Source organism: Flavobacterium beibuense (genome assembly GCF_004151245.1).
GTDB classification, from domain to species: domain Bacteria; phylum Bacteroidota; class Bacteroidia; order Flavobacteriales; family Flavobacteriaceae; genus Flavobacterium; species Flavobacterium beibuense_A.
Genome location: NZ_JUIW01000007.1, coordinates 57,672 through 115,342, shown reverse-complemented (window position 1 = coordinate 115,342; position 57,671 = coordinate 57,672). Strand labels below are relative to the sequence as shown.

Genomic DNA, 57,671 nt, shown 5'->3' with positions numbered 1-57,671 from the left:
CACCAGATGGTTAGGGAAAGCGTTATCCGTATACAAACCAAACTGTCTGATCTGCTTAAACATAGTGAAGAGGAAGAAGTTCAGCAAAAACTAAGCATTGAGGAAACCAATTTAAGGGAGATATTCGATTCCCTTCTGGAAAGTTTTCAGCTACAGGCAAACAAAAAAAGACAAACCATTTTCCTGCATTACGGCAGTGGCATCCCCCCTGTTTATATCGACAGAAAAAAGATTACCGATGTTTTCCACAATCTGTTAAGTAATGCGTTAAAATATTCTTACTACGACTCAGAAATTAACATCTCGGTAAAACGAGAAAAAGACACGGTTGAAATAGAATTCCGTGATAACGGACAAGGACTTAATGAAGATGATCTAAGCAAACTTTTTACCAAATTTGCAAAGCTCAGCGCAAAACCTACCGGCAAGGAAACCTCAAACGGACTGGGGCTTTCCATATGCAAAACCATGGTGGAAATGCATCATGGAGATATCTATGCTACAAGCCCCGGAAAAGAAATGGGAACCAGCTTTTTTGTATCGCTTCCTCTCATTTATGAGGTAGAAAATGAACCTTTTTTACCATAAGTTTATACTTTACTACGCTATCCGTTATAACATTTCGCTAAAGTTTTATTTGTACGAAATTTAAACTTACCTTCGAAGAAGAAAGAAGTAGAAAAAGGAGTTTATCCCCACACAAAAAACTCTTTTTAGGAGGCAAAATGATTTATACAAGACCAACATCCATAATCCCGTTAAACGACGCACAAAGGTTGGAAAAACTTTATGAGTACAGGATTCTTGATACTCATAGTGAAGAGGCGTTTGACAAGATTGCATTGCTGGCAGCACAAATTTTTAATACGACCAGTGCGTTTATATCGTTTGTGGACGAAGACAGGGTGTTTTTAAAGTCGAACCTGAGCCTTCTTCGTAATAATATTATAGACCGTAGGGACAGCCTATGCTCGCTTGCCATACTTGAGGATAATGTTACGGTATTTAATGACACCCATACATCTCCCGATTTAATGGAAAGCCCATATGTTGCAGGTGAAGACGGAATTCGTTTTTATGCGGGGGCGCCGTTAAAATCTCCTGAGGGTTATACAGTAGGTACCGTTTGTGTTGTAGATACTGTTCCGCGTGAGGTTACCGATTCTCAGCTTGACATGCTTAAAACACTGTCTAAAATAATAGTGAATAAGCTGGAAAGCCGCATGCGCTACCGCAAAAGTATAGAGTCGCAAATAGACCTTATGAATATTGCGCTGCACGAAATTAAAAACCCTCTGGCATCAATTAAGCTTGCCAATGAGATTTTAACCAAAGACACCACAAAGGTGGAAAGGATGAGCGGCATGATAAAAGCATGTGTGCTGCGTATTCAGTCTAAACTTAGTGACCTGCTAAAACAAGCCGAAGAAGACGAACACAGGCTTACATTAAATATTGAAGAAGTAGACTTAAATGAGATTTTCAATAAGCTGCTTATAAGTTTTGAATTACTGGCAAACAGGAAAAACCAGGCCATACAGCTTGAGCACGATCCTAAGCTGCCAAAAATATATGCCGACAAGGTTAAAATTGGAGATATTTTACACAATCTGGTTAGTAATGCACTAAAATATTCTTATGCAGGCACTACCATAAGGATAATTGCAACACTAGAGGATAATTTTATCCGTATAGAAGTTCAGGATGAAGGACAGGGATTAAGCCCTGCAGATATAAGCAAGCTGTACACTAAGTTTGCAAAATTAAGCTCTAAGCCAACAGGCAAAGAAAACTCAAACGGACTGGGATTATCTATCACCAAATCGTTTGTAGAGCTGCACCATGGCACTATTGAGGCAAAAAGTGCCGGAAAGGATAAAGGATCTTCCTTTATTGTTTCACTTCCGCTTAAATATGAAAAAGAAGACCTGCAGGAATATTTTGGATAGGTATCCTGCATTATAATTCAATATCTATATTCTTAAACCGAAAAGCCCGTAGGTTGGTGATTAACTACGGGCTTTTTACTATTTATAAGTTTAAAAATTTACTAATCAGTACTTCTGGAATACATCACTTCACTTATCCTGAAAAGTTCCTATACTATAGACATATTTTGAAAGATCCATGTTTTTCAACTCATGAATATACTCCTTCAGTTCATTAAATTCCTTCTCGTTAAAATCATACCCATTAATGTATTTATCATCTCCCTCTTCCGGATATATTGGATAATCCTTCGCTGTCAAGGGAGGACAAATACTATTAATTTTTTTTAAGTCATATTTTGATATATCTATTTCACCAACAAAAAGTTCAGTTTCTCTGTCAAAATATTCTATCAATAATACTGTTTTCATGTAAGGCATTTAATTTTACTTCAAAAATAAAAAAAAGCATATACCCTTTACAGATATATGCTTTTCAAAAAATATTATAATTATAAAACTATCCTTTAGAAAATACTCACTACATAGTAAATTATAGCAGCAAGTATAGCCGATACCGGTATGGTTAATATCCAAGCCCAAAGAAGGCTAATGGTTACTCCCCATCTTACAGCCGATACCCTTTTTGTTACACCCACACCTATAATAGAACCTGTAATTGTGTGTGTAGTAGAAACCGGAATACCAAAATGCTCGGTAGTATATAGTGTGATAGCACCTGCAGTCTCGGCAGCAACTCCCTCTAATGAGTTTACTTTAGTAATTTTAGATCCCATTGTTTTAACGATTTTCCAACCGCCACTCATGGTACCTAAACCTATCATAATAAAACTCGCAAGCGGCACCCAGCTCCAGTGGTCTACAAAATACGCAAACTTGTTTTCTACAGCCATGTAAGCTGCATCATGCTTTATGTTAACCTGAAAGTAAATTACCGCAGCACCTATAATACCCATAACCTTTTGTGCATCGTTAGCACCATGCCCAAGGCTAAACAATGCTGACGATACCAGCTGTAACCTCCTAAACCATTTATCGGCTTTAGAAGGGTTTGCTTTTCTACATATATTGAGTATGAGTATCGTTAAGAAATAGGCTACCACCATACCTAATAGCGGAGCCATAAAAATAAACAGTATAATAGGTATAACCTTAGCATAGTTAACTACAGTGCTTATATCGGCTCCCGGTATAGTAAAAGCATGTGCCAATGCAGCACCCATAAAACCACCTATTAGCGTGTGTGAAGATGACGATGGTATACCCAGTTTCCAGGTAAGCAGGTTCCATGTTATGGCTGCTATAAGTCCGGCAAGTATAACCTCCAGTGTAATAAAATCTTCGCTAACTGTTTTTGCAATGGTATTACCAATTTTAAACTCCCCTATCCAGTATTTTGAGATAAAGTAAGCCAGGAAGTTAAAGAAGGCTGCCCATAGTACCGCCTGAAAAGGCGTTAATACCTTAGTAGCAACGATAGTGGCAATGGAGTTTGCCGCATCGTGAAAACCGTTAATGTAATCAAATATTAATGCTAAAAATATGATTATAATAAGTAGCGTCATGGTAAATCAGTTAGGGGTTTGCGTTTTATGAATGTTTTACAGCGATAGACTCTAAAACGTTCGCCACACCCTTACATTTATCTGCTGCCGACTCCAGCGCAGCAAGAACCTCTTTGTATTTAATTACATTTATAGCATCTGTTTCGTTTTCAAAAATATCGGCAACTGCCTTATCAAAAACGCTGTCAGATTTATTTTCAAGCTTGTTTATCTTCTTGCAGGCATCAGCAATACCTTTAAGGTTTTTCATGTCCTTCAGGTCGGCAACCGCACCCTGTATAAGCTGGCATGCTTCAAGGTTAATTTCGGTCATCTTTCTTATAGACTTAGTAATCTTCTCTACCTGATACAGTCTCATTCTGCTTGCTGCACCATACATATAGTCGGCCACATCATCAATTGCAGTAATAAGCGAATATATATCTTCCCTGTCAAAAGGTGTGATAAAGTTTTTGCTTAGTTCAAGGTTAGTCCTGTGGGCTATCCCTTCAATTATGCCTTCTAACTCTTCTACTTTAGTAAAGTATTCGTCCCTTTTGTTCTTAGGGGCGTTAACCGCTTCGTGCAGTGTTTCAGCAAGATGCACAAGGTTTTGTGTTGCCTGTTCAAATAGCGGGAAAAATTTCTTATCCTTCGGAACAAGAAACTGGAAGATACTGTTTATTGACATGAATAATATTTTGCGGCAAATGTACCTAACTAATGTTAAGAAATCGTTAAGTTATAATCAACCGAGTGTTATTAAAATATTGAAGAAGCTAGCCTTCCTTTTTGCATTATTTTAAAAATCAGGAAAATAATTTTTGGGAAGATGCAAATAAACTACTGAGAATGAATTAAAAAATAGTTAACTTCAAATTTAATTTTTAATTATTGATTAATTAACAATAACTTAAAACTAGACATCGCAGGCAGCTTTTTTAAGTAAGTACTTTTGCAACGATTTTTAAAACTACCCCTAAGTATGAAAATGAAATACAAAAAAAAGTCGATTCCTCCATTAAGTTTAATTGAGAGATTTTCTAACGAAAAGATTTTCCTAATCATTATCTTCTGCATTTTCATATTTAGTGCGCTGTTTTACAACCAGCCGCAAATTGCCATGTGGATTGGCTTCCTAACAGCTGCCTATGCAACTGTTTCTAACGACAGTATCCAGTCTTTAGGTACTTTTATTGAAAGTAACAAGCACCGCAAATGGTATGTACTGTGGCTTTACATTGGTGCCATATTTTTAGTAACCATTGCAATTAGCTGGTTTACGTTAAACGGAGACGTTACTTACGGAAGGCTTATTGATGCCGAAGATGTAAGTAAGTACCCGCACCCTGAGAACTTCTCGTTCTTTATGCTTATGGCTCCGCTGGTACTGCTAATACTTACAAGGTTAAGAATGCCGGTATCTACCACATTCCTTATGCTAAGCGTATTCAGTTCAAGCTCAAGCGGTATCACTTCTATGATAACAAAGAGTTTATCAGGTTATGTAATTGCTTTTGTACTATCTGTACTTATATGGTTCTTTGGTTACAACTACATACGCAGGAAATTTAAAGGCCGTAAAATTCACCCTTCATGGATGGTAGCGCAATGGATTGTGAGTGGTATCCTTTGGTCGGTATGGGTAATGCAGGATGGTGCAAACGTTGCGGTATTCCTTCCAAGAAGGCTTGACGTTACACAGTTTATTATTTTCTGTGTTGTTATCTTCTTAGGTTTAGGTATATTATTCTACCTGCGTGGTGACAGGATTCAGAAAGTAGTTAGCGAAAAATCACGTGTTAGCGATGTTAGAGCTGCTACCCTTATAGACCTTTCGTATGCACTTATCCTTATCTATAAGTTATTTATAAGTACTGTACCAATGAGTACAACATGGGTTTTCCTTGGTTTAATTGGCGGACGCGAAATAGCCATTAACCTTGCCCGTCTTAAAAAAGGTAAAAAACACAAGAACAAAGCACTTAAGATGATTGGTAAAGACTTCTCTTTTGCTGCTATAGGCCTTATTATTTCGGTTATGCTTGCAGCTACCGTTAATGAAGCCATTAAAACAGACTTACTAAACTTCTTTGGTTTATAAAATATAGTTTAGGTTAATCAATAAAAAAAGGACAGCTTTAAAGGTTGTCCTTTTTTTATTGATTAACTTTTAAAAATTTGTAACACATTAGCTGTTTTCACTGCTAATATCAAACGTTTTCGTATTTTAGCAGCACTTAAATTACAACTATCACAAAAAAAGACATAAGTTCCATGGATATTAACTTCAATAAGAATGAAGACCACAACAAGCTCCTACTTTCCCAACTGAAACAAAAGCTGGCTAAAGTAAAGCTTGGCGGCGGAGAAAAAAGAATTGCCAAACTTCACGGCGAAGGCAAAATGACCGCACGCGAACGTATAGATTACCTTTTAGATAAAAATACCGAGAGCATAGAAATAGGCGCCTTTGCCGGAGACGGGATGTATGCCGTACACGGCGGTTGCCCTTCTGGGGGTGTGGTTGTAAAAATTGGCTATGTTAGCGGAAAACAATGTATAGTGGTTGCTAATGATGCTACCGTAAAAGCCGGAGCGTGGTTCCCTATTACCGGAAAGAAAAACCTGCGTGCCCAGGAAATAGCCATAGAGAACAAACTTCCTATTATTTATCTTGTAGACAGCGCGGGTGTTTACCTGCCAATGCAGGATGAGATTTTCCCTGATAAGGAACACTTTGGGCGCATCTTCCGTAACAATGCGGTTATGAGCAGCATGGGTATTACACAAATTGCTGCCGTTATGGGTAGTTGTGTTGCCGGTGGTGCCTACCTGCCTATTATGAGCGACGAAGCCCTTATTGTAGACAAAACAGGAAGTATTTTCCTTGCGGGAAGCTACCTTGTTAAGGCTGCCATAGGCGAAAACATTGATAACGAAACACTGGGTGGGGCTACTACACACTGCGAAATATCAGGTGTTACCGATTATAAGGCAAAAGACGATAAGGATGCCCTAAACACTATAAGAAACATAGTAGACAAGATAGGCGATTTTGAAAAGGCAGGATACAGCCGTACACAACCTCAAAAGCCTGCTCTTGACCCTAACGAGATATACGGTATACTGCCTAAGCAACGTTCTGAGCAGTATGACATGATGGAAATTATAAAAAGGCTTGTAGACAACAGCGAGTTTGAAGAATACAAAGCCGGCTATGGACAAACCATCATTACAGGCTATGCCCGTATAGATGGCTGGGCTGTAGGTATTGTGGCCAACCAGCGTAAAGTGGTTAAGTCTAAAAAAGGTGAAATGCAGTTTGGTGGTGTTATCTATTCAGACAGTGCCGATAAGGCCACAAGGTTTATTGCCAACTGTAACCAAAAGAAAATACCGCTTGTATTCCTTCAGGATGTTACAGGCTTTATGGTAGGTTCTAAGAGTGAGCATGGCGGTATAATTAAAGACGGGGCTAAAATGGTAAATGCCGTGAGTAACTCGGTTGTGCCTAAGTTTACTGTAGTTGTGGGTAACTCTTATGGTGCCGGTAACTATGCAATGTGCGGTAAGGCATATGACCCTCGTCTTATTTTTGCCTGGCCAAGTGCTGAGCTTGCCGTTATGGGGGGGACTCAGGCAGCTAAGGTATTACTGCAAATTGAGGCTTCTTCGCTAAAAGCAAGAGGAGAAGAAATTACTCCGGAGAAAGAAGAGGAAATGTTTAACAAGATCAAGGCAAAGTATGATGCTCAGGTATCTCCTTACTATGCCGCTTCAAGAATATGGACAGATGCTATTATAGACCCTCTTGAAACCCGTACATGGATATCTATGGGTATAGAAGCTGCTAACCACGCTCCTATAGAAAAACCGTTTAATCTTGGCGTGATACAGGTATAATTTTTATATTTACGTCTCAACCCTAAACAAAAATTATGAAACGATCTCTTATAAAAGCTGCTTTATGCTTTTTAGCACTTACTCCTGTAGCCAATGCTCAGGATGTACGTACGTTAGAACACTTTGAGTCAGAATATGTAGATGCAAGACAGGTAGATGTCTGGCTTCCGCCAAACTATGAAACCGATAAGAACATGAGCTACCCTGTACTATACATGCAGGACGGACAAAATGTACTTAACGACGAGACAGCTACGGATAACACTTCATGGCAGGCCGGGCGTACTGCACTCGATTTGATAAAGCAGGATAAGATAGGTCCGGTTATTATAGTTGCCATATGGAATACTCCCGACAGGTTTTTAGAGTATTTCCCGGAGAATGCAGCTCAGTATCTTACCGATAGTGAGAAAAAACAGGTTATGGAGCTTGCACAAAAAGACGGCTCAAATAAAAAACAATTTTTAGGGGACGAATACCTTAAGTTTATTGTAGCAGAACTAAAACCTTATATAGATTCTCATTTCAGGACTTTAAAGGATGCCAAAAACACTGCTATATGCGGAAGTTCTATGGGCGGACTTATATCTATGTATGCCGCTTTTGAATATCCTGAGGTATTTAGTAAGGCAGCAGGCCTTTCTACACACTGGCCTGTATTTTTTGATAATAACGACACTAACCCTGCCGAAGCTATAAGAAAATATATGGAAATGCATGTGCCCGCTCCTAAATCACACCGATTCTATTTTGACTTGGGTACTGCCTCTTTAGACCAGTATTATGAAGACCATCAGCAGCAGGTTGATGCAATTATGGAAAGAAGTGGTTATGCCCAAAACGACAATTACCTTTCTCAGGTATTTGAAGGAGAAGAGCACAATGAAAAAGCATGGCGCAATCGCTTTGATAAGGCGCTATTGTTTTTATACAAATCAGATCAGTAATTAATCCTGAATATTTATCAAACCGGCTCTTTTAAAGCCGTTTTTTTTTTGCTAAATTTATTGGAAACTAAGCTAAAAAACCCCCATCATGAAACTAACTGAAAATCAGCTACAGGAACTGGCCCGCCAGTTAAGCCATCCTGAAGGAAAAACAGGTTTGGAAGTGGCTGAAATGATGAACTTTACAAACGGTAACCTTATCAATAAGGTTATAGACTCACTTCATATTAAAGAAGGAGACACCGTTTTAGAAATTGGCCCCGGCAACGGAGCTCATGTAAGTTCTGTTACTAAAACTGCCGATACTCTTTATTACGGAGCCGATATTTCGGAAACAATGATTCATCAGGCACAAAAACTTAACGCCAGTCAGGTTAATGCCTCTTTTATACTTACAAATGGCGACACCCTGCCCTTTGAAACAGAATTCTTTAAAAAAGCATTTACAGTTAACACCATTTATTTTTGGAAAGCCCCTCAGGCTTATGCTGCCGAAATAGCCCGAGTTATGCAGCCGGGAGGTACAGTATCTATAGGTTTTATCCCCAAAAGCACTATGATAAAAATTCCGTTTGCTAAGTATGGATTCACCATGTATGAAGCTGCCGATGTAGAAAAATTATTAAAAGATACAGGTTTTAAAATACTCGATACCATAGAGGATACTGAGCAGGTTTTGAGTAATAATGTAGAGTATATAGATCGCGAGATCACTATTGTTACTGCAGTTTTAAAATAATCTGAAAAAAAAATCAGAATTTTTAAAACCAACAGTAAACGTCGTTCGTATATACTGTTATTACCAACCAAACCTTATCTTTATGAAAAAGCTAATTATGAATGTTAGCTGCGACGACGAACTTAAAAACGTTGTAGCGATAGACAAAGTAACAAATTACCTTGAGTACTATTTTGTTGCCGAGCTTTTAACCCGTAAAGGCATTGCCGTTAATGCAAAACTTAACACCATCGTTCAGGTTAGCATTACCGTTATAGAAGACGGCCTTTACATAACCTCCCTCCCTCCTTTTGTTTGTGACAGTGATAACGCAAGAATTTATCCTGTGCTTATATCTATGGGCGAAAGCATTAAAAATTCAGGCGACCTGCACATACAGCTTTCACTGGTGCTTTTTGATGCCATGAAAGAGTTTTTGCTTGAAAACTTCAAGAAAATAAACAAAAAGGAACTGGAAGAAATGAAACTTCGCATAGATCTTGATTATCTTAACAAGGTAGCCTGCGCTGTTAACGGAGATAACATTATACCATTGCCTGTACTGCACCCCGAAGCGGTAAACCAACATATGGCTTAATGGTTTTCCTGTTTTTTTATTGGTAACAATTTCTTACATTTCATGACTAATAGTTTATAAAACTGTTTATCATGAAAAACACCTTAATAATTGCGTTAGCCGTATTGGGTATTAACAGTCTTAATGCACAAAACTATACCCGCAGGGACAGCCTTCAGGGCGGGCTTCGTCATGAGCGTACCAGCTTTGATGTACAACGTTATGACCTTAACATAACCATAGACCCTGACAAAAGGTATATAAACGGCTACAACGACATTACTTTTAAGGTAACCGATGATACCGACAGGATACAGCTTGACCTTTTTGAGAACATGAAGATTGAAAGTATTGTTCTCAATGGGCAAACTTTACAATACAAACGCGATAACGATGCTGTTTTTATCAGCTTCCCTGCCCCGCTTAAAAAAGGCAGTGAGCAAAAACTGCGATTCAATTATTCCGGTAAGCCTAAAGTAGCGGCAAATGCCCCTTGGGATGGCGGTTTTGTTTTCACTAAAGATAAAACAGGTAAACCGTGGATAGGCGTTGCGGTTCAGGGTACGGGTGCCAGCCTTTGGTATCCGGTAAAAGACCACCAAAGTGACGAGCCCGATAATGGCGCAACCATAAAAGTGGCAGTACCTAACGGACTTATGAATGTTTCCAACGGGCGTTTTACAGGCAGCGAGGACCTTAAAAATGGCTACACCCGCTGGGACTGGGAGGTTAAAAATCCTATCAATAACTACGACATCACGGTAAACATTGCCGATTATGCCCATATACACGACAATCTTGACGGACTGGACCTGGATTATTATGTATTGAAGTACAACGAAGAAAAAGCCAAAAAACAGTTTGAACAGGTTAAACCTATGATGGAATGTTTTCAGACAAAGTTTGGCGAATATCCATTTAAGGAAGACGGTTACAAACTTGTTGAAACTCCGTATCTGGGTATGGAACATCAAAGTGCTGTGGCCTATGGTAACGGTTACCGCATGGGCTATCGTGGCGGAGACCTTTCCTTCACAGGTGTGGGATTATTGTTTGATTACATTATAATCCATGAAACAGGACACGAATGGTTTGGTAATAGCATTACCTCTAAGGATATTGCCGATATGTGGATTCATGAAAGCTTTACCACTTATAGCGAAACCGTGTATCTGGAATGCCTTCACGGCTACGACCAGGCGATGAAATATGTATACGGCCAGCGTATGAGCGTTATGAACGATAAACCCGTAATAGGTGTTTTTGGTGTAAATAAGGAAGGATCGGGCGATATGTACTTTAAGGGTGCGCTTATGCTAAACACTATCAGGCATATCGTAAACGACGATGCCAAATGGTGGGCAATGCTGCTTAAATATTCCGAAACCTATAAAAAACAGGTAATAGACGGGCAAACGGTAATTGATTTCTTTAGTAAGGAAAGTGGTATAGACCTTCAGCCTGTATTTAACCAATACCTGCGCTACAGGAACATTCCGGAACTTGAACTGAAGCTTGACGGCAACAAACTGCAATACCGCTGGAAAGTCGATGAACCTTCTTTCGCTATGCCTGTTGCTGTAGATATAAACGATAAGGAAATACGCTTACAGGGTACCGACAAATGGCAGACCCTAAAAGTGGAAACAAAATCTATTAACGATATAAAGCCTAAAGTAACTGAGTTTTATATTAAAGTGGATAAGAAGTAAAAAATCCCCTTAATGGGGATTTTTTTAAATGTATTTATATCTGTTATTAAACCTCCTGTAACGATTTATCGCGTATTACCTTACCACTAACGGTTTCGGCAAACTTAGGTACAAACAGTATCTCTTTTGGTTTTTCGAACTTGCCTAACCTTTTAAACACATCGTCTTCCAGGGCGTAAGGCTCGCCTTCTATAACAAGTACCAGTTTTTCGCCAAGGGTTTCGTCAGGCATCCCTTTTACAAAGTAACGCCTGTTTATATATTCAGATAGTTTTTCTTCAATCTGTTCAGGGTACAGCTTAACACCGCCACTGTTAATCACGTTGTCATAACGCCCTAACCATATAAACTGTGTATCGCTTACAATCTCTACCACATCGTTAGTAACAACGGGCTCGTCGCAAATAATATAAGGATCTATTACAAGACAATGTCTTTCATCCTGACTTATCTCCACATTAGGCAATACGGTAAATGCCTCATCTCCTATCGGTTTGGCTGCAATATGCGTAATGGTTTCGGTCATGCCGTAGGTCTCATAAATTTTGGTTGGCATACCTTTCAGTTGGTTACTAAGTGCCTGGCTTACTTTAGCACCGCCCAGTATGAGTTTTTTAACCTGCTTTAACTGCATAAGGCTGTTTTGAGCCTGCAGCGGTACCATAGCACTAAAATCGTACACGGTGTCCAGCCTCTCTAACGGATGTGACACCGGAGCAATCATATCCATATCCCATCCTAATATAAAGGCACGTACCAGCATCATTTTACCCGCTACAAACTGTGTAGGCAGGCAGTGCAGTACTTTAATACCTTCGTCAAGGTCAAAAAATTCACCAGTTGCCAATGCCGAGTTAACCATGGCCTGTTTCTCTACCCTTATCATTTTAGGCAGTCCCGTAGTACCCGATGTTTGCATTTCTATAAAGTCTCGGTGGTCAAACCAGTCTAATAAAAATTCGCCTACCGCTTTTTCGTGCGGTTCACCTTCTTTAATGTAAATGTAAGCAGTGCGGCAAAGGTCATCTTCATTTAGATGAAAGCCATTAAGTTTAAAGCCGCTGTGTACAAAGTGATAGTCTGGGTTACTCATGTGGGGAGGATATTTGGTTAATACTATCGTTGGCTGGTAGTTCAAGTTTACCGGTCAGTTTTTCTTTCCAGTTGTGCCAGTTATATTTCTTACTAAAGATAAATAAAAGAATCGGGAAAATGATAAAAACAGGTAACACAACGCTCAATCCCATAGCAGGTTCAGATACTTCTTTTAATACAGAATGGGTTTGAAACGCAGTCCAGTCAGAAGTTACCAGTAATGCTGTTATAAGGTTATTGGCAGCATGAAACCCCAATGCCAGTTCCATACCCTCGTCCATTAATGTAATTATTCCTAAAAACAGCCCCGTTCCTATATAATAGATCATGATTATATAGCCCATTTTATCCACTTCAGGATTAGCGATATGCATAAGTCCGAATATTATGGATGTGGTAAGCAATGCCGCCAGCCTGCTTCTTGTTTGTACCCCAATGCCCTGCATAAGGTATCCCCTAAAAAGGTATTCCTCAAAACTGGTTTGCATAGGTATTAGTACTATTGACAAAGCTGCAAGTATGGCAAAAGGAACCGGTTTAAAATTCCATACATAATTTTCGGGATGAGAATAGTAATCAAACAAAGTCACTGCCATTGTAAATGCCGACCATATTCCGAAAGCAAAGAAAATACGTTTCCAGTCAACCTTTTTTCTGGCGGTAGTAAGGCTGCGTATAGTTTGTTTATGAATAAACTTTACATATAGTAACAACAGAATAAGACCAACGGCAAGTGGCGCGATAAGATCAAAAAACACCCTATTGGCTCCTTTTCTTGCTACTTCCTGGCGCAACAGCTCCTCGGTATTTATATTTAAAAACTTTATAGCGGCATAATTAAGCACCATCATCACTAAAAAAACTATTGGTATAGGTAAATACAGTGCAAAATTAAAATCCTTGCGATGAGCCTGTTCTATAAACATGTGGTGAAATTGAGAGTTTAAAATTTGTTTGCCCTAAGTTAATTCAATTTTAAAATTATAATGCCGTTCTTTGCAAAAAAATTCATCAACCATGATTACTATATACCATAACCCCAGATGCAGTAAATCCAGAGAAGGCCTGCAGCTGTTAGAAATGGAAGGAAAACCGTTTACTACCGTAAAATATTTAAACGAACCTCTTACCAAAAACGAACTTACCTCAATTATAAAAAAGCTTAATATAACTCCTCTGGAGCTTGTAAGAACCAAAGAAAAAGTTTGGACAGAAAACTATAAAGGAAAGCAACTTACTGATGATGAGGTGATTGAAGCCATGCTGGAGCACCCTGCCCTTATAGAGCGCCCTATTGTGGTAAACGGAGAAAAGGCTGTAGTGGCACGCCCTGCTGAGAGAATCAAAGAAATCATTTAAAAACTTTAACATTTTTTTATTGCACCTGCCATTAAACCTGGGACGTTTTTTGTAGTCAAACCCGCAATAAAAGTATCATCTTCATGAAAAAAATACAATCCGCATTATTAATTCTATTACTATTAACCTCATTTATTTCATTTTCTCAAGGTAAACCCGGCAATGTTACCATAAGCGGTAAACTTATAGACCAGGAAACCAAGCAGCCTTTAGAATTTGCTACCGTAACAATACAAACTACCGATAACAATACCGTAAACGGTGCCATGACCAACGAAAAGGGATCATACAGCGTTCAGGTTCCGGCAGGTACTTACAATATAAAATTTGACTTTATATCCTTTAAATCTCAGGTTATAAGCAATAAGACAATTACAGCAGATACCGATTTGGGTTCTGTAATTATGGCTCCAGATGCCACACTGCTTAAAACAGTTGAAATTAGGGCCGAACGCTCTACCGTAGACATCAAGCTTGATAAAAAAGTATACAACGTAGGTCAGGACATGATCGTTAAGGGTGGTACAATAAGCGACGTGCTTGACAATGTACCATCGGTAACCGTAGACGTTGAAGGTAACGTAAGCCTGAGAGGTAACGAAAGCGTTACAATTATGATAGACGGTAAGCCATCTAACCTATATGGTGCTAACCTAGCCGATGTACTTAGGGTGCTTCCGGCCGACTCTGTAGATAAGATTGAGGTTATTACTAACCCTTCTGCCCGTTATGATGCCGAAGGTGGTGGTGGTATTATCAACATCATCCTTAAAAAAGGTAAAGCTCAGGGCTTTAACGGTTCGGTAACTGCAAATACCGGTGACCCTGCCAACCACGGTATTATGGGTAACCTTAACTTCAGGACAGAGAAATTCAATTTCTTCACTAACCTTGGCTATAACTACAGGAACAGCCCTGGTAACAGCATGACCGATTCTGAATATTTTGACGGAGACGGAAACACTACCAGCTTTATTAACGAGCGCAGAACAAACGAAAGAAAACGTAAAGGCTATAACGCAACAGTAGGCTTTGAGTGGGATATTGATACTACTTTCAGCTGGACAAACTCGGTTTCTGCAAGAAACAGTAATGGAGACAACCCTACCGATACGTACTATTACAACTATTTTGCCGACGGTACTTTTAACAACACACGTTACCGTTACAACCTTGAAGACGAGGAAGACAGAAACTTTAACTACACCACAAGCTTCCTTAAGAAGTTTAACGGCGACGGACACGAACTTAAAGTAGATGCTACCATTTCCAGAAGTACTGATGATGAGAACTCACAAATTAGTGATATGATTTTAGGCAGTACAAATCCGGATGACAGCTCTACTGAAAGAACCCTGAATCATGAAGAGGAAAAACGCACACTTGTACAGGCCGATTATGTATTGCCTTTAGGCGAAGAAAGCCGTTTTGAAGCAGGTTACCGCGGTAGCTTTACCCAAATGAATACCGATGCCCGTGCCGAAATACTTGATGATGCCGGTGTATGGCAGCCTAACGCTAACTTTAGCAGCATGCTGGAGTATAACGAATATGTAAACGCTTTCTATGCACAATATGGTTCTAAATTCGGAGAGAAATTCTCTTACCTTCTTGGGCTTCGTTGGGAAGACTCTAATATTGATGTAAACCTTTTAAGTGCTGACGATTTCAATAAGAAAAAATACAATAACTTTTTCCCAAGTGCTTTCCTTACTTATGAGTTCTCAGAAGGAACGAGCGCAAACATAAGCTACAGCCGCAGGATTAACAGGCCAAGAGGTCGTTTTATAAACCCTTTCTCAAGCTTACAGAGTAACATTAATATATTTCAGGGTAACCCGGACTTAAATCCGTCTATGACTGATGCATTTGATATAGGCTACCTTAAAAAATGGGATAAGGTTACTTTAAGCTCTTCGGCTTACTTTAATATAACAAACGACTCTTTCCAGTTTGTAAGAAGGACTGAAGATGCTCTACCGGGAGAAACTCCGGTTACTTATGTATCGCCTATTAACCTTGCTAAAGAATACCGATTTGGTTTTGAGCTAACGGCAAACTATAATCCGTTTAGATGGTGGAAACTTAATGCCAACTTTAACTTCTTTAGGGTTGAAACCGATGGCGACTACTCATGGACCTACACTAACACTGACGGAGAGGTTATTACAGACTACCAAAACTTTGACAATACTGCCTACAGCTGGTTTACAAGAGCAAGCAGTAAAATGAACCTGCCATGGAAAATTGACTGGCAGATAAACGGTACTTACAATGCTCCTCAAAACACGGCACAGGGCCGTAACCTTGGCATAATGCATTTCAACACAGCATTAAGTAAAGATGTGCTTAAAGAAAAAGCTACTGTTACACTTAACGTTAGCGATATCTTTAACTCTAACAAGAGAAAAGGCTACACTAACCTGCCAACTGTTTCATCATACAGTGAATGGCAGTGGAGACAAAGACAGGTTACCCTTTCCTTCACTTACCGCTTTAATATGAACAAGCAGCAACGCATGAAGGAAGAAAGACAAAACGGTGGCGGAGACGACGAATATATGGGAGGATAACTCTTAAACACATAAAACAAAAAAGCAGCTTTAGGGCTGCTTTTTTGTTATCTTGAATTGAGATTCCTCCTAAAGTTCGCAATAACAAACAATACTGTCATGTCGACCGCAGGGAGACATCTCCATTATACAAGACTAACTTTTTCATTATCTTGCATTAAGACAAAAGAACATGAATTTTAACCTTACCACAAAAAATATGAAAATCTTAAACTTTAAGTATATACTGTTCATTTTATTAATGGGAATCTGTTCGTGTAGTTCGAGATCAGATTTCGAAAGACTACTTACTGATAAGAAATGGCTTTTTAGAAAGGACAGTATAAAAGAAGGAGAAAAAAATTTATCGTATTATGTGTTTGACAGGAATGGAATATATAGAGTTTTTGATCTTCCCAGCAATTATGAATATTTAAGGATAGAAGAAATGCCGGATTCCAAAAAATGGAGTTATGACAAAGAAATTAATAATTTAATTATAGGAGACACTTTTAAAGTTCTTTCATATAATGAAAACGAGATACAAATGTTGATGAAAAGAGACAGTTTACGTGTGTTTTTATATAGACTTACTGAGGATAATTATGATCCTGAACATGGAATGAAAATTGATTGAGTAATACAATTTGAATATATACCTAATTTTTTAAGATTACTTTGTACCTCGCAATGATAAACACTAATGTCATGTCGACCACAGGGAGACATCTAAAAATTCATATTAAAAAAGACACACCCCTACCCCTCTCAAGAGGGGAACTTACTCAATCCCTGCTTCATGCCTAGCAATGACAATACTGCTTCGTGACAATCGAGTGAAGCTTCGGCATTAGGCTCCGTAGAATTAAAAAAATTACAAGCGAGGCGTTAAGAAGCATCCGCTGTTTGAGAGCAGCGAGTTCGGATGCTTTAGCCAAGTGCAGTAATTTTTAGCTTAAGGAGTCATAGACTTGACTTTTTGGTTCTTTTGTGTCAAGACAAAAGAAGAAGTAAATAATAGATTGCTTCGTGCCTCGCAATGACAAACAGTACTGTCATGTCGACCGCAGAGAGACATCTAAAAATTCATATTAAAAAAGACACACCCCTACCCCTCTCAAGAGGGAAACTTACTCACACCTAATTATCTAAAACTAAACGCTAAACCCTATCTAAAGTCTATCATCTATCATCTAAATAGTCTTATAAAAATAAAAGCAGCCAAAAGGCTGCTTTTTGAGTTTATTTTAGTTATGATAAAAACATTAAGGGAAAATACCTCTTTGTTTATATGCCATTTCTATACGGGTAAGTGCCTGTATGTAAGCAGCCGTTCTCCAGTCGGTTTTATACTGAACTGAAGTATTGATTACTTTATTGAAAGCATCTTCAAGTTTCTTTCTAAGCTTCACGATAACATCGTCCATAGTCCATATCTCACCGTTACGGTTTTGAAGCCACTCAAAGTAACTGCCTATTACACCTCCTGAGTTACAAAGGATATCCGGAATCATTTGTACACCGTTAGCTAAAAGTATAGCTTCACCTTCTGTATCAATTGGCCCGTTAGCACCTTCTGCAACCACTTTAGCTTTAATAGTATTTGCATTCTCTTCGGTAATCTGGTTACCCAGAGCAGCAGGGATAATGATATCACAGTCAATACCGAAGAAATCTTCAGACGGGTAATCCTGTGTACCTTTATAACCTGTAATGGTAGCGTTATCACTTTGGTATCTTAATAAAGCTTCAGGATCTATACCTTCAGGGTTATAAATAGTACCTGTAGCATCCTGAACACCTATTAGTATAGCACCGTTTTTATGCATAAAGTGTGCAGCCCAGTAACCTACGTTACCAAACCCCTGAACGATATATCTCTTACCTTCAAGAGAAGTACCGTTAAGTTTAGCCCACGACTCCAGTGTAACAACCACACCAAAACCTGTTGCACGGTCACGGCCTTCAAGACCTCCTGATCCTACCGGTTTACCGGTAACAACGTGTTGGTTTTTAGAACGCTCACTTGGCGATTTTGTAGACATATAAGTATCTGCAATCCAAGCCATCATTTGTGCGTTAGTATTAACGTCCGGAGCAGGAATATCGTGCTCAGGGCCTATGTTATCACCAAGTGCATAAGTAAAACGTCTTGTAATTCTTTCAAGTTCTCCCTGAGAGTATAGTTTTGGATCTAACTGAATACCACCTTTACCACCTCCGTAAGGAAGTCCGGCAAGAGATGTTTTCCATGTCATCCATGTAGCAAGTGCTCTTGCAGCATCAATATCTACAGTAGGGTGATATCTTAAACCACCTTTGTAAGGGCCTAACGCATTGTTATGCTGTACCCTGTAGCCTGTAAAAACTTCAACCTGACCATTGTCCATTTTTACAGGAAAGTGAACAACGATTTCATTATTTGTAATAGAAAGGATTTTTTTAACGCTTTCATCCAGTCCCATTACGGCCGCAGCTTTTTCAAACTGGTTCTTTACATTTTCATACATGCCCACGCGACGGGGCTCTTGTGTTGTTGCCATAACAAAATTTTTACAACGTGTGTTTTTATAACATATTACCTAAAAAAGGCATACAAATATATATGAATTACCAATACGCAAAACGGTTTGATTAATAATTTTACAAAAAATAAAACCTAAAATTGTGATTGCTTCAATTTGTACCTTTTTTTAAACCTTAAAAATATCTATATCATAAAATATACCAAACTTGAGCTTTTTGTAACTCTTTAATTATCAACATGCTATAATGCCATGATTTTTTAATTAATTAAGTTATAAATAGTTCTCGCTTATTTCATATATATTTACCCCACCTAACTAAAAAAATGGAACTTTTAACAGCTTATGCCGGCGCCTGTGCCATAGGCCTTGTTTTAGGACTTATGGGTGGCGGGGGATCTATACTTACAGTCCCCTTATTAGTATACGTAATGGGCATTAACCCGGTTGCAGCCACAGGCTATTCCCTTTTTATTGTTGGTACCACATCGGCCTTTGGCGGAGTTCAAAACTACCTTAAAGGTAATGTAGCCGTAAAACAGGGGCTTTTTATAGCCGTTCCGTCTTTTATAACAGTATATTGCACCCGCAGGTATATTGTACCTGCAATTCCTCAAAACCTTATTGAAACACAAAGCTTTACACTAAGCAAAGGTACGTTTATTATGGTAGTTTTTGCCATAATAATGCTGTTGGCAGCGCTTTCCATGCTTTTTAAAAAAAATAAGGCCATCGAGACTGCTGCTCAAAATAATAATACAAGCTATATCTACATATTACCCTACATTATACTAACAGGTATTACCATGGGGCTTGTAGGTGCCGGAGGCGGATTTTTAATAATACCCATGCTGGTATTTTTCGGCAATCTAAGCATGAAAAAGGCAGTAGGTACTTCTCTGCTAATCATTGCTATAAACTCAATTACAGGCTTTATGGGCGACCTGCACAATACTGTAATTGACTGGCAGTTTCTTTTATCCTTTACTGCCATTTCCATTTTTGGTATATTTGTGGGCACTTACCTGCACAGGTATGTAAACGAGAAGCAGCTTAAAAAAGGTTTTGGTATATTTATACTGGTTATGGCCTGCTTTATCTTCTCAAAAGAATTTTTCGGATTTTAATCAAACTACTGATATGAAAATAGAACAAATATATACAGGCTGTATTGCACAGGCAGCCTACTATCTTGAAAGCAACGGGGAAGCAGCTATTTTTGATCCGCTAAGGGAAGTGCAGCCCTATATAGACAAGGCGGCAAAAGACAATGCTAAAATCAAATACATTTTTGAAACCCATTTCCATGCCGATTTCGTTTCGGGACACCTGGATCTTGCTAAAAAAACAGGTGCACAAATTGTGTACGGCCCTACTGCCGCACCCGAATTTGATGCCGTTATAGCAACCGACAATCAGGAGTTTAAAGTGGGTAATTATACCATTAGGGCTATCCACACTCCCGGGCATACTTTAGAAAGCACCTGCTATCTGTTAATAGACGAAAACAACAGTATCCACGGTATTATAACCGGAGATACATTGTTTATTGGTGATGTGGGAAGACCCGATCTTGCACAGGCACTAACAAGTGAACTTACTCAAGAGGTTCTTGCCTCTCACCTGTACGATTCTCTTCGCAACAAAATAATGGTCCTTCCGGATGATATTACTGTTTACCCTAGCCACGGTGCGGGAAGCGCATGCGGAAAGAACATGAGCAAAGAAACTACCGATACACTGGGTAACCAAAAGAAAACAAACTATGCCTTAAGGGCAGATATGACTAAGGAGGAATTTACTGCCGAGCTTCTTGACGGACTTGGTGCTCCCCCAGCCTATTTCCCTCAAAATGTATTAATGAACATTAAGGGGTATGAGAGCCTTGATACTGTTCTTGAAAAAGGCGTTAAGCCATTAACGGCTCAGGAACTGGAAGCTACGGCAAACAGTACGGGTGCTATAGTGCTTGACGTAAGACATGAAAACGACTTTGTAAAACAACACATCCCTAATTCTATATTTATAGGCCTTCATGGTGGTTTTGCCCCTTGGGTAGGTGCGCTTATCCGCGATGTAAACCAGCCTATTCTTTTAGTAACTCCCGAAGGTAAAGAGGAAGAAACCGTAACAAGGCTTGCCCGTGTAGGTTTTGATAACACCTTAGGTTATCTTAAAGGAGGTATTGATGCATGGACAGCAGCAGGCTTTGAAACGGAAAGCATCCGTTCTATTTCACCGGAAGAGTTTGCAGAAGGTTTTGCTAAAAACCCTATAACTGTAGTAGACTCAAGAAAGCCGGGTGAGTACAGCGGCGGTCACGTAGCCGATGCGCTTAACATTCCGCTTGATTTTGTAAACGAACAACTAGCCGAAGTTCCTAAAGATGGTGATTATTACCTGCATTGTGCAGGTGGTTACCGCTCGGTAATCATGGCATCAATTTTGAAAGCAAGAGGCTACCATAATATGATTAATGTGGAGAAAGGTTTTGGCGGTATTAAAAACACAAATGTACCGGTAGTTACAGGCCAGACTTCGTGCAGTAATTCATAAAAATAAAATAATTGTTAACACTGCTATATAGTTCTTAATTTTAGATAATTTAGCAGCTTAAATCTAAATCGGAAAACATAATGAAAAAATTCCTTGTATTTGCTCTTACTGCTGCCTTAGCCGTATCGTGCAACAAGCTTAAAGAAAACGAGTACGAAATCTCTGGTACTATAGACCCTGCCTTTAACGGTAAGCAGGTTTTCCTTAAAGAACAGTCTGAAAATCCTATGAGCCCAATGACAGCCCTTGATACAGCTGTGGTTGAAAATGGTAAATTCACATTTAAAGGAATTTCTGAAACACCAAAAGAGCGTCTTATCTTTATTGAAGGTAAAGATCAGGATGGTGCTGTTTTTGTTTATACAGAAGAAGGACACATAGCTGTAGAAGTTAATAAAGATACCCTGTTCAACTCTGTTGTTTCAGGTACGCTTAACAACGACGCTCAGGCAAAATACACTAAACTTGCTATGGAGGCAGGCAGAGGTGACAAAGCTTTCCAGGAAAAAAACATGGAATTATTTAACAAAGCTAAAGCTGAAAACGATACTGTTACTCAAAACAAAATCATTAAGGATTACCAAAACATGAGCAAAGAAAACAACAAGAAATATGTTGCTTTCATAGAAGAAAATCCTAACGCTCTTGTTACCATCAAAGCTTTCCCTCCTCTATTTAATGATCAGGACAAAAAAGCTGCAGATATTCAGGCGTTATACAACAAGCTTTCTCCTGAAGTTAAAGAAACAGAGCTTGGTAAAAAAATTGGTGAGCACCTAACTAAAATGGCTGAAATGGAAGCTGCCCAGGCTAAAGTTGCCGAAGGTACAATGGCTCCTGATTTTTCTGCTGCAACACCAGACGGAAAAACTCTTTCTCTTAAGGAAGCTATGGGTAAAGTTACCATTATCGACTTTTGGGCTTCATGGTGCGGACCATGCCGTCAGGAAAACCCTAACGTAGTGGCTATGTACAACGAACTTCACGGTAAAGGCCTTAATATTATAGGTGTTTCTCTTGATCAGGACGCTGCAAAATGGAAAGATGCTATAGCTGCAGATAAACTTACATGGCAGCACATTTCTCACCTTAAAGGTTGGGAAGATCCTATCGCTAAAGAATATGGTGTAAACGGTATCCCTGCAACTTTCATACTTGATGCTTCAGGTAAAATTGTTGCTAAAAACCTAAGAGGCGAAGAACTTAAAGCTAAAGTAAAAGAGCTTTTAGCTCAATAATTACAGCTTACATTATAATAAAGCACGGATAGCCTCCGTGCTTTTTTGTTTCTATAATCCATGGTTTATTTATTTTTAAATAAATTAGCAGTTCAATAAAAACCAAATCACTATGAAAAAAATACTTGCAGTTACAGCAGTACTTTTAACCCTAATGTCTTTCAAGATGACTGACTATAAAGGAAAAGAGTACAAAATATCAGGAACGATAAGTGCCGACTTTAACGGTAAAAAAATATATCTGGCAGAAACTGTTGATAAATCCATAAAGAAACTGGACTCAGTAGTCGTAAAAAAAGGAGCTTTTACTTTTACCGGAGAGTCCGATAAACCTCAACAGCGCCTGTTATATATTGAAGACAAACTTGAGGATGGGCAAATAGGTCTTTTCATAGAAAAAGGTACTATTACTGTAAAAGTAAATACTCAGGACATACCTAAATCGGTTGTAGGCGGTACACTTAATAATGATGCTTTAAACAAGCTTAACATAATAATTGCCGACTTAGGTAAAAAAGAAGAAGCTTTTAAAGATACTCATTTTGAAAACTTTAATCAGGCTAAAGCTTCGGGAGACATTGAGACCCAAAACAGAATTGCGAAGGAATATGAAGCCCTTACGGCAGAAAAAAACAAATCGTACATCGCTTTTATAGAACAAAACCCTAACAGTATTATATGCCTGGAGTTATTCCCCATAATACTTAACGATCAAAATGCAAAAGCTAAAGAGATCAAGCCGGTATTTGATAAGCTAAGTGCCGATTCAAAGCAAACTGAAATGGGCCAGAAAATAGATAATTACCTTAACCAGATGCTTGTAAAAGAAAAGGCTATGGAAGCTACAGAGGTTGGTAAAAAATGTCCTGACTTTAGTGCTTCAACACCAGATGGCAAAACATTCTCGCTTAAGGAGGCAATGGGTAAAGTAACCGTTATCGACTTTTGGGCTTCATGGTGCGGTCCATGCCGTAAAGAAAACCCTAACGTAGTCGCTATGTACAACGAGCTTCACGGTAAAGGTCTTAATATAATTGGCGTTTCACTGGATAATAATGATGCAAAGTGGCAGGGCGCTATAGAAAAGGATAACCTAACATGGTACCATATCTCTAACCTTAAGGGTTGGGATGAGCCTATCGCGAAGGAGTTTGGCGTAAGTTCTATTCCGGCTACCGTAATTTTAGATAAAAACGGTACTATCGTGGCACGTAACCTTAGGGGCGAAGAACTTAAAGCTAAAGTACTGGAACTTTTAAACCAGTAAATCATTATAATAAGAGACTGTTTCAACGTGTCATTCCGAAGGTAATGCAGTAAAGAGAAGAATCTCAATCATAATTCGAGATTTCTCCTTTGGTCGAAATGACAAACTGCATTTAAAATGACATTTTGAAACGGTTTTTTTATTGCCTTATTTTAGCCTTCATGAAAGCAAACCTTATAAGCATACAGGGAAACAACTTAAACTATCACTATAAAAACAATTATCCGGGCAGGCATACGCTTGTATTCCTGCACGACTCTTTAGGATGTGTTGAGCTTTGGAGGGACTTCCCTGATAAACTTGCCGAACTGACCCAATGTAATGTTTTAGTGTACGACAGGTTGGGTTACGGAAAATCGGATGCAATGCCTGATGTTCCAAGACCAATAACTTATATGGAACCTCAGGCCGATGCCTTACATGATTTGCTTGCAGCACTTAATATAAGCTCCCCTATCCTGTTTGGACACAGCGACGGTGGCACCATAGCCCTTCTTACTGCTGCAAAGTATCCGGAAACTATAACCGCCGTTATAGCTGAAGCCGCCCATATATTTGTAGAAGAAATTACCCTTAACGGAATAAGAGCTGCCGCCCAAGCCTATAAAAATACCAACCTTAAACAACGTCTGGAAAAATACCACGGAGCCAATACAGATATCCTTTTCAGGGCATGGACACAAACCTGGACACGCCACGATTTCAAGGACTGGAACATAACAGGCTTTCTTCCTGCAATTACCTGTCCGCTTCTGGTTATTCAGGGAACGGATGATGAATTCGGCAGTCTGGAACAGGTTAACGGAATAGTAAACAATGTATCCGGAAGAGTAGAAAAACAGTTACTACCCGCCACCGGACATACACCACATAAGGAGACTCCGGAAGAGACATTACGCTTATCCGCAGCTTTTATAGAGAAGCTGTTTTAGAGGTTTCCATTTCGACCTTGTGGAGAAATCTCTGAAACCTATTTATTAGATTTCTCGACTACACTGCGTTTCGCTCGAAATGGAAGAGAAAAAATAACCCCTGCCAAAGCAGGAGGTTCTTTTTATATAATCAGCTGTAATCATCAGGTTCTACGTGTATAAGTATACGCCCCATACCGGGAATATCCCTCCTTAAATAATCTTCAAGGTTGTGCGCCAGCTTATGCCCTTCCTTCACTGTTATATCGGCACTAACAATGGCATGAAGCTCCACATGGTATACCATACCCGTTTTCCTTACAAAGCACTTTTCTGTTCCCAGTATACCGTTTACTTTTAGCGCTGCTTTCCTTATCTCCTCCACTACATCATCATACAGATGCTCATCCATTATCTCGCCCAATGCAGGACGAAAAATAAGATAGCTGTTATAGATAATAAATCCGGAAGCAAAAAGAGCCGCCCAGTCATCGGCCGATTCAAATCCTTTACCGCAAAAAAGCGCTATGGAAATACCTATAAACGCCGCTACAGATGTAATGGCATCACTGCGATGGTGCCAGGCATCAGCTCTAAGGGCAGAACTATTGGTTTCCTTACTCTTTTTAAGCACCAGCCTGAAAGAAACCTCTTTCCATATAATAATGGCACCCAATACAAAAAGCGTCCAGCTTTGCGGCAGGTCGTGTGGCGTTTGTATATTCAGTATACTCTCATAAGCAATTACTGTGGCAGCCGTAATTAAAAAGCCAACCACAATAAAGGTAATAAGCGCCTCTGCCCTTCCATGTCCGTACGGATGATTGTCATCTGCCGGGCGTGTGGAATATTTTATACCAAATAATACCAGTATAGAAGAAAAGATATCGGTAGTCGACTCAATAGCGTCGGCTATAAGCGCATAGGAATTACCGAAAAAACCTGCTGCACCCTTTAGCAATGCCAGCGATGCATTGCCTATTATGCTGAAATAGGTAGCCCTTATGGCTTTCTTTACATTTGTGTTTTCTTCTAACATACAAACTAATCGGGATTGTAGTCAGAACAGTCATCGGCAGGCTTATGCACCCCGGCTCCCTGTTCATAAACAACAGAAGCGCCTAAATGGCCTGCATAGCCTAATGCTATTCCTCCCGCTATCAATAAAATTACGATTAAAACATTAATAATTACTGCATTAAATGCAGCAATATATTTTTTTAGCATCTTTATTATAAGTACCACAGTATACACTATAAGCGATACATAGCTCCAGTACTGATGGTTTTGCAACACCTTGGGGTCGCATATTTTGCGTACCTCCACATTATAGGCAAGCTGGCCGCTGTAAATACCCGCCCAACCCGATATAACACCTATAACCAGCATTACAAAAGTTAGTTTACCTAAAAATTCGTTATTGCCTCTAGCCGAAAGCCTGAGCAGCCCTGCTACTGATGCCAGCAGCAGGGTAACTACAGGCAAATGTACTATAAGCGGATGAAACAGTTCTGTTCTCCACATACCATTTGTATTAAAGGGTTAGTCTAATATACTAACTGATAAAGGCTCCAGCCTGTTCCCTTTTTTCTCCACTTTCACCTCAACGTTTCCACCTTCGTGAAGCGCATCAAACTCAACCGCAGCACCATCTTTTGTAAGTTGGGTGTTATCGGTAAAATAAAGCTCTAAAAGCTTGTCATCGGCAGTTCTTACATAGATCTCTTTTTCATCGGCATCAACCTCTTCGGCTTTACCCTGGTAAGTTCCAGATTCTACGATGTCGGTGTCTTTGTTTTCTCCGCAAGAAGCGAATAACGATAAGCCTGCAATAGCAAGCATAGCAATACTTTTTTTCATGATAAGTAAATTTTTAGGTTAAAAAATAAAAAGATGCCCTGTAGCCCCGTGCTACAGGTTATAAGTTGTGCAGGGCAAAAGCCCTTTCAAATCAAATTAAACAGCAGGTGGTTTTATGAGGGAAGAATAATAAATACAGCTGTACAGGTCTTTTTTATGAGTCTGAGTATTTTTTGCAACAGGCTGCACAAAAACCGTAAGCTCTTCAATATGGTTTTGAGGTAAAAACAGTACAGGGGCAGTATGATTAACAATGTTCTTAAACGGAAGCTGCATGTCGCGGCTGTCGTCGTTATCATTAAGATCGTTCCCCCAGTAATGCATGGCGAGAAAATCGAGCGGGCTTATTTCATTATCGGCTTTTTTATGCTCTATAAAATGCTGGCACAATACGGGTACTTTTAAAAACTCCCGTATGCTTAGGCAATTAAGGCTCATAAGCGAAATTAATATGTAAACAAGTGCTTTTTTCACGATACCAAAAATACTACTTACACGGGGATATATAAAGACATTAACATATTTTAATGATAACTTCATGCACCTGTAAAAAAATATGCAGCTATATTTATTTAGCTTCCAGCTAATTAAAAAATAGTTTTTAAAATAGCCCTAAATATGTTTGTATAGTAAGAAAACAGTACTATATTTGCACCGCATTAAACAACAATGCATGTCTAAAATGGCATGGGGAGATACTCAAGCGGCCAACGAGGACGGACTGTAAATCCGTTGGGAAACCTTCGCAGGTTCGAATCCTGCTCTCCCCACAAAACAAAAAGCTTCGATGAAAATCGGAGCTTTTTTTTATACCTATATTTTACCCGTTACGAACTTTTCTCAAATATATCTGTTAAATCAAAACTTAACTCATTACTCATTTAGTTTTATACTTTTATAATTATGTTATAAAAGCTGTTCTGTCCTGGTTAAAAATCTTTCTGTTGCTTCTTTAATATCAATACCCAATCTTTCAGCCAAAACAATAAGCCACCAGATGTTTTCTCCAAGTTTATGTTCAAGTTCTTCTTTAGAATTAATCTTGGGCCAACGACCTTCCTGCGACATTATATTTCTGCCTACTAATCCGGCATCCGTAAGATATGCCAGAGCATCTTCTTCTATTGTCCATTCACTATTATGATGTTGTATTTCAAGTTCGTGATATTTTTTTCTTAACGCAACAGAACGTTTTACTATGGAGTCAAAATCATTACTCATATCTATATATTTTAATGGATTAAATCAGCTTTTACATAAGCTATTTTATTGTTCTTAAAAAGTAAATCAAAACTCCCTCTAATAACCCTCTCAGGAAAATCGCCTGTAAATTCCACTTCTAAATTAGGCACTATTATCTTTGTTTACTATCAGTTCATTTAAAACTGTTTGCGTATTATAACCTATAAAATAACTCTCAAAATAATATTTAATACCTGAATGGCCTGTAAATTTTTCTCCTACTGAAGGATCGTCCAAAATTGCCTCCGGGAGAAAAAAATCTAAATAGTGTTTTGTATCAATGCTATTTGTTGCTTCCAGCCAACTGTCTATAAATTCCTTTATTTCCATAACCTATTGCCTTGCCCACATTGGATTTTGTTTTAAAGTTTTATGATACACACTACAGGTTTCAGAATGTGCACCCGGCAGGTAGCCAATACTCATTAAAAATTCGTTTACAATTTCTCCTCCTGTAAACTTAAAATTCTTTTTAAAAAGTTTAACCCACTCTTCTTTAGTTTTGGGATGGTGATGTTCTAACCATTTTTCAAAAGAGCCAAATTCCTTTTGTAATAACTGTATGGTTTTAGCATTTTCTATAGCCGCATTAACCTTAAGTTTATTACGAATAATACCGGGATCATTTAAAAGCCTTTCTCTGTCTGTATCAGTATATGCAGCAATTTTATTAATATTAAAGTTATCGTATGCCTTCCTGAATGAAGCCTCTTTTTTTAATATTGTTTCCCAGCTTAAACCTGCCTGGTTAATCTCCATTATAAGCCTCCCTAATAACTCGTTATCATCATGAATAGGAAAGCCATAATGATTATCATGATAATTTTTGTGCAGGCTGCGCCTGGGTTCTTCCATAGTTGGAATATAATTGCAATAAGACATAAATATTATTTTTTTGATTGATGTTAGTTGAATGATTGTCTGTACTCAAGCGGTTTCATACCTGTTTTACGCTTAAATAGTTTATTAAAAGACTGAGGATATTCAAACCCTAAATGATAGGCAATTTGTGAGATACTCAGAGTACTGGTACTTAAAAGTTCTTTTGCCTTATCAAGCATTTTAATCTGAAGATACTGCTGAGTATTCATTCCGGTTAACGACTTTAACATATCACTTAAATAGCGTTGAGATACACCCAGCTTATCGGCTATATCAACCACTGACGGTACACCCTCAAATAATGATTCTTCCCTGTCAAAATAGGTTTTCAGTATTTCGTCAAAGCTTTCAAGCAAGTCGTTATGCACAACTTTTCGGGTTATAAATTGCCTGTTATAAAAACGATTACTATAATTAAGCAACTGTTCTATTTGAGAAATAATAATATCCTGGCTAAAATTATCTATAGAGGATTTTAATTCACGCATGATACTTTCAAAAAGTGCAGTAATTATCTCTTTTTCCTGCTGTGAAAGACATAAGGCCTCATTAACTGAATATGAAAAAAAACCGTAATTCTTTATAGTTGCAGCCAGTTTGTGATTACGCAAAAAATCAGGATGAATAAGTAACGTAAGTCCTGCATAATCGGCATCTCCGCCTGCAACAGAGAGAACCTGCATAGGAGAAGAAAAACTTAATCCCCCTTCTTCAAAGTCATAATATTGCTGACCATATTTTAATTTTCCGCTAAAATTAAATTTAAACGACACTTTGTACATATTTAGTACAAGGGCTTTAGAAAGCTCACTAACATCTGCCGTAATATCAGCATAATTAGCAATACTTATAAGCGGATGTAATGGTGCAGGCAAACCTAATGCTTTATTCAGCTGGGATATGGAGTTAAAAGTATGGGGTAAATTTTCCATTTAACAAAGATATTTAAAAGTTAAGGAAGTTTTTAACCTTATATATTTCATTAATGCGCCTGCTGTTAGCTTCAATTCCTAAATCATCCCTTAAACGGCTAATTTCAACAGCATCAATACCTGCCACATAGCGTATAGTATCTGTCCCGTCTGTAGCTGCCTCATATACCCTTTGGGCTATTTCTTCAGGTTCAGTAAAATGAATTAGCTCACCACTTTCAAAACCTTTTGTCATACGCTCTAAAATAGGGTTATAAGCTTCGTGGTAAGTAAGATCCATAGCAGCTCCTGCAAAACTGGTTTTTATACCACCCGGAGCGATGGTTTTAAATTTAATACCAAAAGCAGCCATATCATAACCCATGCTTTCACTCCATCCTTCTAAAGCAAACTTAGTTGCACAGTATATTGATGACAACGGATTAGCAACAATACCATATATGGATGTAGTTGTAATAAAAATACCCTTAATACCTTTCTCCCTGAAATAAGATACAAACGGATGTGCTACACGTAATACTCCGTTAAGGTTAGTGTCTATCTGCCTTGCAATCTGCTGCTCAGTATATGTTTCAAACGGACCGACAAGCCCATATCCTGCATTGTTAAAAACCACATCAATAGTTGCTATTGAAACTGCTTCTTTAAAAGCCTGCTTTACCTGTACACTATCAGTTATATCCATAGCAAGCAAATGAACATTATTCAATAAATTAAGTTCTTGTTCTTTTTCAGGGTTACGCATAGTAGCAATAACACGCCATCCTTTACGCTGAAATAATTTTGCTGTTTCTTTTCCTAATCCTGAAGAAGCTCCAGTAATAAAAATTGTTTTCATATTGTAGTAATTTATTTATAATGCAAAATTGCCGCAACATAAAAGTTATAAAGTAGCCAAAATGGTAAAATATGTATCCTTATTGGCTATAAACAAAAAAGACAGCCTTTTAGGCTGCCTTTATACATCAATTATCAGATAGATAATCAAAAAACAAACAATTATTTTGTAATCTTTACAGCCTGTAGTTTATGATAATAGGTATAAGAAACACTTAGTAATATCAATACAATAATAGGCGCTATTGCTGTTGCAAAACCCTGCACAACTGTGTGTGCTATAATAGCCGAGATAAACACGATACCAAATCCTGTATAAGCCCATTCCTTAAACCTGGCAGGAACCTGAGGAAGTAGTATAACAAACAAACCTATTATTTTTGCTATACCCAGCTCTATCCTAAAATAATCAGGGAAGCCCAAAAGCTTAAAAGCCTCTTCCATTTGCGGCATTAATAAATATAAAAATCCGGATACACCGCCCATAAGCATAGCCAGCGATGTTGTTACCCAATAAATAATCCTGTTTTTCTTCATTGTAAAAATCTGTTTGGTTTTATACCACAAACTTACGTACATTTACTTTCTAAAAGTTAGCAGTTACCCAAAGGTAAGCACTAACATACAGGTAAGTAAAAATGAAAAATTCAGAAAAAGTACACGACCAGCAAAGCTGTACGGCAGCCTTAAATGCCATGAGTGATTCCTTTTACGTTATAGGCGGTAAATGGAAATTACGCATTATAATATCGCTGCGTAACGGCCACACACGTTTTAACGAAATACAACGTTCCATACCGGGACTGTCGGCAAAGGTTTTGTCGGGCGAATTAAAAGACCTCGAGGCTAACGGACTTATAGAACGAAAGGTATATGCCGAAACTCCGGTTGTTGTAGAATATGTTATAACGCCATACAGCGATACTTTAGAGCCAGTATTGAATGCACTGGTTAGCTGGGGAGAGCAGCACCGCAACAAAATACGCGAAGGGGTCTTTTAAACTGTTACTATTTAATTTTAACATTTAAAGGAAATTACTTAACTTAGGATAAGTAATTCAAAACCCGCCTATTATGAAACTTCTTTTTACTTTATTGGGAAACCTGTCTAAATTAGTTTCACTGTTAGTATTCCTTTGCGGACTCGTAACACTCATTCTTGCAGGTGTTGATTTTGTTGAGGCGCTTAAGGTTGTTTTTGAAGATGTCACAAATAAACCTGCACTTATAGCTGCCGGCATGCTTAAAACAGTAGATTTTGTACTTATATCGTTAGTATTTTTTATTTTTTCGTTGGGTATAAGTGTTTTATTTACAGAAGAATCGGAAGAGAAAACAAAAATGGTAGCCGCATTACCCAAATGGTTACAGATGAAGAACCTTACCGAACTTAAAATAATATTATGGGAAACCATACTAACCACATTTGTAGTTAGCTATATTGCCGATTTGGCGCTGCACAAAGTACTTAAGCACGGTAACTTTACCACGGCACAATTAATACTTCCGGGCGCTGTATTTTTACTGGCTGCGAGTTTGTACTTTCTTAAAAAAGGAGAAAAATAAAACCTACTTATCAATAGCTGTTTTTTCTCTTTTAAATTTCCCTTTAAACAGATCTGAAAACAAATCGGTAAAAACCACATTTACCTGAATGGCATCATAACTCGAGGTTTTATCAGGTCTTGGCAAAAGTTCGTTTACATAAGACAGCTCTACCTGAAACTCATTGACAAATGAATAACCAAAACCAACAGTTAAACGGTTTCTGTCAAAAAAGGTGTTACCACTAATACTGCTTCGTGTTTTAAACATAACTTCATCAGACATAAACGCATAAACAACTCCGGGTTTAATTATAGGTCCGTTTAACGGATAAGTTGCCTTTGCCTGCATTCTTAACCGCATAACCGCTTCAAAATAACCGGCATCATTTTCCAGATGCCTGTCTTCCAGCCTGCCTCTTAAGTTGGTTCGCAGCCTGGTTTTTGTCATCAAATAAGTGAACTGTGTAGCCAGCCTGTGCTCGGGAGATTTGTCCTGTAAAAGCTCCGGCACATTTGTATTGTAAAAAAAAGCATAGAAAAAGGATATCTTAACCCTTTCTGAGGGATAATAATGTGCCCAGCCCCTACCGTAAAACTGTATTAAATTGTAAAAAATATTGTTATGCTCAGGTATTCCGCTGGTTGTTATACCCATATCGGCCTCAAGCGACCATTTTTCATTAATGTCTTTTACAAAAGCATATTCGTTCCAAAACTGCATATAGTTTTCAGTTTGGGAGTAAACGGCAAAACCTGTTAGTAAAAACAGGTAAAGCCATTTTTTTTTATTGTTACCGCTAATAGGCACACTATGTATTATTTAGGGAAAAGGAAAATAAGTACGGCACGCCAACCCCAGTCGGTTTTGGCACCATCGGGAGCTGCAAGGTTAAACCTTGGCCCAACAACAATAGATACTTTTTGCCCGCCCAGGCTTGTTACCCCGCTTAGTGTTGGGTTAAGCCATAAGGTAGTATTACTGTTTTGCCAGTCCTGAGTCATTTCCATATTACCCCCCAGTCCGGCACCGCTTTGCCAGTTATAGGTAACAAAAGGCTGAAGGAACATCTGGCTCACATCGGGTCTGTCGCTGCTTCCAGCCACACTCCATATCTGGTTTACAAGGGCACCATACGTCCACCCGTTAGATTGTTTTAAGGCAACTGCTGTTGGCCCCACACCAAACTTTTTGGTGGTAAGGTAATCGTCTGTACCTACCGGTAAAAGTAAGGCAGGCCCTACACCCCATGTAAGTCCGTTTTTAGAGTTTTTAGGACTCATAAAACTACTCACAACCGCATCGCTCAGTCCGTTTTGTTTTTCGCCCACTCCGGTAATATTATACTGAGTTACCACCGGAAGGATTACCCTGTTTATCAGGTTCCAGTTCTCATTTAGGCTTACCGGAATAACAGGCTGAAAATTCATGGTATTTCTGGATCCGTTAAGATCTCCAATACCATAATCGCTGTTATTCTGAAAAGGTACGCTTATAAGCGATGCAATGGGGTTAGCAAGTTTTTTAGCAAGTGCTTCTGCATCGTCCTGTGCTTTTACTGTAAGCATTCCTAAAAAAAGGAAAGCAAGAACATAACTTTTTTTCATAATGGTTAGTGTTAGTTAATGATAATTCTTACCAAAGGTGTTTTTTAAAAATAACTGATTGGCTTCAGTATTTAAAATTGTAATTAATTCGTAATAAGCTACCTAAAATTACAGGCTTTAATAAAACCATACTGCCCCTATCATTACAGACGAATAAGTCATACTACCTACATTATCTATATCAGAAGCATAATTGTATCTGTAAGAAAGGTTAAGCCCTATATTAGCGGCGGCTTTATACTGAAGGCCAACTTCAGGCTTAACCAAAAATGCCCAGCCGTCGTTTACAACTTCAAAAATCCCTATATCGGCTCTTTTGTCTACATACATAGTGCCCAAGCCTATGCCTAAGTAAGGCTTTACATTAGGGCTGTTACCAAAATAATATGCCCCGTTTATATAAAGTGGTAATGCATTTACATAGTTAAACTGTTTACCCGAAAGAGTTTGTGTACCATCGGTTAGTGAGCTGTATCCTTTTTCTTCATAAAAGGTTTGCAACCCAATACCAAACCCAATACTTACATTGCTCTTTAACATAAAGGCATAATCTACCGCTACTCCCCTTCCGCTTACATTATCGGTAAAATCCTTAAGGTCACCCGAAGGAAAACCTATTGAATAATTTACCGAACCAAACGAATCCTGAGAAAATCCCTGTGCGCATATAAGGGAAAAAATTGCTGCTAAAACTATTTTTATCTTCATAATACAGGGATTTAATTGTTAAACGGAGATTGCATAAATGCCTGATCTATATTAGCATCTATCCTGTCTATTATATAGGCATCACTACCTTCTAAAAGGCCGTTTATAACACATACCCACTCTACAGGAACCTGATTATCTGCAATGCCCGAAGGGCTTGTCATCTGTATCACTATCGTACCTACACTAAATCCGCTTACATATGTTGGGAAGTAGCCCGGGTAGTACCAGCCCCATCCGGGAAAATACCCCGGATAATACCAGCCCCACCAGTCTACACTATAGTATAGGAAATTAGAGTCCATTGCAGCAGCAAGCACTATAATATCAGGGTCGTCATTCTCATCTACTTCTGTCCATCCCTGTGCGTTAAGGTTAGTTCTTAGTGAGTTTATTATAGCATTACTAAAATTAGTATCTATAAAATCGGGGTTGAAATTCTGGCTTCCGGATACATCAATTACTCCATCGGGTAAGGAATAAGTATATGTTTGTGAAAAATTAAAATCAGGAGAATAATTGGTATAAACCGAGTCGAGTTCGTCTGTATACTCAGGTCCGTCAGGATAACAGCCTGCCAACAGTATAAACAGAGAGAAAAGTAAAACTTTACGCATAAAAATCTTTATTTAAATTAAATTTTAAAAAATAAAGCCCCATCCTAAAAAAGGATTAGGGCTTTACACTATAAATGAAATCTAATCTCTCTTCATCATTCTGGCTGCTTCGGCTTCAAGATCAACAAAGCTTTCTTCACTAATATCTACACCCACACCTATTATTGTTCCTCCTTTAAAGGTTCCCGGTGTTTTGTACAGTTCGCTTACGGCATCGCCACTGTCAAACCCTACACAAAGTCCGTCGCCCGAAAGGGTAAACTTACCGGGCTGTGTTCTCATAGGGCCTTCGGCAACTTTTTTACCGTCTATATACAGTATGCATTTACCTATCTGCTCACCTTTATCTCCTGTTTTTTCCCTGATAAACTCGGCACCAAAAGTATGCTTACCTGTAGTTACAGGAACAGATGATACAAACTGTTGTTCCGGTTTAATGCCAAGGAAGTTATACACATAGTACAGTTTCTTGTCTTTTATAAATAAGGAATGTCCTCCAAAACGTGAACCGTGAGCGAACAACACTCCCGATGCGTTGGCATCCTTAACATCCACGTCGGCAACAATTTTGTATGAACGACCACGAATACTAACAGCAACACCTTCCGGTACCGGTGCAGTGTGCGGATAATAAATGTATCTTGTTCTTGGCTTTTCCTGAGACGGACGCTCTGTTCCTAAAACTTCTAAGGCAGTACGGTCGTCCAGAGGTAACACAAGGTTTTTATCGGCCTCTTCAAACCAAAGATCTACTAACTCTTTTAGTTTCTCAGGATTCTTTTAGCAAGGTTAACAGATTCACTTCTGTCTACATCCACATGGTACAGTTCCCATTCATCTTTGTCAAAGTTTCCTTTACCTGTTAACGGTGCATGTAGCGCTACGGCTTTCCAACCGTCTTTCCATATAGCCCTGGAACCTAGCATGGCATAATATTGTACGTGCTTTTGGGTTGGTGCTGTTGGCGAAGCATCAAAACTGTATCGCATAGAAACCCCTGATAACGGGTACTGCCCCACACCATTAAAGGTTTTAGGTATTTCAAGTCCGCAAATTTCCAGTATTGTAGGTACAATATCGGTACTGTGGTGGTATTGGTTTCTTACCTCACCACGTGCCTTAATACCTTTAGGCCATGATATTACAAGCGGATCACAGGTACCTCCTGAATATTCGCTGTATCGTTTAAACATTTTATAAGGAGCAGAAAACGCTGCTGCCCATCCTGTAGGGTAATGTTCATACGTATCAGGCCCTCCCAGCTTATCAATATATTTCATGTTTTCTGAAAGCTCATCGGGGTAACCGTTAAAGAATTTGTTTTCGTTTACCGATCCGTTTGGCGAACCCTCTCCCGAAGCTCCGTTATCGGCAGCATAAATAACTATTGTGTTTTCAAGCTGACCCGTTCTTTCAAGGTATTCTACTATCCTACCTACCTGATAATCGGTATATTCAGAGAAGCCTGCATATACCTCAGCCAGTTTAGAGAATAGCTTTTTCTCATCGGCACTTAACTTATTCCAAGGCTTAACATAGTCTCCCGGATTAGATACATTTGGCGGAAGCGGATTAAAGTCTTCCATCTTGGTATCTTTTGGTATAATGCCTTTTGCAATCATGCGTGGTACTACCCATTTGCGGTATGCATCATAACCTTCGTCAAACTTGCCTTTGTATCTGTCTATAAATTCCTGTGGTGCGTGGTGCGGTGCATGGTTAGCACCTGGACAAAACCACATATACCAGGGTTTAGAAGGGTTTGTAGCTTTTTGATCCTGAATATACTGTATGGCCTTATCGGCTAAATCTTTAGATAAGTGATAGCCATCCTCAGGGCCATAAGGCTGCTCTGTAAAATGATTATCCTCTACAAGATCAGGATACCACTGGTTGGTTTCGCCACCCAAAAAGCCATAATAGCGGTCAAAGCCCATTTGGGTAGGCCATTGGGTTCTCGATGCCCCCGATGCCACATCCTGCTCCGGGACATTATGGTTTTTACCTATCCAAAACGTACTCCAGCCGTTTTCCTGTAATATTTGTGCTATCGTGGCACATTGTTTAGGTATACGCCCATTAGAGCCGGGATAACCGTCTGTAGCTTCTGTAATGGCAGCATTACCTGTTAAGTGGTGATTACGCCCTGTCAATAAAGTAGAACGTGTAGGCGAACATAAGGCCGTAGTGTGCCACTGGCTGTAAATAAGACCGTTATCGGCAAGTTTTTGAAGTGTAGGCATGTTAATAGCCCCTCCAAAAGGCGACCAGGCAGCCTGCCCTGTATCATCAAACAGTACAAACAATATGTTTGGTGCTCCTTCGGGTGCCGATTTAAGTGTATAAGGATCCCAATCGGCTTTAGAGTCCCTTACATCGAGCTCTATAACGCCTTTAAAATTTTCTTTTCTTACCTGTCGGGGGTCAGACTGGGCAAAGGTTTTGGTAAGCGCGGGTACAAGGCATAGCAACATAAACAGCACGCCTTTTCTCATAGTAGTAACATTCATAACAAATTAATTTAGTGGTTCGATTAGATTTCAATAAATAGTAAAATCTATTGGTTAATGATGAAAAATTAATTTTCCGCCAGTGATTAGTCCTGTGGTAGAGGCTCAAAGTCGCGCCAGGATTGGCCGACCACTAATTGAATGTAAAAAGATGTGGTAGTGATTACAGTGATTTGATTGTTATCTTTATATATCTATATAATTATATCCTTAAACTATTTATCTGAATTATACACTTTCTTCCAGTCGTCTTTCATGTTAACTACTGTCCAGCCTTTTTGGCTGGCCTCGTCAAGGCCTTTGTCAAGTTTACCTATATGCGATTTCCTGTCATAAGCCCATTCCCTTATAGAATCGGTATGGTGTACATACAGTTCAAAATTCTTGTAACTGTTTGAAGCAGCATATTGCAACATTTGCAAATCGCCATCAGAATTTCCTGCTGCAAAAACAGGCTTGCGCCCTATAAATTTATTTATGGCAACAGGCTTACCTTCCTTGTCATCCATAAATTCAAGCTGAGGCAATATTCTTATAACCGGGTTTCCATTATTGTAGTCAAACTCGGTTTTATTACTACTGCCCACAGTCTGGTCTTTGGGTATACCATAAACACCTTCGGCCCAGGCACGCATAAAGCCCAACCCTCCACCTGAAACTATAAATACTTTAAAGTCGTTTGCCTGTAAATATTTTACAAGCTCCAGCATGGGCTTAAAGATTAAATCAGTATAGGGTACATTTTTGGTTGGGTGTTTGGCGGTAGCAATCCAGTCTTTTACAATGGTATCAAACTCATCGGTAGTTACACCGCTGTGCGATACCATTACTATTTCCATAAGGCCTTTTTCTCCCTGTTGCATAAGTGCATCCATATCGTTATCCAGCACGGCCTTATATGGCTGCTTGTTTTTCCACTCCGGGTGGTCTGCCGAAAGGGCTTTTATCCTGTCCATAGCAAAAAACAACTGGAAATAAGCCGGTTGCTCGCTCCATAGGGTGCCATCATTATCAAATGTGGCAATACGGTCGGCTACAGGAATAAAAGAAGCACTACCCTCAGTAGTTACATCTTTTACATAACTGATAATGGCTTCTTTATTGGCTCCGTCATTCCATGACGGTAGCGGATCTGCATTTTCGCTTACCTCAGTCGTTTCTGTTCCTGTCTGAATATCTTTAGCAGGTTCCTGCTTACATGCCGCTAAAGAAATGAAAAGCATGAAGAAAGCAAACAGCCTTGTTACAGGGGTGATTAGTTTACTATTCATATATTGGTTGGTTGATTGTGGTTATACGGGCATTAAAATGCCTTTAAAATAATTACCCCGACTCCTATAGAGCCGGAGTAAATTAATATAATGAAAAAACTACTGTCTGCTGCCTGCCTGCAATATCTGTTCTATTGCTTTGTTTATATCCAGCGAAGCTGCTGCCTGCCTTGGCGGAAACTCCTTAAATGTTTCAAGGTGCTCTGTAAGCAATCCGATAGCCGGCTGCATTACCCACGATTTCATCATTATCTGATGGAAACCTGTTATATCATCATAATGCTCAAACGGGTCTTTCCTAAGGTTAAACAGCATAGGCATGGTGTGCGATACCATATCGTCAAAATAACGCTCTTTAGTAGCAAAGTGCATTTTCCAAGGGCCTACACGCATTGCCGTTAAGCTCGATTCATAATAATAGAAGAAATAATTACGTGCCGACTCATCTGTTTTACCCGTCCAGTAATCAAGGTTGTTAAATCCGTCTATATGCACCTTATAGGTCATATTACCAGCCTTCTTGCCTTTTTTAAGTTCTTCAATAACGTTAGGATTACTGGCAGCTGCCATAAGTGTAGGCAGTACATCTTCGTGTGCCGAAATTCCGTTTCGTATAAGTCCCGCAGGAATTTTACCCGGCCATCTTACCAAAAACGGAGATCGAAGCCCGCCTTCCCAGGTTGTCATTTTTTCTCCCCTAAACATAGTTGTACCGGCATCGGGCCATGTACTTTGCTCAGGTCCGTTATCTGTAGTATAAATAACAATTGTATTTTCAGCAATACCAAGCTCATCCAGATAATCTAACAGCTCGCCTACCTGCATATCATGCTCCATAAGTCCGCTACCAAATTTATCAGTGTCAGTACTTATCTTCCCCGCAAGGTTTTTATGTTCGTCCTTTAAGTGAGTATACACGTGCATACGCTTGTAGCATGCCATATAAAGAAAGGTTTATTGGCATCTTTAGCGCGTTTCATAAAGTCTTTAGATTTTGCTACCAGCGTATCGTCAAAAGTTTTCATACGCTCTGTAGTAAGTGGTCCTGTGTCTTTAATGCGTTGTTTGCCCACACGCCCGAATCTTGGGTCTTCCGTACCGTCGTCTTTTGTTGAGGCATAAGACTCTATAACACCACGAGGACCATATTTTTCGGCAAATTCCTTGCTTTTAGGGTAATCAGGCTGTTCCGGCTCTTCCGATACGTTTAGGTGGTACAGGTTGCCATAAAACTCGTCAAACCCATGTACTGTTGGTAAATGCTCATTACGGTCGCCCAAATGGTTTTTACCAAATTGCCCTGTCATGTAACCCATAGGTTTTAAAAGCTCGGCAATGGTTGGGTCTTCAAATTTAAGCCCCAGCGGATTACCCGGCTGCCCTACGGTAGTCAGGCCTGTTCTTACGGGTTTTTGTCCTGTTATAAATGCAGCACGCCCTGCGGTACAGCTGGGCTGCGAATAATGATCTGTAAACAAAACTCCTTCTTTGGCAATCCTGTCTATATGCGGTGTTGGGTACTGCATACCTAACGAATAGGCACTAAGGGAATTAGGCGCCACATCATCAACCATAATAACCAAAATATTAGGTTTGTTTTGCGCATAGGATAAAAACCCTATAAATAAGATAAGGAGTAAAAATTTTAGTTTCATAAGCTGTTATAATTATTGGTTAGAAATCCAACAGCATTTTGTGAACTTTTGAGGCATTTGAGGTAAAAAATTTCCCCTGCATCACTCTGCAGGGGAAATTGGTGGGGATTACAATAATTAACCTGATTTAAATGAAATCTTTATATTTTTAAACCTGAAGAAAGGAAATCCCCGGGGCGCATTTCCCGGGGAAGGAACAACATTTAACCTGTTTCAGGTCGACATTATGTTTTTTAAGAGCGTGTTAAAACGTTATTAAAATTAACAAAATAAATTCCTGAAAGACAAATATTTAACAATCCTTTAAGTGTTGTTTGTGGTTTTCACGCAAAAAAAATCCCCGCAACCTTTCGGCTACGGGGATTCACTTTCTATAATTAAATTTTCTGCGATTATTTTAATTACGTAGGTCGTTCGAGTTTATTTTGATAATAAAACCTACGGTTACATTTGCCTTAATTTCTATTTCTCCGGCAGCTATGGTTTCTCTTTGTCCGCCAGCCTCAGCCTTATCATACATTGCCATAGTACGCATTGGCATATAAGACGATACTGCGTTTTCGTTTATCATAATGGCAGGACCCATCTCCTGGTTTAAAGCCGACATATACTCCTGTGCTTTCTTTTTAGCATCCAGCATCGCCTCTCTCCTTGCCTGAGTTTCATATTCTTTTTGCTTAGACGACTCAAACTCCACTCCCTGAATGTTATTTACGCCCGACTCTACCAGTCCGCCCATAAGTGCGTCATATTTTGTAAGGTCTCTTAGCTTAACCGTAATGGTTTGTGAAGCCGAGTAATAGTATTTCTTTTTATCGTAATCGTAGTTCCTGTTTAGGTAGACGCGCTGCGTTTGATAGTCTTTTGCATCTATACCTGATTTTTTAAGGTATTTAAGTACTGCATCAACTGCCTTATCGTTTTCCTTTTTAACATCGGCCGAGTCATTACCCTGGTTGTTAACCCCTATGGTTATGGTAGCCATATCGGGCACTACTCTTATTATACCTTCCCCTGTTACCGTTACCTGCGGAATTTGTGAACCGGTTTGGGCATTTACTGCTCCGGCAACCATCATTACTAATACTAATGCAATTTTTTTCATAGTCTGTATTTTTTATTTTGTTTGTTGAAATCCAAAATGCGTGCCAATAACGGCAAAGTTTCCTACAAAATTAGGTAAACCTTACAACAACGAGCGTTAAGAAAATGATAATCAAACGGATGGTAAATGATATTTTTTTATGATAAATTCTTTTCAAGATCATCTAAAAAAGCTTCCCAGTTAAAATCAAACTTGTTTTTGTAATTGTAACTGACTTCTCTTGTTTTAGACAAAAATCCCTGAATAATCTTATCTTTTTTATCGGAAAGATTTAAGTGAAAGAATGTATCAAAATCCAACTCATATTCATACTCTAGTGCGTTTTTTTCTTTTGACCATCTGTTTCTTTTTTGTTTAAAAAAGGGCTTAAATCCTTTAGAAACGCAAATAGCACTAACATAAATTAAATCGATCTCTCCGTAATTTTTATTTTCAAAAAAAGCATTTAATGATTTTGTTAATTCGAGGGTAACGGTCCTCTCTTCCCAAGTAAATTCTCTTGAGAACGTAGATCCTATACTTATTTCCATTCTTATAAATTATATCTTCCCTGATCGGGCCATAAAGAACAAAATAACTATAGGTACTATAAGTAAGCCTATTACAAGAGTTTGTGTCTGGAAAAGTTCGGGCCTTTTACAAAGCGTAAATACGAGTCCGCCTATGGCACCTCCAAAGTGTGCCGTATGGCCTATATTATCGGCTTTGGCCCTCATACCATAAATGGAGTATATAAGGTATCCCAATCCAAAAACATATAGTGGCATTGGTACGACAAAGAATAAAAGTATGTTCATGTCCGGGGCAAGCAATACCGCCGAATAGATAACTCCCATTACCGCACCCGATGCGCCAATAGCCCTGTAATGCAAATCATTTTTATGAATAGACAGTGTTAACAGATTACCACATATAAGGCTGGCAAAGTAAATAATAAGGAAGTTTATTACTCCAAGTCCACCTAACACAATAGGTGCAAATATGTATAGCGTATACATATTAAAAATAAGGTGAACGGGGTCGGCATGCAAAAACGCACTGGTAAACATACGGTGCTGTTCCCCTGCCCTTATACTACCTATGTGAAAGTCGTATTTCCTGAAAAAATATACATTATCAAATCCTTTAAAGCTTACTAATGCGGTAATACCAATTATTACCCAAACTACAATATTTTCTATTCCCATATTCAATTTTAAAATGTAAATTTAACCAATAGTATTGAAACTTTTCCTACCGTTTAGGAAAGAAAAGCTTAAATAAACGATAATAAAGTATATTTGTAAAAATTTAAAGAATGCAGTTTTTAGCATATATCATAGCCTATCCCATACTTTGGCTAATCTCTATACTACCATTCAGGTTACTTTATATATTTTCCGATTTTGCTTATGTGTTGGTATACCATGTAATAGGATACCGTAAAAAGGTGGTGCGCCTTAATCTTGCCCTATGCCTGCCGGAACATACCGAAGAGCAGCGTAAAAAAACAGAGAAGGAATTTTACCGCCATTTTTGCGACACTATAGTAGAAATGGTAAAAACCATTAGCATAAGCCAAAAAGAGCTTGAAAAACGCTTTGTTATCACTAACATGGAGCTAATTAACGAGTATGAGGCTAAAGGAAAGAGCATTGCCCTTATTTGCGGCCATTATGCCAGTTATGAATGGCTTTTAAACATGAGCCGCGGCTTTACCACTCATAAAGGTTTTGGTATCTATAAAAAACTGGCAAATCCTTATTTTGACAGGCTGGTAATAAAGCTGCGCCGCAGGCTTGGTGCCGAACTGATAGATACCAAAGAGAGCGTATCTGTAATGAAAAACAACAAACGTAAAGGCATCCTTGGCGTTTACGGATTTTTAAGTGACCAAAGCCCTAAAATATACCGCGTACCTTACTGGGGCAAATTCTTTGGTATGGAAGTACCCGTGCATGGCGGTGCCGAACTACTTACCAAAAAACTGGACATGAACGTGATTTATGTAAAGGGCGAAAAAATAAAACGCGGCCATTATAAGGCCACGTTTATTCCGTTTGAAGGTAACCCTCAAGAAGTTCCTAACTTCGGGTTAACCGATATTTTCCTTCGTTTACTGGAAGACCAGATAAGGGAGGCTCCGGCTTATTACCTGTGGACACACAAGCGATTTAAAAACCGCCGCAACGATCCGCCGGGATATCCGCCTAAAGCTTAAACCAGTTCTCTACCATATCTTGTACAACAGGTTGTGCATTAACGTGTGTAAACTCGTTGTTTGCCCTGTTATAAGTATAGTCTTTAGCCCATTCTTCATGGTTTAGTGCCAGTTCTTTTATGCATTGGCACACATACTCAATCTCTGCATTGGTAGTTGTTGGGTGAATAGACATTCTAATCCATCCCGGTTTTTGTATAAGGTCGCCCTCTGTAATCTTATTGGTAAGATAGTGTGATTTCTCCTCATCCACATGCAGCAGGTAATGGCCATAAGTGCCCGCACAGCTGCATCCGCCACGAGTTTGTATACCAAACTTGTCGTTAAGTATTTTAACCCCAAGGTTAAAGTGAAGGTTATCTATAAAGAAAGAAATAACCCCCAGCCTGTCCTGGTGCTGTGGCGCCAGTATATTAATACTGTTTACATCCTTAAACTGACTAAAGATGTAATCTATAATTTCATGTTCTCTTTTAAGGATGTTATCTACACCCATCTGTTCTTTTAGCTTAACACACAAAGCAGTTTTTATAACCTGAAGGAAGCCCGGTGTACCACCGTCTTCACGCTCTTCGATGTTATCAAGGTATTTGTGCTCACCCCACGGATTGGTCCAGCTTACCGTACCTCCACCCGGATGATCGGGTACCATGTTTTTGTATAGTTTTTTGTTGAAGATTAACACGCCTGATGTGCCGGGACCACCAAGGAATTTGTGCGGAGAAAAGAAGATGGCATCAAGGTAAGCCTCTTCATCGGCAGGGTGCATATCTATGTTTACATAAGGTGCACTACAGGCAAAATCTACAAAGCAAACACCGTTGTACTGGTGTATAAGTTTTGCAACCTCATGGTATTTTGTTCTTATACCCGTAACGTTAGAGCATCCTGTTACAGAAGCTATTTTAAGTGTACGGTCTTTATGTTTTTCTAAAAGTTCTTTAAAGCTGTCAAGGCAGATAAGCCCTTCGGGACACGCAGGGATAACCTCAACACGGGCAATGGTTTCCAACCACGATGTTTGGTTAGAGTGGTGCTCCATGTGAGAAACAAACACAACGGGTCTTTTCTCCTCAGGTATGGTAGTAAACTCCCTTAGGTTTTCCGGCACCTTAAGCCCCAGTATCCTCTGGAATTTGTTTACAACACCTGTCATACCGCTACCATCTGTAATCAGTATGTCATCAGGACCTGCATTAACGTGGTGCTTAATAATGTGACGTGCTTCATGATAAGCATTTGTCATAGCCGTACCCGATATTGTAGTCTCGGTATGGGTATTGGCCACAAACGGACCAAACTCATTAAGCAGTTTATCTTCTATAGGACGGTACAGCCTGCCGCTGGCAGTCCAGTCGGTATAAACAATTTTCTGTTTACCAAACGGAGTATTGAACTCCTGATCGATACCCACAATATTATTACGGAACTTTTTAAAGTATTGTTCCATCTCCGTACCCAGTGTAGTGTTTGCAGCTTCTAACATTCTTGTTTGTTTACAAAGTGCAAATTTAGGAAAATTAAAACGTTATCGTAAATAAGTTTTATAAAGCACAGCAGTAAGTTTGTTATATTTTGAAGAGGTTGGCATGGCTGTTTGCTGTGGGGTTACAATTCGCCAAAACAACAACCTTGTAAGGCAAACAACCAGACCAACGAGAAAAACTATTAATAAAAATCCCTCTTCTTATGTCTTCTTTTTAAATCTTTATAAATCAAAAACGCTAAATAGCTTAATAGCCCCAGGGCTAAAATCGGTACAATGTAATCCATGTCAATCGGGTTTGAGTTTAGTAATCGGTTTTGTGTAAAATGTGGTAAATTTTTACAGTAAGGTGACTGACATGATTTTGTAACGGCAAGGTAGCTAACCTTATTTTGCGTTGTACCTGTATTTATGAAAAGTATAACACAACTTTAAGAATACCTTACGGCTTTTTGCTAAATACTTACAAAAAAAGGAGCAGGGGTTACTAAGCCCTGCCCATAACAAATATTTTGTTTTCCTCATCTACTATTACTCAAATCTATTTCAACGAGGCGGGCAAATTTATTAATTGTTTGTTAATTTTTTACGGAAAACCGTATTAAATTAATGTTAAAATTTACCGTAAGTCATTTATTATGAGTGCATAGTATTTTTTTTAGATGTTATTTTATATTCTTAAGAAATGCTTAAGTTGCTGATTGAGTTAGATTTAAAAAGTAAGAAAAGCCTCAATTAATCAATGTTTACAGCACCAAAGTCGATTCCCTGCTCTATAAAAAATTCTCTAAGTAGTGTAAACTTTTCATTACACGAATAACCTCCTAATCGAAATTCTAATATAGCTTCATGCAAAATATCGTCTTCTCCTTTTATTAAGTAAATAGACATACATTCAAAACAAATTTCAATACAGGCTATTAAATTATCTTTTTCATCAAAAAACAATATTGCATTTCTGGGGCTATAACATGTACTCTCCTCAGTTAAAACAGGATACTTTAGCTTCTCATCTATTGTATAGTTAAATAGTAGATTTGATAATTCGTTTATTCCTTTTTTGGAAAGCCCTACTTCTTCAGTAGAAAAATATATTTTATTACGGTATTTAGATTCAACAATCCATTTGTTTAAAACAGGCATATTATAGTGCTTTGCTGCCCCGGCAATATCCAAACTATCCTGATTTATTTTATTACCAGTAACTCCATGATTAGGATAAGCTAATAAAACTATGTTCTTAGCTTGACTAAACGGAAAAATTTTATTGCGTTCTTCTATGGAAAGGCTTTTGTTCCAGCCGCAGTTATAAGTATAGCTAGGTAATGAGTCGTACTCATAAGCATCTTCATCTTCCTGAGCATAAACAAATGTTATGGATAGAAATACGAGCAAAAGTGTTAGTAAGGCTTTCATTTTGCGTTATATAAATGGTATTACAAATATAACGCAAAAGCTTACATATAATTATCGGGCAGATTTTTTGAACTTAAGTATCAAAAAAATAAAAGCCCCGGCTACTTTTTGTAACCGGGGCCATCATTAACCAATAATAGTAAATAATAATTTACCTTTTATAAAGGTACATATTATATAATTAAAAACATACTACATTTTTACATAAATATCTAAAAATCAGATAATTTAACTTTTATAACAGGAAAGTTTTTACAATAAGAAAAACGTAATGAGATTTATCTAACATCCTTTAAAAGTACATATCCTGTGTTTCTGGAATTTACAGCCTTTACCTTAACCCAATCTCCGTTATAGGCAATAACTACCATACTATTACCTTTTTTAAGCTTCTCAATAACCTTATAATTAGTTCCCGGACCTGAGTATAGATTAACTTCTGCAGGAATAACTGAAAGTATTATAACCTCATCTGTACTATCGGATGTTGATGTTTTATAATTATAACCGGAAGGCTGGGTACTCTTTTCGGCCTTTGGTTTAGATTTTGATTCACACACCCCGCAGCTTCCACCCTCTTTAGAACAATGCTTACAGGCCGAACAATTTTTACAGGCTGAACAATAAGCGCTTCCTGTACACTTACCGCAACACGAAGCAATCAGTTTTGAGTCCTGGGCATTAACCGAAATACCGGCTAATAAAATCAGAAAAAATATAAGTCTGTTCATATCTCTGTAAATTAAAACAAACAAATATAAACTATTGACTTACAGAAATATAATTTATCTATAAGAAATAGATTACCCCTTTTTAAGAAAGGAGATATAATTGTATTTATACCTACTTCTCTTCTTCAAGATACAATTGAGGATCTACTGTATTAAACGTGTATTGTAATATTTTAGGATTACCATTTCCTTCATCAACAAAATACAGGTACTCATATACAGGTCCCTTATCATAAATTATTTTCGACTTGATAAGATATTTTACAAAACGATCGGTATTAACATTTAGCCTCCTTGTTTGAGCCTCCAGTATATTTACAGAAAAAACATCTCCAAACAGCGAGTCCTTTTTAAGAAAAAGGTTGGTGAACTCCTGCTGATTAAAGCTTTCATGGCACATACTGTAAATGGAGTCTCTTGAATGGTTTTCTTCATAACCATAAAAAGCAGCGGCCAGTTCGCGGCCTTTAGCCTGGTCTTCGGCAACATTATCTGCCTGGGTTTTAAAAGTACAGCCGATTAGTATAAATGCTGCGCACAATAGGGTAAGGTATTTCATAAAAATTTGTTTTGGCAGGTAAATATAAACATTATGGTTTATACTCCATATCATGTTTTACCATCCAAACGGAATCCTGAGCCTTACGGGTATAGTTATACATTAGGGCATCATTTTTATGAAGGCTGTTTTTTACATGTACTATGCCCTGACATATTTTGTAATCTTCATCATAATACTCTAATACCTGAGTAATATTATGGTTAAAAGATTTCGATAAGGGTTCTGTATTGTTAACTATATACTCACCTCCCTTGTATCCCACAGGGTAAAAAGGCGTATAAAAGTTACGCCAGTACAAAACAGAGGCAATGGTTAACAATAACAGAATAAGCAGTAAGGTGTACTTTCTGTTCATGGTGTGTGTGGTTAGGTAATATTAATATGCGCGGTTGTGCCGTAAATGTAAGAGAAAAACGCAAAAAGACACCTTCTTAGTATTGTTAAATTTTTTAGATTCCTACTTTAAAATATAAAATACAATAAAGTTTAAAGTTGATAATTCTAAAGGATGATTTCAATTTAAAATCCATCATTTAAAATAACTTTTTATGTCATCATAAAAAACAGTAGTAAAACCAAAAGTACTATTACAAACCAACTGCGAAGATTAGCCCTGCTAAAAACCGCCACTGCGTTAGTTCGCCTGCGGTTGCCCATACTTTTTCGTAAAAAATAAAACAGCTGAAAAAGCACTATGGCGCCAAATATAAAAAGCAGTTTTTTTTGCATTAAATAAGAAATTACTTCGCCAGCAGCTCATTAACAATATCAATTACCTTTTGCAGCTGTTCCTGCTTGGTAATAGTGCTATTGTCCATCTCTATGGCATCATCGGCTTTTACAAGCGGAGAATCGGCACGGTGCGTATCAATGTAATCACGCTCTATCACGTTGTTATACACCTCTTCATAAGTTACCTCCTGCCCCAACCCTGTAAGTTCCTTAAAACGACGCTGAGCACGCGTTTCGGGACTGGCGTTCATGTATATCTTTAGTTCGGCATTAGGGAAAACAACCGTACCTATATCCCTGCCATCCATAACCACACCTTTCTTCTCACCCATGTGCTTTTGCTGTTCTACCAGTTTATGGCGCACTTCTGGTACTTCGGCAACACGGCTCACCAGTTGCGATACAGCAAGGGTGCGTATTTCCTTTTCAACATTCTCTTCGTTAAGATACATTTCGGCAAACTCAAGCACCGGATTGTATAAAAACTGAAGTGTGATATCCTGTAGGTGTTCTATTAATCCTTCACGGTTAAAAAAATCCTGCGAAATCAGTCCGTTTTGCATCGCAAAAAGGGTAACGGCACGGTACATAGCGCCCGTATCCACATACACATAGCCCAAATGTTTTGCAAGCTGCTTTGCCAGCGTACTTTTTCCGGTAGAAGAAAAGCCGTCTATGGCAATCGTTATTTTCTTATCCAATTTACTGAAGGTTAATGGTTAGCCCAAACAGGCTGGTATTGGCTGCAAGGGTATACTTTGAGTACGAATAATCAAAGCGCAATTTATTAAACCTTATGCTTACTCCCGCAGAAATTCCAGAAAAAGTTCGTTTGTCTACAATACTCAGTTCCTGCCCTCTCCTAAAGTTATAGCCCAACCTAAGGTTAAAGCTCTTACCCGGGAAAAGTTCGGCACCTAAAATAACGTGTCGCAGTGCATTATTGATAAATGAAACTTTTTCTTCGGTCACTTCGCCGTCTATACTCTGTTCGCTACGGTTAGGGTTAGAAAAGGCAATATTCCACTGTTGCAGATTCTCAAGGGTAATATGCCAGCGTATAGGCACATTCTCTACTTCCTGCGATATACCCGCTATAATTTCAAACGGAAGCTTTTCCTGCAGTCCGGCATAGGTGCTAATCTGCGTACCCATGTTGCGTAAAGCAAGCGCATAGTGAATATCGTTATCCTCGTCAATATAAATAGCTCCTAGATCGAGTGCTACCCCAAAGGAGTTGTAGCTTTCAAGAGTTGAAGATATAAACTTAAGATTAGTACCGAAATACAGGGTTGTATAAGGCACATTGTAAGCATATCCAAAAGAAAGCGCTATCTCGCTTCCGGTAAAGTCGCCCGTAAGCAGTCCGTTTTGATCGCGCCCTTCAAAAGTTCCGTAATCTACATAGTTAACCCCCATATGAAAGGTTTGCACGTGCCTGTCCCATGTATAGGCATAGGCAGCCGTACCATAATTAACCTCACCATAGTAGTTACCATAGTTTGCCGAAAGGTGGTTATCCATCTCCCTGTTAATGGTTGCAGGGTTATAAATGGCCTGGTTTACATCATAATCGTAAAGGGTAATAATCTTACCGCCCAAAGCCGCCTGACGGGGTGAGGTAACCAAATTTAGGAACTGATAAGTGTATTTACCCCCTATTTGGCTGTATGTGAGAGCCGTGGTGAATAAAAAGAGGTAAATAAACGCTTTTTTGAACATTATTGTCTGTAAGTTTTCTGCATACTATAACGCAGCTGCGAAGATATTATTTTTTTATTTACGAGAATTGGGAAATGAGAGATTAGATATGAGATGTGAGATGATAGATAATAGACAGTCTATTATGTCATCGTGAACGGAGTGAAACATAACGTGGTGATCTCTATTCTTAAATGATGAATTTTGAATTTTAAATGGAATCCTCCCTGTCATCAGTATAACACACACATTCCTGTCATGTCGACCGCAGAGAGACATCTCATAATTCATAATTTGAAATTCACAATTAAACGGACACCCCTAGCCCTCACGCTAAGGCGTGACAGGCACCTCAAGAGGGGAACTCGCACCCCTATAACAGATTGCTTCGCAGGCTCGCAATGACAAGCACATACTATAATTCCGTTATGGTCTCAGTATTGATAATAGGTGACTGATATAGTATTACCTTTTCCTTATACCACCAGTACCTTAGGTTAGAGCTGGCATAAATGGTGTCACTATCCTTAACAAAGGCATAGGTAAAAACCCCATCGGGGAAAAGGTGCTCCCTCCCGGTTATAAGATAATTTTTCATGTAATCGAACTCCGCAGCCACATCCTTACTCTTAACCTGCTTTAAGGTAGTTTTGTTAGGATTGCTAAATTCCCCGAAGTTTTTAGAGGTTATACTATAACCATATACATCATTAGCCGTTATTACCGTAACACTGCTACTGCATGATGTAAGGGTAATAAAAATAATAAGGGGGATTATTTTTTTCATAGGGAGTATTATTAAAACCTATATCATAACAAGTTAAGGCTTTATTTTAAATAATATTCTTATTTGCTAATTATTGTTTAGTGTTGTTTAACATTGATTCGAGGACAAACCCAATCCCCTCTCAGAAGGTAACACTCAATCTTATAATAGATTGCTTCGCAGGTTCGCAATGACAACCGAGTGAAGTTCTGGCATCAGGCTCCGTAGCGTAAAGAAAATTACAAGCGAGGCGTTAAAAAGCATCCGCTGTTTGAGGCGATAGCCGAGTTCGGATGGTTTAGCCTAGTGAAGTAATTTTTAGCTTAAGGAGTCTTAGCCTTGACTTTTTGGTTCTTTTGTGTCAAGACAAAAGAAGAAGTATTAATTGTAATTAGAGATTCCTCACTACACTACGTTTCGTATCGGAATGACAACGCCTTACTGTCATTGCGAGAAGCAACTACCCCGCAGTGCGTAGCAGGCTGTGGCAATCTCTATTTTGTATGAGATTTCTCCATTACGTTATCAGGCAGAATATAAAAAGTCCCTTCTTTCATCAGGATGACACACCCCTAACCCCTCTCAAGAGGGGAACTAAAAAAACGGCTAAGATATCACTTAGCCGTTTCTCCTTTCAAGTAGTAGTATTATAACCTATTTGAAATTATAGTGTTTTAGCATTCTTCACCTTTTGGTCGGTAATAGCATGTTTAACCACCTGGCTCATTTCACTAACATAGTGGAATGTTAACCCCTGAAGGTATTCCTGCTTAATTTCATCTATGTCACGACGGTTTTCCTCACAAAGGATAATCTCCTTAATACCCGCCCTTTTTGCTGCAAGTATTTTTTCTTTAATACCGCCCACAGGCAATACGCGTCCGCGAAGGGTAATTTCACCTGTCATAGCAAGGTTCTTTTTAATCCTTCTTTGCGTGAACGACGATACCAGCGAGGTTAGCATTGCAATACCGGCACTTGGTCCGTCTTTTGGCGTAGCTCCCTCTGGTACATGAATGTGTACGTTGTAATTTGAAATCACTTCCGGACTAATACCCAACTGCTCTGCATTGGCCTTAATATACTCCAGCGCAATAGTGGCCGACTCCTTCATTACATTACCCAGGTTTCCTGTCATGGTAAGTGTACCTTTACCTTTGCTAAGCAACGATTCGATAAACAATATATCTCCGCCTACGCTTGTCCAGGCAAGTCCTGTAACCACACCGGCAATCTCGTTATTTTCATACTTGTCGCGCTCCATTTTAGGTGCGCCCAGTACTTCAAGAACATCAGCTTCAGTAGCTTTGTGGTTGTACTCCTCTTCCATGGCAATGCTCTTGGCAACGTGCCTTATCATTTTTGCGATCTGCTTTTCAAGTCCGCGTACGCCCGACTCTCTTGTATAACCCGTAACTACCTTTTCAAGAACCTTTTTGCTCATGCTAAAGTCTTTATCGGTTAGTCCGTGCTCTTTAAGCTGTTTAGGCAACAGGTGGCGTTTAGCGATCTCTACTTTTTCTTCTATGGTGTAGCCCGTCATGTTTATAATTTCCATTCTGTCGCGAAGTGCCGGCTGAATGGTAGACATATTGTTAGACGTAGCTATAAACATTACCTTACTAAGGTCGAAGCCAAGCTCCAGGAAGTTATCATAAAACTCTGAGTTTTGTTCAGGATCTAATACCTCAAGCAGCGCACTCGACGGATCACCGCTTGGCCCTGTAGATAACTTATCTATCTCATCCAGTACAAATACAGGGTTGCTTGTCCCCGCCTTTTTTATACTCTGAATGATACGGCCCGGCATAGCACCAATATATGTTTTACGGTGTCCGCGAATTTCTGCCTCATCACGAAGTCCGCCTAATGAGATACGGATATACTCACGGCCCAGTGCTTCGGCAACCGACTTACCTATGGATGTTTTACCAACCCCCGGAGGTCCGTAAAGGCATAATATAGGCGATTTCATGTCGTTTCTAAGCTTAAGCACTGCTAAGTACTCTATAATACGTTTCTTAACGTCTTCAAGCCCAAAATGGTCTCTGTGTAATATCTTCTCGGCACGCTTAAGATCAAACTTGTCTTTAGAGAATTCATTCCACGGCAGGTCAAGCATCAGCTCTAAGTAGTTACGCTGAATGGCAAACTCTGCCACCTGCGGATTCATACGCTGTAGCTTGGCAAGCTCTTTCTCAAAGTGCTCCTTGGTTTTTTGGTTCCACTTCTTGTTTTTCCCTTTCTTGCGCATTTCCTCTATCTCCTGATCGTGAGAAACGCCACCCAGTTCTTCCTGAATGGTTTTCATTTGCTGATGCAGGAAGTACTCACGCTGCTGTTGGTCTAAGTCAAAACGCACCTTACTCTGGATGTCGTTTTTAAGTTCCAGCTTTTGCAGCTCAAGGTTCATGTGGCGAAGGGTTTCCAGCGCACGCTCCTTAAGGTTATTTTTAGCAAGAAGCTCCTGCTTTTCCTTAACCGAAAGGCTCATGTTTGAAGACACGAAGTTTACCAAAAACGATTCACTTTCAATATTTTTGATAGCAAATGTAGCCTCTGTAGGGATGTTAGGGCTCTCCTTAATAATCTGGATAGCCAGTTCCTTAATCGACTCGATAATAGTAGCAAACTCTACCTCCCCTTTTTCAGGGCGTTCTTCGGCAACCTCTTTAATGGTTGCACGCAGGTAAGGCTCCTCTGTAGTTACCTGATCAATTTCAAAGCGTTTTTTACCCTGAATGATAACGGTTGTGTTACCATCGGGCATTTTAAGCACACGAAGTATACGGGCTACCGTACCTACTTTATGAATATCGTTTGCAGTAGGCTCTTCAACCTTCTCATCTTTTTGAGCCACGACGCCAATAATCTTACCGCCGGCGTTGGCTTCGTTTATAAGTTTGATAGACTTGTCGCGGCCTGCAGTAATAGGAATTACCACCCCCGGGAAAAGCACCATATTACGTAGCGGCAATATAGCGAGGTCATCGGGAAGCTGCTCATTATTCATTTCCTCTTCATCCTCCGGAGTCATTAACGGAATCAATTCCGCATCTGTATCCAGTTCCTGAAGTGACAAACTGTCAATATTTAGTATTTTCTGATTAGACATGCTTATTATAAGTCATTTTGTCATTAAACATAGATGCAAAAATAACTCCCCTATTTTAATAAGGGAAATTATTTAACTGAATACCAGTAATTGCAAGGCATTTACTGGTATAGTAACGCAGTATTAAGGCAATCATTATGCCATAGTGATTATTTACTTTTATTATAAAAAAATCCGCCTAAAAGGCGGATAATAGTAGTTTATATTAGTTGTAAATTTTATTCTTTACCCATCATCCTTTATTACTCTATAATCAAAGGAACCTGAACAAATTCACCTTGTTTAAGGGTAAGATTAGGATAAACCGAATAAGAATAGCCTCCGGAGAGTTCAAAAGTACCCGTTATTGTCAAATCATCCATATTAACCTCAGAAATGGTTACATAACCTGAACCTGAATAACCTGAAAAATAGATTGGGACACCTGTATCCGAATGGACAAAATATAAGGAATCGGTATAAGTACCTTCTCCGTTATAAGAGAAAGTGACCAAAAACGTAAATACATCTGAACTGAATTTTATTTCAATCCTCCCGTCGTTTTTTATAACCGCTGTAGGGTTTGTGGTGTTTGCGACAGTTATATCCGGCCTTACAAACCTTATGTATGGTGCCGTAAGCACATCATTGTTATCATCGCTGTTACAGGAAACTAAACAAAAAAATACCGAAAGGACAGCTAAAAGTAAAGTGTTTATTCTTCTCATAATTTAAAATTGAAACGCCCCACAAAAGCGGGGCGTTCCGGTAGATATAGTAGTTTGAGTTAGTAGTTCGAAACTAAAATTTTAGAAACTGTAATCCACATCAAAAGTACCTTCTGTAACCGTTACGGTTCCCTCACTACCTGTAGCAGTAAAGGCAAATGTACCTGCTATTCTTGTTTCTGTTTTACTGTTTATGGTTACACTTCCTGTCGTAGCCATATACATAGCCTCAGGTGATGTAGTGGTATATCTTCCTCCTACAACATCTTCAAGTATATTACCTGTAATATTGTATGTTCCCGGATTTAAAGAAGCCTTCATACTTACAATAACTTTATTTTGGTTAGCATCAAGTCCGTTTATGCTTATTGTTTCACCTAAACCACCATCAGCAACTGCCACAGCAACATTAGCTACAGGAAAGTTTGTACCGTCTAAAACAGCAGTTAAAATATCATCTCCTGTTTCGCCACCACCAGGCATAGTACCCTGATAAGTAACATTGGTAAACGAACCGTTTGTAAATTCAATTGGTGCAACTTCCTCCTCGTCGTTACTCCACCATCCTGTAAAACTAAAAGTACCCGAAACCGTATGGTTTGCCGTATCGATACTTGTAATATTTACAGAGCCTGAAACCTGCTCAAGGTTAAAATTGATATATTGGTACTCTTCACCTGCCGGTTGGTAGTACATTAATAGATCGTCTCCGCTAAAAGAACCAACTTCCGGATTCGGAACTAAAAAGGCAATTTGCTCAGTGTTTCCACCGCTGCCTCTGTATCCGCTAATAGCAAGCATCCCATCGTTAATAACAGCTGTTATAGCTGTAGCTTCATAAGTCTGACCGCTAAAGTCTACTTTAAATGTTCCCTGTGAAGTTCCCGGATTACCAATATTATCTAATAATACCGGATCTACTGGTTCTGTATCACAGGCTACAAAGCCTATGGCCAAAAACAGAAGTGTAAATACCTGTACAATTTTCATCTTTTTCATAACTTCTTTTTTTCTATATTCTTAATTAAGCGTGTAAGACACAAGCGTGCTGCTTGATGTAAAATTACTGCTTTGTGATTCTGATTTTATAGGTCCCACATCTTTAGCGAACCAGTAGTAAACCGTTAGCACCATACCCGGTGTAAGGTTGCTGGTAATGGTTTGCGTTTGTTTTACTTTTATTACATTTTCATAGCTAACACCATTTACCGTTACAGTTATTCCTTTTTCCTGAATTATATTCTCAATGTGGAAGTTCATAACCATTGGAGGTATCGTTATGCCCGGCATTTGGTATGTCGTTGTTTGCTGTACATCCTGTGTCCAGCTTTGACCCGGTTCAAGATAATCCTTAAGTATTGTATACTCATAAGGTGAAACGGTAATCTGCATACCCTGTTCATCAGGAACAATTACACTTATCCTAACCGAATAATCTCCGTTATTATGACGTAATAGGTTTGTAGCCTCTCCGGTAAGGTCACCCGTACCTGAACTGGCAAAACTATAATTAACCCTATAATATGTATTACCGCCTATAGATTCGGTGCTTGTTATTTTCATTGGGCTTTCGCCTTCGTCTTCTACATCAAAAACCCACTCGTTATTTAATGCCATTGGCCAATAACTACCATCACTCGTACCGGGATTGGTAGGATTGTTAGGGTTTGTACCCGGATTTTCCGGATTATTAACATTATCTAAAAGAACCGGATCTACAGGTTCTGTATCACATGAAACAAAACTAAGTACTGAAAGAAACAGTACTACAGCCGATAATCTTTGTAATTTCTTCATTTGGTTTTTGATTGTTAGGTGTCCAAATATAAATTATTTTTTTTAATATCTTAATGTTTTTTTAATACACGCATCAGTAAAAAGATACCTATTACAAAGAATAATGTAAGGAATACGACAGAATAACGCATACTGCCAAAATATTGGTCTATAGCACCATAAAGTACCATACCTATTACAATACCTATCTTTTCGGTAACGTCATAAAAGCTGAAAAACGACGCTGTATCCTGAGTTTCAGGCAGCATTTTAGAATAGGTACTTCTTGAAAGCGATTGTATACCACCCATTACCAAACCTACAAAACCAGCTGTTACATAAAAGTGTATAGGCAGCGTTACAAAAAATGCAGCCACACAAATTACTGCCCAAACGGCATTAATACCTATAAGTGTTTTTATGTTTCCGTATTTTTTAGAAAGTGCCGATGTTATCATTGCTCCCGCTACCGCTACAAGCTGTATTAGCAGAATACTTACAATAAGTCCCATTTGTTTACCGCCTTCACCCCACTGTACTTCTTTAGCTCCAAAATAAGTTGCAACAAGCATTACGGTTTGTACTGCCATACTGTAAACAAAAAATGCTCCAAGGTAACGTTTAAGCATAGTGGTTTGCTTTAGCTGTCCCCATACTTTACGCAGTTCCCTAAAGCCATTAAGCATAACATCTCCGGTTACTTTATTCCTTTCTTTATTTCCTTTCGGTAAATGATAATAGGTGTACTGGCTAAACAGTATCCACCACACTCCTACCGATACAAACGACCAACGCATGGCTTTTTCGGCAGCTACATTACCTTCACCTTCAATACCAAACCATCCCGGCTTC

At 38.8% G+C, this 57,671-nt stretch carries 60 protein-coding genes and 1 tRNA gene (2 of these 61 cut by a window edge); 20 read left to right on the top strand and 41 right to left on the bottom strand.

Features of this window, described 5'->3' with window-relative positions; genetic code table 11:
• Positions 1-588: the 3' portion of a GAF domain-containing sensor histidine kinase gene (locus NU09_RS10910; RefSeq protein WP_129751327.1), read on the top strand. Its footprint begins 636 nt before the window's first position; only the last 588 of its 1,224 coding nucleotides appear in the window; the start codon falls outside the window, past its left edge; it ends in the stop codon at positions 586-588.
• Positions 589-725: 137 nt separating this feature from the next.
• Positions 726-1,949 carry a GAF domain-containing sensor histidine kinase gene (locus tag NU09_RS10905; RefSeq protein ID WP_129751326.1) on the top strand — a complete coding sequence of 408 codons (1,224 nt, stop codon included), beginning with the start codon at positions 726-728 and terminating at the stop codon, positions 1,947-1,949.
• Between the two features lie 129 nt (positions 1,950-2,078).
• Here NU09_RS10905 and NU09_RS10900 read toward each other — a convergent pair whose 3' ends face one another.
• The 3 genes from NU09_RS10900 to NU09_RS10890 all read right to left on the bottom strand — a co-directional run bounded on the left by NU09_RS10900 (position 2,079) and on the right by NU09_RS10890 (position 4,184).
• Positions 2,079-2,360: a hypothetical protein gene (locus NU09_RS10900; RefSeq protein WP_129751325.1), complete on the bottom strand. Its 282-nt coding sequence runs from the start codon at positions 2,358-2,360 to the stop codon at positions 2,079-2,081.
• A gap of 95 nt (positions 2,361-2,455) precedes the next feature.
• Positions 2,456-3,514, bottom strand: a complete 1,059-nt coding sequence (locus NU09_RS10895) for an inorganic phosphate transporter (RefSeq protein WP_129751324.1) — start codon at positions 3,512-3,514, stop codon at positions 2,456-2,458.
• Between the two features lie 25 nt (positions 3,515-3,539).
• Entirely contained in the window at positions 3,540-4,184 is a 645-nt protein-coding gene (locus NU09_RS10890) for a DUF47 domain-containing protein (RefSeq protein ID WP_129751323.1), read from the bottom strand.
• A gap of 300 nt (positions 4,185-4,484) precedes the next feature.
• Here NU09_RS10890 and NU09_RS10885 point away from each other — a divergent pair, with 300 nt between their 5' ends.
• From NU09_RS10885 to NU09_RS10860, 6 genes are all read left to right on the top strand, one after another.
• Positions 4,485-5,597, top strand: a complete 1,113-nt coding sequence (locus NU09_RS10885; RefSeq protein WP_242501861.1) for a hypothetical protein — start codon at positions 4,485-4,487, stop codon at positions 5,595-5,597.
• Between the two features lie 173 nt (positions 5,598-5,770).
• Positions 5,771-7,399, top strand: coding sequence for an acyl-CoA carboxylase subunit beta (locus tag NU09_RS10880; RefSeq protein ID WP_129751321.1), 1,629 nt, complete (start codon positions 5,771-5,773; stop codon positions 7,397-7,399).
• A 35-nt stretch (positions 7,400-7,434) separates the two neighbouring features.
• Positions 7,435-8,346 carry an alpha/beta hydrolase gene (locus tag NU09_RS10875; protein ID WP_129751320.1) on the top strand — a complete coding sequence of 304 codons (912 nt, stop codon included), beginning with the start codon at positions 7,435-7,437 and terminating at the stop codon, positions 8,344-8,346.
• Positions 8,347-8,434: 88 nt separating this feature from the next.
• Positions 8,435-9,085 (top strand): class I SAM-dependent methyltransferase, encoded by a 651-nt coding sequence (locus NU09_RS10870; protein ID WP_129751319.1) that lies wholly within the window; start codon positions 8,435-8,437, stop codon positions 9,083-9,085.
• An 82-nt stretch (positions 9,086-9,167) separates the two neighbouring features.
• Complete coding sequence (locus NU09_RS10865) at positions 9,168-9,662, top strand: hypothetical protein (protein ID WP_129751318.1); 495 nt, start codon at positions 9,168-9,170, stop codon at positions 9,660-9,662.
• A gap of 71 nt (positions 9,663-9,733) precedes the next feature.
• Entirely contained in the window at positions 9,734-11,353 is a 1,620-nt protein-coding gene (locus NU09_RS10860) for a M1 family metallopeptidase (protein WP_129751317.1), read from the top strand.
• Between the two features lie 46 nt (positions 11,354-11,399).
• Here NU09_RS10860 and NU09_RS10855 read toward each other — a convergent pair whose 3' ends face one another.
• Both NU09_RS10855 and NU09_RS10850 read right to left on the bottom strand, forming a co-directional pair.
• On the bottom strand, positions 11,400-12,446 hold the full coding sequence (locus NU09_RS10855) for an AMP-binding protein (protein WP_129751316.1): 1,047 nt from the start codon (positions 12,444-12,446) through the stop codon (positions 11,400-11,402).
• Positions 12,439-13,374 carry a CPBP family intramembrane glutamic endopeptidase gene (locus tag NU09_RS10850; RefSeq protein ID WP_129751315.1) on the bottom strand — a complete coding sequence of 312 codons (936 nt, stop codon included), beginning with the start codon at positions 13,372-13,374 and terminating at the stop codon, positions 12,439-12,441. Before NU09_RS10850 ends, NU09_RS10855 begins: the two co-directional genes overlap by 8 nt.
• A 91-nt stretch (positions 13,375-13,465) precedes the next feature.
• Between NU09_RS10850 and arsC the strand changes: the two genes are divergently transcribed.
• From arsC to NU09_RS10835, 3 genes are all read left to right on the top strand, one after another.
• Complete coding sequence (gene arsC, locus NU09_RS10845; protein ID WP_129751314.1) at positions 13,466-13,807, top strand: arsenate reductase (glutaredoxin); 342 nt, start codon at positions 13,466-13,468, stop codon at positions 13,805-13,807.
• Positions 13,808-13,890: 83 nt separating this feature from the next.
• Positions 13,891-16,380 (top strand): outer membrane beta-barrel family protein, encoded by a 2,490-nt coding sequence (locus NU09_RS10840; protein WP_129751313.1) that lies wholly within the window; start codon positions 13,891-13,893, stop codon positions 16,378-16,380.
• A 199-nt stretch (positions 16,381-16,579) separates the two neighbouring features.
• Positions 16,580-16,996, top strand: coding sequence for a hypothetical protein (locus NU09_RS10835; protein ID WP_129751312.1), 417 nt, complete (start codon positions 16,580-16,582; stop codon positions 16,994-16,996).
• A 628-nt stretch (positions 16,997-17,624) separates the two neighbouring features.
• Here NU09_RS10835 and NU09_RS10830 read toward each other — a convergent pair.
• A complete protein-coding gene (locus NU09_RS10830) occupies positions 17,625-18,902 on the bottom strand; it encodes a Glu/Leu/Phe/Val family dehydrogenase (RefSeq protein ID WP_129751311.1) in 1,278 nt (425 codons plus the stop codon).
• 308 nt (positions 18,903-19,210) lie between these two features.
• Here NU09_RS10830 and NU09_RS10825 point away from each other — a divergent pair, with 308 nt between their 5' ends.
• The 5 genes from NU09_RS10825 to NU09_RS10805 all read left to right on the top strand — a co-directional run bounded on the left by NU09_RS10825 (position 19,211) and on the right by NU09_RS10805 (position 24,877).
• Entirely contained in the window at positions 19,211-20,011 is an 801-nt protein-coding gene (locus NU09_RS10825) for a sulfite exporter TauE/SafE family protein (protein ID WP_129751310.1), read from the top strand.
• A 13-nt stretch (positions 20,012-20,024) separates the two neighbouring features.
• Entirely contained in the window at positions 20,025-21,440 is a 1,416-nt protein-coding gene (locus NU09_RS10820) for an MBL fold metallo-hydrolase (RefSeq protein ID WP_129751309.1), read from the top strand.
• Between the two features lie 80 nt (positions 21,441-21,520).
• The gene (locus NU09_RS10815; RefSeq protein WP_129751308.1) at positions 21,521-22,678 is read left to right on the top strand and encodes a TlpA disulfide reductase family protein; all 1,158 of its coding nucleotides are present in this window, start codon (positions 21,521-21,523) and stop codon (positions 22,676-22,678) included.
• 112 nt (positions 22,679-22,790) lie between these two features.
• The gene (locus NU09_RS10810) at positions 22,791-23,945 is read left to right on the top strand and encodes a TlpA disulfide reductase family protein (protein WP_129751307.1); all 1,155 of its coding nucleotides are present in this window, start codon (positions 22,791-22,793) and stop codon (positions 23,943-23,945) included.
• A 161-nt stretch (positions 23,946-24,106) separates the two neighbouring features.
• On the top strand, positions 24,107-24,877 hold the full coding sequence (locus NU09_RS10805) for an alpha/beta fold hydrolase (protein WP_129751306.1): 771 nt from the start codon (positions 24,107-24,109) through the stop codon (positions 24,875-24,877).
• A gap of 130 nt (positions 24,878-25,007) precedes the next feature.
• Here the strand turns inward: NU09_RS10805 and NU09_RS10800 are convergent, their stop codons facing one another.
• From NU09_RS10800 to NU09_RS10785, 4 genes are all read right to left on the bottom strand, one after another.
• Positions 25,008-25,895, bottom strand: a complete 888-nt coding sequence (locus NU09_RS10800) for a cation diffusion facilitator family transporter (protein ID WP_129751305.1) — start codon at positions 25,893-25,895, stop codon at positions 25,008-25,010.
• A 5-nt stretch (positions 25,896-25,900) separates the two neighbouring features.
• Positions 25,901-26,380, bottom strand: coding sequence for a DUF2231 domain-containing protein (locus NU09_RS10795; RefSeq protein WP_129751304.1), 480 nt, complete (start codon positions 26,378-26,380; stop codon positions 25,901-25,903).
• A gap of 18 nt (positions 26,381-26,398) precedes the next feature.
• Positions 26,399-26,716, bottom strand: coding sequence for a hypothetical protein (locus tag NU09_RS10790; RefSeq protein WP_129751303.1), 318 nt, complete (start codon positions 26,714-26,716; stop codon positions 26,399-26,401).
• Between the two features lie 96 nt (positions 26,717-26,812).
• A complete protein-coding gene (locus tag NU09_RS10785) occupies positions 26,813-27,256 on the bottom strand; it encodes a hypothetical protein (protein ID WP_129751302.1) in 444 nt (147 codons plus the stop codon).
• Between the two features lie 149 nt (positions 27,257-27,405).
• Here NU09_RS10785 and NU09_RS10780 point away from each other — a divergent pair.
• Positions 27,406-27,486: transfer RNA gene (locus tag NU09_RS10780), tRNA-Tyr, on the top strand.
• A 136-nt stretch (positions 27,487-27,622) separates the two neighbouring features.
• Here the strand turns inward: NU09_RS10780 and NU09_RS10775 are convergent.
• The 6 genes from NU09_RS10775 to NU09_RS10750 form a co-directional block, all read right to left on the bottom strand.
• A complete protein-coding gene (locus tag NU09_RS10775; RefSeq protein ID WP_129751301.1) occupies positions 27,623-27,937 on the bottom strand; it encodes a MazG-like protein in 315 nt (104 codons plus the stop codon).
• Positions 27,938-28,060: 123 nt separating this feature from the next.
• Complete coding sequence (locus NU09_RS10770) at positions 28,061-28,288, bottom strand: hypothetical protein (protein ID WP_242501860.1); 228 nt, start codon at positions 28,286-28,288, stop codon at positions 28,061-28,063.
• 3 nt (positions 28,289-28,291) lie between these two features.
• Positions 28,292-28,840 (bottom strand): DNA-3-methyladenine glycosylase I, encoded by a 549-nt coding sequence (locus tag NU09_RS10765; protein ID WP_129751300.1) that lies wholly within the window; start codon positions 28,838-28,840, stop codon positions 28,292-28,294.
• A gap of 23 nt (positions 28,841-28,863) precedes the next feature.
• A complete protein-coding gene (locus NU09_RS10760; protein ID WP_129751299.1) occupies positions 28,864-29,772 on the bottom strand; it encodes a helix-turn-helix domain-containing protein in 909 nt (302 codons plus the stop codon).
• A gap of 13 nt (positions 29,773-29,785) precedes the next feature.
• Positions 29,786-30,610: an SDR family oxidoreductase gene (locus NU09_RS10755; RefSeq protein WP_129751298.1), complete on the bottom strand. Its 825-nt coding sequence runs from the start codon at positions 30,608-30,610 to the stop codon at positions 29,786-29,788.
• 161 nt (positions 30,611-30,771) lie between these two features.
• On the bottom strand, positions 30,772-31,146 hold the full coding sequence (locus tag NU09_RS10750; RefSeq protein ID WP_129751297.1) for a DoxX family protein: 375 nt from the start codon (positions 31,144-31,146) through the stop codon (positions 30,772-30,774).
• 101 nt (positions 31,147-31,247) lie between these two features.
• On the opposite strand from NU09_RS10750, the gene NU09_RS10745 reads away from it, so the two are divergent.
• Both NU09_RS10745 and NU09_RS10740 read left to right on the top strand, forming a co-directional pair.
• Positions 31,248-31,610 (top strand): winged helix-turn-helix transcriptional regulator, encoded by a 363-nt coding sequence (locus tag NU09_RS10745; protein WP_129751296.1) that lies wholly within the window; start codon positions 31,248-31,250, stop codon positions 31,608-31,610.
• A gap of 73 nt (positions 31,611-31,683) precedes the next feature.
• Complete coding sequence (locus NU09_RS10740) at positions 31,684-32,175, top strand: YqhA family protein (RefSeq protein WP_129751295.1); 492 nt, start codon at positions 31,684-31,686, stop codon at positions 32,173-32,175.
• A 3-nt stretch (positions 32,176-32,178) separates the two neighbouring features.
• Here the strand turns inward: NU09_RS10740 and NU09_RS10735 are convergent, their stop codons facing one another.
• The 12 genes from NU09_RS10735 to NU09_RS10690 all read right to left on the bottom strand — a co-directional run bounded on the left by NU09_RS10735 (position 32,179) and on the right by NU09_RS10690 (position 42,814).
• Positions 32,179-32,877 (bottom strand): DUF2490 domain-containing protein, encoded by a 699-nt coding sequence (locus NU09_RS10735; RefSeq protein ID WP_129751294.1) that lies wholly within the window; start codon positions 32,875-32,877, stop codon positions 32,179-32,181.
• Between the two features lie 95 nt (positions 32,878-32,972).
• Complete coding sequence (locus NU09_RS10730) at positions 32,973-33,761, bottom strand: transporter (protein WP_129751293.1); 789 nt, start codon at positions 33,759-33,761, stop codon at positions 32,973-32,975.
• A gap of 117 nt (positions 33,762-33,878) precedes the next feature.
• Complete coding sequence (locus tag NU09_RS10725; protein WP_129751292.1) at positions 33,879-34,469, bottom strand: OmpW family outer membrane protein; 591 nt, start codon at positions 34,467-34,469, stop codon at positions 33,879-33,881.
• Positions 34,470-34,480: 11 nt separating this feature from the next.
• Positions 34,481-35,086 carry a DUF4136 domain-containing protein gene (locus NU09_RS10720; RefSeq protein WP_129751291.1) on the bottom strand — a complete coding sequence of 202 codons (606 nt, stop codon included), beginning with the start codon at positions 35,084-35,086 and terminating at the stop codon, positions 34,481-34,483.
• 81 nt (positions 35,087-35,167) lie between these two features.
• Positions 35,168-35,803, bottom strand: coding sequence for a hypothetical protein (locus NU09_RS17210; protein WP_242501859.1), 636 nt, complete (start codon positions 35,801-35,803; stop codon positions 35,168-35,170).
• A gap of 44 nt (positions 35,804-35,847) precedes the next feature.
• Positions 35,848-37,596, bottom strand: coding sequence for an arylsulfatase (locus tag NU09_RS10715; RefSeq protein ID WP_242501858.1), 1,749 nt, complete (start codon positions 37,594-37,596; stop codon positions 35,848-35,850).
• Positions 37,597-37,811: 215 nt separating this feature from the next.
• On the bottom strand, positions 37,812-38,867 hold the full coding sequence (locus tag NU09_RS10710; protein WP_242501857.1) for an HAD family hydrolase: 1,056 nt from the start codon (positions 38,865-38,867) through the stop codon (positions 37,812-37,814).
• Between the two features lie 99 nt (positions 38,868-38,966).
• Positions 38,967-39,809 carry a sulfatase-like hydrolase/transferase gene (locus NU09_RS17295; protein ID WP_410501057.1) on the bottom strand — a complete coding sequence of 281 codons (843 nt, stop codon included), beginning with the start codon at positions 39,807-39,809 and terminating at the stop codon, positions 38,967-38,969.
• Positions 39,770-40,522: a sulfatase-like hydrolase/transferase gene (locus NU09_RS17200; protein ID WP_410501056.1), complete on the bottom strand. Its 753-nt coding sequence runs from the start codon at positions 40,520-40,522 to the stop codon at positions 39,770-39,772. The genes NU09_RS17295 and NU09_RS17200 overlap by 40 nt, the downstream gene beginning before the upstream one ends.
• Positions 40,523-40,919: 397 nt before the next feature.
• The gene (locus tag NU09_RS10700) at positions 40,920-41,627 is read right to left on the bottom strand and encodes an SIMPL domain-containing protein (protein ID WP_129751290.1); all 708 of its coding nucleotides are present in this window, start codon (positions 41,625-41,627) and stop codon (positions 40,920-40,922) included.
• A 137-nt stretch (positions 41,628-41,764) separates the two neighbouring features.
• Positions 41,765-42,157, bottom strand: a complete 393-nt coding sequence (locus NU09_RS10695; protein ID WP_129751289.1) for a hypothetical protein — start codon at positions 42,155-42,157, stop codon at positions 41,765-41,767.
• 9 nt (positions 42,158-42,166) lie between these two features.
• The gene (locus NU09_RS10690) at positions 42,167-42,814 is read right to left on the bottom strand and encodes a rhomboid family intramembrane serine protease (RefSeq protein ID WP_129751288.1); all 648 of its coding nucleotides are present in this window, start codon (positions 42,812-42,814) and stop codon (positions 42,167-42,169) included.
• A 110-nt stretch (positions 42,815-42,924) separates the two neighbouring features.
• On the opposite strand from NU09_RS10690, the gene NU09_RS10685 reads away from it, so the two are divergent.
• Positions 42,925-43,827, top strand: a complete 903-nt coding sequence (locus tag NU09_RS10685) for a lysophospholipid acyltransferase family protein (RefSeq protein ID WP_129751287.1) — start codon at positions 42,925-42,927, stop codon at positions 43,825-43,827.
• Here the strand turns inward: NU09_RS10685 and NU09_RS10680 are convergent.
• The 13 genes from NU09_RS10680 to NU09_RS10620 form a co-directional block, all read right to left on the bottom strand.
• Complete coding sequence (locus NU09_RS10680; protein ID WP_129751286.1) at positions 43,817-45,313, bottom strand: aminotransferase class V-fold PLP-dependent enzyme; 1,497 nt, start codon at positions 45,311-45,313, stop codon at positions 43,817-43,819. The two genes, NU09_RS10685 and NU09_RS10680, sit on opposite strands and share 11 nt — an antisense overlap.
• A 735-nt stretch (positions 45,314-46,048) precedes the next feature.
• A complete protein-coding gene (locus NU09_RS10675; protein ID WP_129751285.1) occupies positions 46,049-46,729 on the bottom strand; it encodes a hypothetical protein in 681 nt (226 codons plus the stop codon).
• A 278-nt stretch (positions 46,730-47,007) separates the two neighbouring features.
• Entirely contained in the window at positions 47,008-47,460 is a 453-nt protein-coding gene (locus NU09_RS10670; RefSeq protein WP_129751284.1) for an SH3 domain-containing protein, read from the bottom strand.
• A gap of 112 nt (positions 47,461-47,572) precedes the next feature.
• Entirely contained in the window at positions 47,573-48,019 is a 447-nt protein-coding gene (locus NU09_RS10665; protein ID WP_129751283.1) for a hypothetical protein, read from the bottom strand.
• Positions 48,020-48,050: 31 nt separating this feature from the next.
• Positions 48,051-48,377 carry a hypothetical protein gene (locus tag NU09_RS10660; protein WP_129751282.1) on the bottom strand — a complete coding sequence of 109 codons (327 nt, stop codon included), beginning with the start codon at positions 48,375-48,377 and terminating at the stop codon, positions 48,051-48,053.
• A gap of 385 nt (positions 48,378-48,762) precedes the next feature.
• The gene (gene cmk / locus NU09_RS10655) at positions 48,763-49,455 is read right to left on the bottom strand and encodes a (d)CMP kinase (RefSeq protein WP_129751281.1); all 693 of its coding nucleotides are present in this window, start codon (positions 49,453-49,455) and stop codon (positions 48,763-48,765) included.
• Position 49,456: 1 nt separating this feature from the next.
• Positions 49,457-50,476 carry a type IX secretion system protein PorQ gene (gene porQ / locus NU09_RS10650; protein ID WP_129751280.1) on the bottom strand — a complete coding sequence of 340 codons (1,020 nt, stop codon included), beginning with the start codon at positions 50,474-50,476 and terminating at the stop codon, positions 49,457-49,459.
• A gap of 394 nt (positions 50,477-50,870) precedes the next feature.
• Positions 50,871-51,242, bottom strand: a complete 372-nt coding sequence (locus tag NU09_RS10645; RefSeq protein ID WP_129751279.1) for a hypothetical protein — start codon at positions 51,240-51,242, stop codon at positions 50,871-50,873.
• Between the two features lie 643 nt (positions 51,243-51,885).
• On the bottom strand, positions 51,886-54,336 hold the full coding sequence (gene lon / locus NU09_RS10640) for an endopeptidase La (protein ID WP_129751278.1): 2,451 nt from the start codon (positions 54,334-54,336) through the stop codon (positions 51,886-51,888).
• Between the two features lie 242 nt (positions 54,337-54,578).
• Positions 54,579-55,043: a DUF6252 family protein gene (locus tag NU09_RS10635; protein ID WP_129751277.1), complete on the bottom strand. Its 465-nt coding sequence runs from the start codon at positions 55,041-55,043 to the stop codon at positions 54,579-54,581.
• A gap of 81 nt (positions 55,044-55,124) precedes the next feature.
• Positions 55,125-56,042 (bottom strand): DUF6252 family protein, encoded by a 918-nt coding sequence (locus tag NU09_RS10630; protein WP_129751276.1) that lies wholly within the window; start codon positions 56,040-56,042, stop codon positions 55,125-55,127.
• 21 nt (positions 56,043-56,063) lie between these two features.
• Entirely contained in the window at positions 56,064-56,840 is a 777-nt protein-coding gene (locus NU09_RS10625) for a hypothetical protein (RefSeq protein ID WP_129751275.1), read from the bottom strand.
• A 50-nt stretch (positions 56,841-56,890) separates the two neighbouring features.
• A protein-coding gene (locus NU09_RS10620; protein ID WP_129751274.1) for an MFS transporter crosses the window boundary here: on the bottom strand, positions 56,891-57,671 show its 3' portion. It continues 533 nt past the right edge of the window; the window shows 781 of its 1,314 coding nt (coding positions 534-1,314); its start codon lies beyond the right edge, outside the window; its stop codon occupies positions 56,891-56,893.

Coding starts and splice junctions, on each gene's coding strand:
- NU09_RS10905 (WP_129751326.1), top strand. CDS start 726: ATGATTTATACAAGACCAACATCCATAATCCCGTTAAACGACGCACAA.
- NU09_RS10900 (WP_129751325.1), bottom strand. CDS start 2,360: ATGAAAACAGTATTATTGATAGAATATTTTGACAGAGAAACTGAACTT.
- NU09_RS10895 (WP_129751324.1), bottom strand. CDS start 3,514: ATGACGCTACTTATTATAATCATATTTTTAGCATTAATATTTGATTAC.
- NU09_RS10890 (WP_129751323.1), bottom strand. CDS start 4,184: ATGTCAATAAACAGTATCTTCCAGTTTCTTGTTCCGAAGGATAAGAAA.
- NU09_RS10885 (WP_242501861.1), top strand. CDS start 4,485: ATGAAATACAAAAAAAAGTCGATTCCTCCATTAAGTTTAATTGAGAGA.
- NU09_RS10880 (WP_129751321.1), top strand. CDS start 5,771: ATGGATATTAACTTCAATAAGAATGAAGACCACAACAAGCTCCTACTT.
- NU09_RS10875 (WP_129751320.1), top strand. CDS start 7,435: ATGAAACGATCTCTTATAAAAGCTGCTTTATGCTTTTTAGCACTTACT.
- NU09_RS10870 (WP_129751319.1), top strand. CDS start 8,435: ATGAAACTAACTGAAAATCAGCTACAGGAACTGGCCCGCCAGTTAAGC.
- NU09_RS10865 (WP_129751318.1), top strand. CDS start 9,168: ATGAAAAAGCTAATTATGAATGTTAGCTGCGACGACGAACTTAAAAAC.
- NU09_RS10860 (WP_129751317.1), top strand. CDS start 9,734: ATGAAAAACACCTTAATAATTGCGTTAGCCGTATTGGGTATTAACAGT.
- NU09_RS10855 (WP_129751316.1), bottom strand. CDS start 12,446: ATGAGTAACCCAGACTATCACTTTGTACACAGCGGCTTTAAACTTAAT.
- NU09_RS10850 (WP_129751315.1), bottom strand. CDS start 13,374: ATGTTTATAGAACAGGCTCATCGCAAGGATTTTAATTTTGCACTGTAT.
- arsC (WP_129751314.1), top strand. CDS start 13,466: ATGATTACTATATACCATAACCCCAGATGCAGTAAATCCAGAGAAGGC.
- NU09_RS10840 (WP_129751313.1), top strand. CDS start 13,891: ATGAAAAAAATACAATCCGCATTATTAATTCTATTACTATTAACCTCA.
- NU09_RS10835 (WP_129751312.1), top strand. CDS start 16,580: ATGAAAATCTTAAACTTTAAGTATATACTGTTCATTTTATTAATGGGA.
- NU09_RS10830 (WP_129751311.1), bottom strand. CDS start 18,902: ATGGCAACAACACAAGAGCCCCGTCGCGTGGGCATGTATGAAAATGTA.
- NU09_RS10825 (WP_129751310.1), top strand. CDS start 19,211: ATGGAACTTTTAACAGCTTATGCCGGCGCCTGTGCCATAGGCCTTGTT.
- NU09_RS10820 (WP_129751309.1), top strand. CDS start 20,025: ATGAAAATAGAACAAATATATACAGGCTGTATTGCACAGGCAGCCTAC.
- NU09_RS10815 (WP_129751308.1), top strand. CDS start 21,521: ATGAAAAAATTCCTTGTATTTGCTCTTACTGCTGCCTTAGCCGTATCG.
- NU09_RS10810 (WP_129751307.1), top strand. CDS start 22,791: ATGAAAAAAATACTTGCAGTTACAGCAGTACTTTTAACCCTAATGTCT.
- NU09_RS10805 (WP_129751306.1), top strand. CDS start 24,107: ATGAAAGCAAACCTTATAAGCATACAGGGAAACAACTTAAACTATCAC.
- NU09_RS10800 (WP_129751305.1), bottom strand. CDS start 25,895: ATGTTAGAAGAAAACACAAATGTAAAGAAAGCCATAAGGGCTACCTAT.
- NU09_RS10795 (WP_129751304.1), bottom strand. CDS start 26,380: ATGTGGAGAACAGAACTGTTTCATCCGCTTATAGTACATTTGCCTGTA.
- NU09_RS10790 (WP_129751303.1), bottom strand. CDS start 26,716: ATGAAAAAAAGTATTGCTATGCTTGCTATTGCAGGCTTATCGTTATTC.
- NU09_RS10785 (WP_129751302.1), bottom strand. CDS start 27,256: ATGAAGTTATCATTAAAATATGTTAATGTCTTTATATATCCCCGTGTA.
- NU09_RS10775 (WP_129751301.1), bottom strand. CDS start 27,937: ATGAGTAATGATTTTGACTCCATAGTAAAACGTTCTGTTGCGTTAAGA.
- NU09_RS10770 (WP_242501860.1), bottom strand. CDS start 28,288: ATGGAAATAAAGGAATTTATAGACAGTTGGCTGGAAGCAACAAATAGC.
- NU09_RS10765 (WP_129751300.1), bottom strand. CDS start 28,840: ATGTCTTATTGCAATTATATTCCAACTATGGAAGAACCCAGGCGCAGC.
- NU09_RS10760 (WP_129751299.1), bottom strand. CDS start 29,772: ATGGAAAATTTACCCCATACTTTTAACTCCATATCCCAGCTGAATAAA.
- NU09_RS10755 (WP_129751298.1), bottom strand. CDS start 30,610: ATGAAAACAATTTTTATTACTGGAGCTTCTTCAGGATTAGGAAAAGAA.
- NU09_RS10750 (WP_129751297.1), bottom strand. CDS start 31,146: ATGAAGAAAAACAGGATTATTTATTGGGTAACAACATCGCTGGCTATG.
- NU09_RS10745 (WP_129751296.1), top strand. CDS start 31,248: ATGAAAAATTCAGAAAAAGTACACGACCAGCAAAGCTGTACGGCAGCC.
- NU09_RS10740 (WP_129751295.1), top strand. CDS start 31,684: ATGAAACTTCTTTTTACTTTATTGGGAAACCTGTCTAAATTAGTTTCA.
- NU09_RS10735 (WP_129751294.1), bottom strand. CDS start 32,877: ATGCAGTTTTGGAACGAATATGCTTTTGTAAAAGACATTAATGAAAAA.
- NU09_RS10730 (WP_129751293.1), bottom strand. CDS start 33,761: ATGAAAAAAAGTTATGTTCTTGCTTTCCTTTTTTTAGGAATGCTTACA.
- NU09_RS10725 (WP_129751292.1), bottom strand. CDS start 34,469: ATGAAGATAAAAATAGTTTTAGCAGCAATTTTTTCCCTTATATGCGCA.
- NU09_RS10720 (WP_129751291.1), bottom strand. CDS start 35,086: ATGCGTAAAGTTTTACTTTTCTCTCTGTTTATACTGTTGGCAGGCTGT.
- NU09_RS10715 (WP_242501858.1), bottom strand. CDS start 37,596: ATGAATGTTACTACTATGAGAAAAGGCGTGCTGTTTATGTTGCTATGC.
- NU09_RS10710 (WP_242501857.1), bottom strand. CDS start 38,867: ATGAATAGTAAACTAATCACCCCTGTAACAAGGCTGTTTGCTTTCTTC.
- NU09_RS17295 (WP_410501057.1), bottom strand. CDS start 39,809: ATGGCATGCTACAAGCGTATGCACGTGTATACTCACTTAAAGGACGAA.
- NU09_RS17200 (WP_410501056.1), bottom strand. CDS start 40,522: ATGAAACTAAAATTTTTACTCCTTATCTTATTTATAGGGTTTTTATCC.
- NU09_RS10700 (WP_129751290.1), bottom strand. CDS start 41,627: ATGAAAAAAATTGCATTAGTATTAGTAATGATGGTTGCCGGAGCAGTA.
- NU09_RS10695 (WP_129751289.1), bottom strand. CDS start 42,157: ATGGAAATAAGTATAGGATCTACGTTCTCAAGAGAATTTACTTGGGAA.
- NU09_RS10690 (WP_129751288.1), bottom strand. CDS start 42,814: ATGGGAATAGAAAATATTGTAGTTTGGGTAATAATTGGTATTACCGCA.
- NU09_RS10685 (WP_129751287.1), top strand. CDS start 42,925: ATGCAGTTTTTAGCATATATCATAGCCTATCCCATACTTTGGCTAATC.
- NU09_RS10680 (WP_129751286.1), bottom strand. CDS start 45,313: ATGTTAGAAGCTGCAAACACTACACTGGGTACGGAGATGGAACAATAC.
- NU09_RS10675 (WP_129751285.1), bottom strand. CDS start 46,729: ATGAAAGCCTTACTAACACTTTTGCTCGTATTTCTATCCATAACATTT.
- NU09_RS10670 (WP_129751284.1), bottom strand. CDS start 47,460: ATGAACAGACTTATATTTTTTCTGATTTTATTAGCCGGTATTTCGGTT.
- NU09_RS10665 (WP_129751283.1), bottom strand. CDS start 48,019: ATGAAATACCTTACCCTATTGTGCGCAGCATTTATACTAATCGGCTGT.
- NU09_RS10660 (WP_129751282.1), bottom strand. CDS start 48,377: ATGAACAGAAAGTACACCTTACTGCTTATTCTGTTATTGTTAACCATT.
- porQ (WP_129751280.1), bottom strand. CDS start 50,476: ATGTTCAAAAAAGCGTTTATTTACCTCTTTTTATTCACCACGGCTCTC.
- NU09_RS10645 (WP_129751279.1), bottom strand. CDS start 51,242: ATGAAAAAAATAATCCCCCTTATTATTTTTATTACCCTTACATCATGC.
- lon (WP_129751278.1), bottom strand. CDS start 54,336: ATGTCTAATCAGAAAATACTAAATATTGACAGTTTGTCACTTCAGGAA.
- NU09_RS10635 (WP_129751277.1), bottom strand. CDS start 55,043: ATGAGAAGAATAAACACTTTACTTTTAGCTGTCCTTTCGGTATTTTTT.
- NU09_RS10630 (WP_129751276.1), bottom strand. CDS start 56,042: ATGAAAAAGATGAAAATTGTACAGGTATTTACACTTCTGTTTTTGGCC.
- NU09_RS10625 (WP_129751275.1), bottom strand. CDS start 56,840: ATGAAGAAATTACAAAGATTATCGGCTGTAGTACTGTTTCTTTCAGTA.